The organism is Pseudoalteromonas luteoviolacea, assembly GCF_018100925.1.
Classification (GTDB): domain Bacteria; phylum Pseudomonadota; class Gammaproteobacteria; order Enterobacterales; family Alteromonadaceae; genus Pseudoalteromonas; species Pseudoalteromonas obscura.
In genome coordinates this window covers 57,672-114,978 of record NZ_JAGJEH010000016.1, presented here as the reverse complement: position 1 = coordinate 114,978, position 57,307 = coordinate 57,672, and the positions used below count along the sequence as shown (strand labels likewise).

The 57,307-nt window shown below is 41.7% G+C and carries 46 protein-coding genes and 1 tRNA gene (1 of these 47 running past the window's edge); 13 read left to right on the top strand and 34 right to left on the bottom strand.

The features are described from left to right. Positions 1-42 precede the first annotated feature (42 nt). A tRNA-Ser gene (locus J8M00_RS25205) sits at positions 43-133 on the bottom strand. A gap of 262 nt (positions 134-395) precedes the next feature. Between J8M00_RS25205 and J8M00_RS25200 the strand changes: the two genes are divergently transcribed. Genes J8M00_RS25200 through J8M00_RS25180 form a run of 5 tightly spaced genes read left to right on the top strand, consistent with a single transcriptional unit; the run spans position 396 to position 2,427 of the window. Beyond that, positions 396-1,064: a Bax inhibitor-1/YccA family protein gene (locus J8M00_RS25200; protein ID WP_211013154.1), complete on the top strand. Its 669-nt coding sequence runs from the start codon at positions 396-398 to the stop codon at positions 1,062-1,064. Positions 1,065-1,118: 54 nt separating this feature from the next. Then, positions 1,119-1,472 (top strand): sulfurtransferase complex subunit TusD, encoded by a 354-nt coding sequence (gene tusD, locus J8M00_RS25195; protein ID WP_211013153.1) that lies wholly within the window; start codon positions 1,119-1,121, stop codon positions 1,470-1,472. Then, complete coding sequence (tusC, locus tag J8M00_RS25190) at positions 1,469-1,828, top strand: sulfurtransferase complex subunit TusC (protein ID WP_211013152.1); 360 nt, start codon at positions 1,469-1,471, stop codon at positions 1,826-1,828. The genes tusD and tusC overlap by 4 nt, the downstream gene beginning before the upstream one ends. After that, the gene (locus J8M00_RS25185; protein WP_211013151.1) at positions 1,825-2,094 is read left to right on the top strand and encodes a tRNA 2-thiouridine-synthesizing protein; all 270 of its coding nucleotides are present in this window, start codon (positions 1,825-1,827) and stop codon (positions 2,092-2,094) included. Before tusC ends, J8M00_RS25185 begins: the two co-directional genes overlap by 4 nt. A gap of 3 nt (positions 2,095-2,097) precedes the next feature. Further along, a complete protein-coding gene (locus tag J8M00_RS25180) occupies positions 2,098-2,427 on the top strand; it encodes a TusE/DsrC/DsvC family sulfur relay protein (RefSeq protein ID WP_211013150.1) in 330 nt (109 codons plus the stop codon). A 56-nt stretch (positions 2,428-2,483) separates the two neighbouring features. Here J8M00_RS25180 and J8M00_RS25175 read toward each other — a convergent pair whose 3' ends face one another. The 7 genes from J8M00_RS25175 to J8M00_RS25145 all read right to left on the bottom strand — a co-directional run bounded on the left by J8M00_RS25175 (position 2,484) and on the right by J8M00_RS25145 (position 14,006). Then, positions 2,484-4,184: a hypothetical protein gene (locus tag J8M00_RS25175; RefSeq protein WP_211013149.1), complete on the bottom strand. Its 1,701-nt coding sequence runs from the start codon at positions 4,182-4,184 to the stop codon at positions 2,484-2,486. A 397-nt stretch (positions 4,185-4,581) separates the two neighbouring features. Beyond that, positions 4,582-4,971, bottom strand: a complete 390-nt coding sequence (locus J8M00_RS25170) for a hypothetical protein (RefSeq protein ID WP_211013148.1) — start codon at positions 4,969-4,971, stop codon at positions 4,582-4,584. A 99-nt stretch (positions 4,972-5,070) separates the two neighbouring features. Beyond that, positions 5,071-7,755, bottom strand: coding sequence for an ATP-binding protein (locus J8M00_RS25165; protein WP_211013147.1), 2,685 nt, complete (start codon positions 7,753-7,755; stop codon positions 5,071-5,073). Between the two features lie 39 nt (positions 7,756-7,794). Beyond that, positions 7,795-10,032, bottom strand: a complete 2,238-nt coding sequence (locus J8M00_RS25160; protein WP_211013146.1) for a TonB-dependent receptor — start codon at positions 10,030-10,032, stop codon at positions 7,795-7,797. A 113-nt stretch (positions 10,033-10,145) separates the two neighbouring features. Further along, complete coding sequence (locus tag J8M00_RS25155; protein ID WP_211013145.1) at positions 10,146-12,392, bottom strand: NAD(P)-binding protein; 2,247 nt, start codon at positions 12,390-12,392, stop codon at positions 10,146-10,148. A gap of 19 nt (positions 12,393-12,411) precedes the next feature. Further along, the gene (locus J8M00_RS25150) at positions 12,412-13,371 is read right to left on the bottom strand and encodes an acetoacetate decarboxylase (protein WP_211013144.1); all 960 of its coding nucleotides are present in this window, start codon (positions 13,369-13,371) and stop codon (positions 12,412-12,414) included. Between the two features lie 23 nt (positions 13,372-13,394). After that, positions 13,395-14,006 carry a hypothetical protein gene (locus J8M00_RS25145; protein WP_211013143.1) on the bottom strand — a complete coding sequence of 204 codons (612 nt, stop codon included), beginning with the start codon at positions 14,004-14,006 and terminating at the stop codon, positions 13,395-13,397. Between the two features lie 299 nt (positions 14,007-14,305). Here J8M00_RS25145 and J8M00_RS25140 point away from each other — a divergent pair, with 299 nt between their 5' ends. Then, positions 14,306-15,142 carry a TIGR02285 family protein gene (locus J8M00_RS25140; RefSeq protein WP_211013142.1) on the top strand — a complete coding sequence of 279 codons (837 nt, stop codon included), beginning with the start codon at positions 14,306-14,308 and terminating at the stop codon, positions 15,140-15,142. 37 nt (positions 15,143-15,179) lie between these two features. Here the strand turns inward: J8M00_RS25140 and ttcA are convergent, their stop codons facing one another. The 7 genes from ttcA to seqA all read right to left on the bottom strand — a co-directional run bounded on the left by ttcA (position 15,180) and on the right by seqA (position 23,583). Next, a complete protein-coding gene (gene ttcA / locus J8M00_RS25135) occupies positions 15,180-16,073 on the bottom strand; it encodes a tRNA 2-thiocytidine(32) synthetase TtcA (RefSeq protein ID WP_211013141.1) in 894 nt (297 codons plus the stop codon). Positions 16,074-16,278: 205 nt separating this feature from the next. Beyond that, a complete protein-coding gene (locus tag J8M00_RS25130) occupies positions 16,279-17,838 on the bottom strand; it encodes a dihydrolipoyllysine-residue acetyltransferase (protein WP_211013140.1) in 1,560 nt (519 codons plus the stop codon). 9 nt (positions 17,839-17,847) lie between these two features. Next, on the bottom strand, positions 17,848-18,825 hold the full coding sequence (locus J8M00_RS25125) for an alpha-ketoacid dehydrogenase subunit beta (protein WP_211013139.1): 978 nt from the start codon (positions 18,823-18,825) through the stop codon (positions 17,848-17,850). Continuing rightward, complete coding sequence (locus tag J8M00_RS25120; protein WP_211013138.1) at positions 18,825-20,042, bottom strand: thiamine pyrophosphate-dependent dehydrogenase E1 component subunit alpha; 1,218 nt, start codon at positions 20,040-20,042, stop codon at positions 18,825-18,827. Before J8M00_RS25120 ends, J8M00_RS25125 begins: the two co-directional genes overlap by 1 nt. Before the next feature lie 245 nt (positions 20,043-20,287). Continuing rightward, positions 20,288-21,319 (bottom strand): succinylglutamate desuccinylase, encoded by a 1,032-nt coding sequence (gene astE / locus J8M00_RS25115; RefSeq protein ID WP_211013137.1) that lies wholly within the window; start codon positions 21,317-21,319, stop codon positions 20,288-20,290. Positions 21,320-21,387: 68 nt separating this feature from the next. Beyond that, on the bottom strand, positions 21,388-23,025 hold the full coding sequence (gene pgm, locus J8M00_RS25110) for a phosphoglucomutase (alpha-D-glucose-1,6-bisphosphate-dependent) (RefSeq protein WP_211013136.1): 1,638 nt from the start codon (positions 23,023-23,025) through the stop codon (positions 21,388-21,390). A gap of 9 nt (positions 23,026-23,034) precedes the next feature. After that, on the bottom strand, positions 23,035-23,583 hold the full coding sequence (seqA, locus tag J8M00_RS25105; protein WP_211013135.1) for a replication initiation negative regulator SeqA: 549 nt from the start codon (positions 23,581-23,583) through the stop codon (positions 23,035-23,037). 125 nt (positions 23,584-23,708) lie between these two features. On the opposite strand from seqA, the gene J8M00_RS25100 reads away from it, so the two are divergent. From J8M00_RS25100 to fur, 5 genes are all read left to right on the top strand, one after another. Further along, positions 23,709-24,482: an alpha/beta fold hydrolase gene (locus tag J8M00_RS25100; protein WP_211013134.1), complete on the top strand. Its 774-nt coding sequence runs from the start codon at positions 23,709-23,711 to the stop codon at positions 24,480-24,482. An 88-nt stretch (positions 24,483-24,570) separates the two neighbouring features. Then, positions 24,571-24,792, top strand: coding sequence for a DUF2788 domain-containing protein (locus J8M00_RS25095; protein ID WP_023399386.1), 222 nt, complete (start codon positions 24,571-24,573; stop codon positions 24,790-24,792). Continuing rightward, the gene (ybfE, locus tag J8M00_RS25090; protein WP_023399385.1) at positions 24,792-25,070 is read left to right on the top strand and encodes a LexA regulated protein; all 279 of its coding nucleotides are present in this window, start codon (positions 24,792-24,794) and stop codon (positions 25,068-25,070) included. The genes J8M00_RS25095 and ybfE overlap by 1 nt, the downstream gene beginning before the upstream one ends. 13 nt (positions 25,071-25,083) lie before the next feature. Further along, positions 25,084-25,611: a flavodoxin FldA gene (gene fldA, locus J8M00_RS25085; RefSeq protein WP_023399384.1), complete on the top strand. Its 528-nt coding sequence runs from the start codon at positions 25,084-25,086 to the stop codon at positions 25,609-25,611. Between the two features lie 116 nt (positions 25,612-25,727). Further along, on the top strand, positions 25,728-26,174 hold the full coding sequence (gene fur, locus J8M00_RS25080) for a ferric iron uptake transcriptional regulator (protein WP_211013133.1): 447 nt from the start codon (positions 25,728-25,730) through the stop codon (positions 26,172-26,174). Positions 26,175-26,411: 237 nt separating this feature from the next. Here fur and J8M00_RS25075 read toward each other — a convergent pair whose 3' ends face one another. The 3 genes from J8M00_RS25075 to glnS form a co-directional block, all read right to left on the bottom strand. Next, the gene (locus J8M00_RS25075) at positions 26,412-26,711 is read right to left on the bottom strand and encodes a hypothetical protein (RefSeq protein WP_211013132.1); all 300 of its coding nucleotides are present in this window, start codon (positions 26,709-26,711) and stop codon (positions 26,412-26,414) included. A 118-nt stretch (positions 26,712-26,829) separates the two neighbouring features. After that, complete coding sequence (locus J8M00_RS25070) at positions 26,830-28,641, bottom strand: protein kinase domain-containing protein (RefSeq protein ID WP_211013131.1); 1,812 nt, start codon at positions 28,639-28,641, stop codon at positions 26,830-26,832. A 98-nt stretch (positions 28,642-28,739) separates the two neighbouring features. Further along, positions 28,740-30,401 carry a glutamine--tRNA ligase gene (glnS, locus tag J8M00_RS25065; RefSeq protein ID WP_211013130.1) on the bottom strand — a complete coding sequence of 554 codons (1,662 nt, stop codon included), beginning with the start codon at positions 30,399-30,401 and terminating at the stop codon, positions 28,740-28,742. 539 nt (positions 30,402-30,940) lie between these two features. On the opposite strand from glnS, the gene J8M00_RS25060 reads away from it, so the two are divergent. Then, positions 30,941-31,213, top strand: a complete 273-nt coding sequence (locus J8M00_RS25060; protein WP_211013129.1) for a hypothetical protein — start codon at positions 30,941-30,943, stop codon at positions 31,211-31,213. A 356-nt stretch (positions 31,214-31,569) separates the two neighbouring features. Next, positions 31,570-31,881 carry a hypothetical protein gene (locus J8M00_RS25055; RefSeq protein ID WP_211013128.1) on the top strand — a complete coding sequence of 104 codons (312 nt, stop codon included), beginning with the start codon at positions 31,570-31,572 and terminating at the stop codon, positions 31,879-31,881. 494 nt (positions 31,882-32,375) lie between these two features. Here the strand turns inward: J8M00_RS25055 and J8M00_RS25050 are convergent, their stop codons facing one another. The 16 genes from J8M00_RS25050 to J8M00_RS24975 all read right to left on the bottom strand — a co-directional run. Next, on the bottom strand, positions 32,376-32,981 hold the full coding sequence (locus J8M00_RS25050; RefSeq protein ID WP_211013127.1) for a pesticin C-terminus-like muramidase: 606 nt from the start codon (positions 32,979-32,981) through the stop codon (positions 32,376-32,378). A 101-nt stretch (positions 32,982-33,082) separates the two neighbouring features. Then, positions 33,083-33,526, bottom strand: a complete 444-nt coding sequence (locus tag J8M00_RS25045) for a hypothetical protein (RefSeq protein ID WP_211013126.1) — start codon at positions 33,524-33,526, stop codon at positions 33,083-33,085. Positions 33,527-33,610: 84 nt separating this feature from the next. Then, positions 33,611-34,192, bottom strand: a complete 582-nt coding sequence (locus J8M00_RS25040; protein ID WP_023399374.1) for a hypothetical protein — start codon at positions 34,190-34,192, stop codon at positions 33,611-33,613. 151 nt (positions 34,193-34,343) lie between these two features. Then, positions 34,344-38,039 carry a contractile injection system tape measure protein gene (locus tag J8M00_RS25035; RefSeq protein WP_211013125.1) on the bottom strand — a complete coding sequence of 1,232 codons (3,696 nt, stop codon included), beginning with the start codon at positions 38,037-38,039 and terminating at the stop codon, positions 34,344-34,346. 2 nt (positions 38,040-38,041) lie between these two features. Then, complete coding sequence (locus J8M00_RS25030) at positions 38,042-43,036, bottom strand: hypothetical protein (RefSeq protein ID WP_211013124.1); 4,995 nt, start codon at positions 43,034-43,036, stop codon at positions 38,042-38,044. Then, the gene (locus tag J8M00_RS25025) at positions 43,033-45,705 is read right to left on the bottom strand and encodes a hypothetical protein (RefSeq protein WP_211013123.1); all 2,673 of its coding nucleotides are present in this window, start codon (positions 45,703-45,705) and stop codon (positions 43,033-43,035) included. Before J8M00_RS25025 ends, J8M00_RS25030 begins: the two co-directional genes overlap by 4 nt. 99 nt (positions 45,706-45,804) lie before the next feature. Continuing rightward, entirely contained in the window at positions 45,805-49,101 is a 3,297-nt protein-coding gene (locus tag J8M00_RS25020) for a hypothetical protein (RefSeq protein WP_211013122.1), read from the bottom strand. A gap of 148 nt (positions 49,102-49,249) precedes the next feature. Next, positions 49,250-49,651, bottom strand: a complete 402-nt coding sequence (locus J8M00_RS25015; protein WP_211013121.1) for a GPW/gp25 family protein — start codon at positions 49,649-49,651, stop codon at positions 49,250-49,252. Between the two features lie 13 nt (positions 49,652-49,664). Beyond that, positions 49,665-51,251, bottom strand: coding sequence for a phage baseplate assembly protein V (locus tag J8M00_RS25010; protein ID WP_211013120.1), 1,587 nt, complete (start codon positions 51,249-51,251; stop codon positions 49,665-49,667). 1 nt (position 51,252) lies between these two features. Further along, positions 51,253-51,990: a hypothetical protein gene (locus tag J8M00_RS25005; protein ID WP_211013119.1), complete on the bottom strand. Its 738-nt coding sequence runs from the start codon at positions 51,988-51,990 to the stop codon at positions 51,253-51,255. 2 nt (positions 51,991-51,992) lie between these two features. Beyond that, positions 51,993-52,238 (bottom strand): hypothetical protein, encoded by a 246-nt coding sequence (locus J8M00_RS25000; RefSeq protein ID WP_211013118.1) that lies wholly within the window; start codon positions 52,236-52,238, stop codon positions 51,993-51,995. Positions 52,239-52,250: 12 nt separating this feature from the next. Next, a complete protein-coding gene (locus tag J8M00_RS24995; RefSeq protein ID WP_023399364.1) occupies positions 52,251-52,712 on the bottom strand; it encodes a phage tail protein in 462 nt (153 codons plus the stop codon). 48 nt (positions 52,713-52,760) lie between these two features. Continuing rightward, on the bottom strand, positions 52,761-53,207 hold the full coding sequence (locus tag J8M00_RS24990; RefSeq protein ID WP_023399363.1) for a phage tail protein: 447 nt from the start codon (positions 53,205-53,207) through the stop codon (positions 52,761-52,763). A gap of 127 nt (positions 53,208-53,334) precedes the next feature. Then, positions 53,335-55,074, bottom strand: a complete 1,740-nt coding sequence (locus tag J8M00_RS24985; protein WP_211013117.1) for a phage tail sheath family protein — start codon at positions 55,072-55,074, stop codon at positions 53,335-53,337. Positions 55,075-55,482: 408 nt separating this feature from the next. Continuing rightward, complete coding sequence (locus J8M00_RS24980) at positions 55,483-57,111, bottom strand: S1 family peptidase (protein ID WP_211013116.1); 1,629 nt, start codon at positions 57,109-57,111, stop codon at positions 55,483-55,485. A 13-nt stretch (positions 57,112-57,124) separates the two neighbouring features. Next, positions 57,125-57,307, bottom strand: partial view of a hypothetical protein gene (locus J8M00_RS24975; RefSeq protein ID WP_211013115.1) — the 3' end only. It continues 654 nt past the right edge of the window; 183 of the gene's 837 nt are visible here — the last part of the coding sequence; the start codon falls outside the window, past its right edge; its stop codon occupies positions 57,125-57,127.

Here is a 57,307-nt window from a genome sequence, read left to right as displayed (position 1 = left end):
AAACTTGCAAAATCATGTCTAAGACACAATTTATAAATTTAGTGGCGGAGAGATAGGGATTTGAACCCTAGATACGCTATTAACGTATGCCGGTTTTCAAGACCGGTGCTTTCAACCACTCAGCCATCTCTCCGCAGCGGGGCGAATAATAGGGAAACACTTTTAGAATGTGAAGCTTTTTTTTTGCTTTTTTGATTGTTTGGCTAATTTTCGGCTCGTTTGTAGACAAATCCATCTGATCTGGTGACTTTTTTATCAATCTCTTGTTATCTCTGAACTATTTGTCTCAAAATATGGTCTACTATTCGAGAAAGGTTTGCTCAAGCATGTAACTCTTGGTAATCTTTGATAAGTTTAATTATCGGAACATCGTGTTTCTTTTAAGGAGCTATAATATGGCGTTCAATCATTCGTACTCTACTGAAAAAGCAGTATTGTCAACGACTGAAACTAATAAAGTGCTTAAAAACACTTATTTTCTGTTAGCAATGACTTTGGCATTTAGTGCCGTTACTGCTGCAATATCAATGACAATGGCACTGCCACGTTTCACTGGCATGATCTGTTCACTTGTGGCTATGGGTCTGATTTTTGTTATTCACAAAAAAGCACACTCTCCATCTGCAATTGGTTTAGTGTTTCTTTTCACCGGTATCCTTGGTTTTGGCTTAGGTCCGATGCTTAACGCTTATTTAAGTTTACCAAATGGTGGGCTGTTGATCGCACAAGCTCTAGGCTCAACGGCTTTGATTTTCTTCGGTCTTTCAGCATATGCATTGACTACTAAGAAAGATTTCTCTTTTATGGGTGGTTTCTTAACTATCGGTATCTTAGTTACGGTAGGTGTGTCTATCGTAAATATCTTTATCGGTAGTCCAATGTTGTTCATTGCTATTAATGCGGTTTTTGTACTGCTTATGTCTGCAATGATCTTGTTCGAAACAAGTAGAATAGTAACTGGTGGCGAAACAAACTATGTAATTGCAACTGTTGGATTGTATGTTGCTATTTATAACTTGTTCACGTCATTGCTTATGCTTCTTGGCATGTCAAATGATGACTAATCTCGTCATTCTGATAAAATAAGCCCCACTAGGGGCTTTTTTTATGGGTTTTCTTTGAGCCAGTTTATTATTTCAGTACATTGTGGTCCTGAAGATCATGACTCTTTACAATGTATCGAGCGCTTCATAAGCGCTGCACTCCAACAAAAGCACACAATCAAGTGCGTTTTTTTATACCAAGAGGCTGTATTACACGCCAGCCAGCACTTTCATTTATCTAGTGATGAGTTGCAAGTCAACAATGTTTGGCAAAACGTCCACAATCTAGGTATTCCACTCAAGTTGTGTGTCACCGCAGCTGAAAAACGAGGGATCAATACCGCTGATACTGGGATATTTACAGTTGCTGGTCTCGCTGAGTTCGCAATGGAAACGTGTCAAAGTGACAAATGGGTGCAATTCAAATGACCAAAAAAATACTAGTAATTTGTGACGCTTCCCCCTTTGATAACCAAAGAATAAGAGACAGCTTGGATATGGCCTTAATTTTTGCAGCTGTCGATCAGGAAGTAAGCTGGCTGTTTAGAGGCCCCTCAGTACTGGCGCTTAAAAAAGACCAGCAGCCAACTAAGCTGGGTATTAAAGATTTTCTGAAACAGCTAAAGACGTTAGAAATTTACGATGTTGACCGCATTTTTGCATGCGAGTCTGCCTTAGCACAATTTGCATTGGCTCCCGAGCAAATGAGTATAGATATTGAAGTCTTAGACGTTAGCCAGCAAAAAGCGTTGATTGACACACAAGAGTACGTGGTAAAGTTATGAGTTCTACATTACACATTTTTTCAAAACCCAAAAGCTATTATACCGCTTTTGATATGAACCTTGTTGGTATACATGACAAAATTTTACTACAACAGGATGCGTGTTATGACCAATCACAGTTTGCTTCGAACAGCCCTGTGCAAATCTACATGCTTGAAACTTGTGCGATAGCTCGTGCAGTGACACCAATAGACTCAATACAGCAAGTCGATGATCTGAGCTGGGTTGATCTAATTGCCAATTGTGACAAATCAATAACGTGGTAAATTATGCTAGAAGTAGATAACAAAATAATTGAAACCGACAAAGAAGGCTATCTTTTAGACCACTCAGACTGGGATGAGAGCCTTGCTCCTATCATTGCATCTCAAGAAAATATTATTCTGACTGATGCACATTGGGAAGTCATCAAATTTGTGCGCAACTTTTATGAGGAGTACGGTACTAGTCCCGCAATCCGTATGCTAGTAAAAGCAATTGCGAAAAAGCTAGGTGAAGACAAAGGAAAAAGTATTTATTTATATAAGCTTTTTCCTAAAGGTCCCGCAAAGCAAGCAACTAAAATAGCTGGGCTGCCAAAACCTGCAAAGTGCATATAAAAAGAGAAGGTGTTACCTTCTCTTCTATTCTCTGTCCTAACAACTTCAAATCGATATCATTCATCAATTGGCCATGTAAATGGCACGTTTGGAATTGAGAGGCCTCGCGCCAATACTGATTCTGCAACGCTAAGCGATGGATCTGTTGGCGCCCATAAATCTGTGTTAAACGTTGATGAGGCATCTTCTGAGGCAATATCACCCAGCACCCCACTTGCGTCTATATCAAATACGAATGACCCTGATCCGTCATAACCACAGGAATTGGTTGGTGCATATTCAATGTTTGCTCGATGATCAGTACCTAAATACACATTAGTTGAAGAGTCAAATTCAAAGAATTGCCTTTGCGTAAATTCTTGTAAACTGTGACTATTACCTGGGCCAGCCCAATTACAAATAAAACCCTGAACCAAGCCACTAGTTTCATCAATATCAGTGCCATAGCCAAAATGCGCTTCTCCATTTTCCAGAGTTGCATCATTAAACCCAATGTTGAGAATGCGACTATGAGAATCATTGACGCCAGCTTGCCACACATAAGCATAATCACCAGCTAAACTAGTTAAGTTGAAATCTGCACCAAAGATTGCGAAGTTTTCACTCCACCCGTCGCTATTGTCAGTACTGTGATATTTGTTCTTTACATCCACTTGTTGGTCACTATTGAATGCACCTGCAATTGAGTGCCCACAGTTAACAGCTGACCTTGATTGCAATGACATTTGTTCGCCATTACGTTCATAGGCAAGTGATCCCACCAATGTCCGTGCATTTTGACTGCAATTACCACCGGGAAATTCAATACCAGCTACGCCAACCTCTCCTTCAACAGAAAAGTTTAATAACCCTGTATAGTTTGTCGCGCTACTCCCGGGTGTATGCATCATCGACATCATTATCTCATAGTCCGATCCTGATACCGTATAAGTCAAATCAATACTATATTGCCAAACCCCAGACGTAAGCTCTATGTTTGCCGAACTGAAAGTAATGTCAGCCAGTCCTTTCGAGTTCATTTGTGTGGTTAAATCAACTGAGCTTCCTTCGGATGGTAGCCCTGCACCATCATCTATCGCAGCAGACACCATACTCGCCAATGTCATTAGCGCCATACGTGAACGCTCTCTAACGGCCCGCAGTTGCGAATTTGTTTGCGCGACAGCACATGCATTACCATTTTTTGCACTTGCGAGCCAAAGTCCAAGATCTCCTGTTGGCAAAGTTCCTGAGCTAGTACTTGGGTCAGTAGCATCAGGGTGTCCCTGATAAGCAACTTGAGGACCAAAACAGTCTGCATTCACACTGTTTCTATAAAATGAGCCAATTCTAAATACATCTCTCAGTGGCGTTTCTCCACTTAATAATGCGTCAATTCTTCTCGTAGCCCAGAAATAAGTTGGCGATGCAGGCCCTCTTGCTTCATGTGCCCTATAAACATATTGCCGATCTTGCTCATCACTGCTATCAGAAAAAGGTGAGGCCACCGCCAGAGATTTGGGAAAATAGAGCCCTCTTTCACCCACTTCGTCAGTGTTGCTATCATCTGTTGTGTCATCCTGTGACGATGAATCATTATTCACATCACTATTTTGATTGTCACTACTTTGGCTCGAATTATTACTCTGATCACTCGATGTTTGTTCACTCGTACTATCCTGTTGCGATTCGCTATTTACCTGAACTGGACTATCACTCTCTGACGAAGAGCAACCAACAACCAAAGACGCCATAATTACTGGAATATAAGCTTTCATATTTGCATACCTTCTTTGTCTAACCCTGTACAAATAACTTATGCTAAAAAGTGCAACGGAACAAAGTTGACAGCATTAACACCTGTCATTAACTGTTCATAAAACACACACCTTTTAATGAGTTTCCGGCCACCATAATGAGAATAGTTATTCATTAAAATTGATTATTAATTTCAATCATTAGATAACATAAAGAATTACAAACACTTTCTTTAATGTAGAAATGTTAGCCTAAAACAACAGGCTTTATACAATTTCTTACATCAAATAGTGAACTTTTTCAGTGACTAGATGCTTTATACAGGTTGTTAAGCCTAGTTGGAGCGGATCCGACAGGCTTAACCTGATAGCTTTTTTGGAAGGGGTTTGACTTTTAAAACTGACGCAGTGGTACTACTTACTCAACCCTTTTCCAGATCTCATACTCAATAAACTTACCGTTTTCAACCAATTTGTGATGCCATAAATTATCTTTAACTTCGTACGTAAATGACATAGTGCGGCCAATCAAGCTATCAACATTTCCTAACGTCACCGTTTCAATAAACTTATTGCCTGTCACTTTATATGTCCCACCACCTGCATAGTGAAACTTATTATCGCTGCTGGTTATATAACTGAAGTGAGACTCATTGATTATTTTTGTGGAGGTTACTTGGGGAGCAGATGCCTTAACCCTGCCCGATTCAGTGGCGTATTCACCACTGACAAATTCCCAAGTTCCAACTAATGGGTTTGCAATTGCGATTGGGCTTACAAGCACACACATCAACGCTAAATACTTCATAATTATCACCTTAATCCATTGTAACTGTTTTTAAAGTAATTATAAAATTAGGAGACTGTGATGAACAAATGCTTATTTTTCAAGTTGTAGCGGCTTCAGTTATACAGCCTGTCCGCAATCAGACTCATCAATAACTTTATGTATAAGGTCAAATAAACGAGCGAGCACTTTCTCGACATCTTGCCAGTTTTCTTGCTTCAGTAATAAATCAATTTGTGACACTGTTTGATATATTTCATGGCAATCAAACATCGCAGATGTGCCCTTTAATGCATGAATGGAACGTGCTAGCCCTTCATAGTCCTTGTATTTGAGCTGATTCTGTAGCTGCACAAGCTGTTCGTGCAACCCGTCTATATACTGCATTTTAAGCTGCTTAAATTCTTCATCAGGTAGACTAAGCTCATCATCAACAATAATATTGAGATAATGAGAAATCTTCTTCGCAAATTGGGCCCTGTCTATGGGTTTTGCTAAATGATCTGTAAAGCCTAATTTTATATAGCGCTCAACTTCATGACTCATAGTATTTGCTGTGAGCGCAATGACAGGGGCTGTGCAACCTGTGGCTTGAATAAAGTTGAATGCTTGTTCGCCATCCATAACTGGCATTTGAATATCCATTAGAATTAAATCAAACTCGTTGTCTAAAACAGCTTGGACCGCCAACTGACCATTTTCTACTGCGGTAACATTCAAGCCCATTCTTTCTAATATACGAGTAATAAGTCGACAGTTATCACTGTGATCCTCTGCTAATAGCACCTCTCCTTTTAACTCTTCGGAATCTAGCTCATGATTGGACTGTACATAAACATCACCTTGATGATGGATATCTTCAAAGGAAGTTACCCATTTAGTGCGCTCTGTAGTAAACAGGCTCAACGACAATGTAAATGACGTACCTGAGCCAACTTCACTTTCAACCTCAATATCACCATCAAGTTTTTGTGCCAAACTTTTAGAGATATTTAGCCCAAGCCCAGTGCCTCCATATTTACGGGTTGTTGAGGAGTCAGCTTGATAGAACGCGCTAAACAATTCTTTTTGCTCTTCTGACGTCATACCAATTCCAGTGTCTTTAACACTGATGTAAAGCCGTTCATCTTTACAACTAACTTCAATTGAAATTTTTCCTACCGATGTAAACTTCAATGCATTCGAAGTTAAATTAAGTAATATTTGCCTTAATCTAGTCGGGTCAATCACAACATAATCGGGCAGAGGAAATTGATAATTGAGCTCAAATTCGAGCCCTTTATCACGTATTTGTTTACCGAGTAGAGATTCAACATGAGCTATTGATTGAAACAAGTTTGCTTCAATAAGCTCTACTTCAAGGCGATTAGCCTCAATCTTAGACATATCTAAAATGTCGTTTATCAGCCCCAGTACATGTCGTGAGTTTTGCAAAATTACAGTGATGGCATGATTTCTTTCGTGCGGCTTAATGTCGCCCAATATGATGCCATCGGCATAACCAATAATAGAGGTCATTGGTGTTCTAATTTCATGGCTCATATTTGCCAAGAATCGACTTTTAGCTTCACTGGCGTCACGCAATTCCGAAGCAAGCTGCTCCAACTCATAAGTGCGCTTAAGCACTTTCGCTTCTAGGTTTTTATTCAGCTCAATATTTTCTTCGCTGGTCAAGCGGACCTTATCCGCTACGGCAAATGCTAAAAACATTGCATCTAATGCGACACCAATGAGTCCGAGTAAATACAAATTGACAGCAATTGGTGGTAACAAGCCGAGATTGGTAAAATTGCCAATCATATTTGGCACTGCCATACATACATAGGCTAGGATGAAATATCTGGCAGGCTTAAACCCTTCTGAGATGCGCAAAATCCCGATATAAACGCCTAGGCACAATGCGACCCCCGTGGACATGGTCGCCCATAAAAAGCCAAAACCAGGGAACAGAATACTAAATGGTGTTCCTATAGCTGCGATAACACCAACCCAAATTGACGCAGAAGAAAGGTTTGGGTGTTTTTCTTTGAGTTTCAACAGACAATTATAAAACAACGCATTGCTAATTGGCGATAATGTAAAGCCAAGCCAATGTAAGTGAGCCGAATAAAAACCAAATAATTGGTCCGAAATATGAAAGAAATGACTCCATGCAAACACCATGGTCGCCGCAAAAATCGCATAATATAGGTGAGTTAAATCTTTTGAGCCGATGTAGATAAGTAAATTGTATAGACCCAATACGATACCAACGCTAAAGCATATCATCATGATTAAATTATCAATCACAACTTGCTCTTTAAAATCTTTAACAGGTACCAATTCTAGCTTAATCGGAGTATAGAAATAGTCGCTTTCGAACAAGGTGACGATGTAATAGTCTTGATTTGGCAACAGCTCGATAGTATTTCCGTAATGAAACGCAAATTCATTTTGTACCATGCCACCAGAGTAATAACGCTTTACATCGTTTTTAGAATAGATCCGAGTTTCTATATTGGATAATACTGTATTATACGGATAAAGTACGAGCTGCTCGTAGTTGGATATATTCTTTATTTTAGTGACAAGCCAATAGCGTCCTGAAAATAGTGCACGATCACGTTGCGCTTCAAGCCCACTAGCCCAGCTTGCTACATTTTCAAATGAATCGGGGAAACGAGTATCATCTTTTGCGGCAAGGACCAAGCCCCTGTCGTGCAAATTAACCCCCGTTTCTATGCCATCATAGACATACTGCTGAGCACTCACAGAGTACGATATCAACAAAACTATAAAACTAAGTATTAATCTAATTCGATACATTATCGGCCTGACAACCCATTAAGATGAGCTAACAATACTCTAAAAGTTATATGTAACATCGATACCAACTCTTTGCCCCTCTCCTTTAAAGTCTTCCAGCATTCCTAAAAATGAGCTTAAATCAAATTTTAAGTGGCTATATTCTTTATCAAACAAGTTCTTGCCCCAAAGACCAAATTGCCAGCTTTGATATTGATACGTAACATTTGCTCTCCACAGCGCGTAACTTGGTTGCATTGCGTAAGGATTTTGGTTTTGGTCAAAGTAATACTCAGATTGATAGTCTACACCAATCACCGTATTTAACTCTCCGCTATTTATAGGATATGAATACGCCAGTTCAGCACCAATATTCCACTCGGAGGTAAAGGGAAGACGGTTGTCCGTCAATTTATTACCTAATGGATCTGTAAATTCTTCAAAGTTTGCTTCTGGAATATAGCCAATTGCCAGACGTGTTGTTAAGTTATCAATAAATACATATTCGAGCTCTAACTCTGCTCCATAAATTGTTGACTCACCTACATTTTCTAGCAGCTGTAAAGGAGGCGCATTGGGAGTAGAAGACGCCTGGTTCATAAACACTTGCTGGTCTTTGTAGTCATAATAAAACATCGCACCAGAGAGGAAAAATAGTCCGTCTTCATTTAATTTAAAGCCAACTTCATGCGCTAGAGTCTCTTCAGGGCCATAATCAGCTAACCTTGCCTGTTCAGCAGACGAGAGCAAGCCTCCATTATATCCGCCGCTTTTAGTGCCATTAGCAAGTGAGTAATATATCAACAAGTTGTCTTTGGGTGTGTAATTCCATGCAAGCTTTCCAGATATCCCATCATCTTCAACTTCACCTTTAACCGTATAAAACGGAATAATATTGCCATCCAATTCACCAGGGGTAGTGATGAAATTTAATCTAGAAACAGAGTCATACTCTACGGATTCATCAGAAAATCGTGCACCTATAGTGAACATGTGCTTCTTATCGAGTCGCCATTCGTACTGAGAAAATAGCGCAAGTGACTTAGATATTATTTCATTGTCATAAAAAAATGTCGTCGTTAAGGTCGGTGCTAAGACACCTCTCAAATCTCGCAAAATATCATTGTGGTTATTTTGATAGATCCGCTCCTCAAGTTGGAATATGCCCAATGTCCAGTGGTTTTGGCCTAGCTGGCTTTGATATCTTAGCTCATTTGTAACCAGTTCACTTTTCAGCCCGAGCTCCCCTTCACATAAACGCGCTGGACTACCATCGCAATTAAACGCGTGGTCTCTGTCTAGTCGATTAAAGCCATTTAAATAGGTCAAGTAAGCGTCTTGCTGCACTTCCCACTGGAGCTCAAGTCCCCACCCTTTATATATACTTAGGTGCGGAGAATTGTTATTTACACTGACAGCCCAAAAATCTTCGCTGCCATCATTAAAACCAAAACTGTCAACACACCCTGCACTCCCCGCTTCTTTTGGTGAACACTTTATCGGATTTACAGGATTGGGGTCTTTGTATATACCGATATTTCCAACGGGTTGCACTATACCATCCCAATGCCCGTAATAACCTTTAATATATGCGCTCCAGTTATCCCATTCACCAAGGTAACTGACTCTGAGATCGCTTTGCGTTAGACCCGCTTCAGGGGAAGATTCTAACAAGTTGTAACTTGTGTATTCGTAATCCGTGTGATTAAAGGCAAATCGGACAGCGCTTTCGTCATTAATAGTCGCATTATAGGCACCTTGGGCTCTACGCCAATCATCTGTCCCTGCTCCGACTTTCACATAGCCATAATTGCCATCGTCAGGGCGTTTTGATCTTACCAGTAGCGCCCCTCCTGTACTATTTCGGCCAAACAAAGTACCTTGTGGCCCCTTTAGCACTTCCACTTGTTCAATATCAAACAAGTTTGCAATTTGATTGTTTGCAGAACCAACAGATAAACCGTCAACATACATAGCAACTGGCGAGGTATTTGCCGTGTTGTAGTCCAGTAGGCCAATGCCTCGGATATTGATTGCTGGTGGCGTACCTTCAGCTGCATTTTGGCTGATCTTCAGATTTGCTACATAATGACCAAGCTCTGTGGCATCTTTGATCCCTTGTTGTGTAATTCGCTCAGCACTGATAGTGGAGATCGAGACACTCACATCCTCGATATTTTGTTTACGTTTTTGGGCATATACCTCAATGACTTCCATTGAGTCATCGGTTGCATGTGTTGTATATGAACTTAAAAGTACAGGCATTAAAGATATTGATATGACAGAGAGTTTAAACATGTCCGTTCTCGTTAGTTTTTGCAGTATTCACCTTGCACTACTCAGTATAGCCCAAATGAAAAGACCTCCAATAAAATTGCAGGTCTTTTCTGTTACTTACCTCATATTATCTCTTAAGTACCATCTGGCTCAAAGCCATTTTCTCCGCTGATTTCGTTTGGTAGTCCACAAATTGCTCTAGAGGTTTGCATACCAGCCATCACCGCAGCTTCGACACACCCAGCATTGACTCCTGTTTTGATCCAATCACCTGTAATGAATAGGTTTTTAAATATTGTGCCATCAGTGGCTAAGCGAAAGTCACTGCTACCGGTGACTGACAACACATAGCGTTCACTTGGATCGACATTGACACGCCAATATTGTGAATCAAATCTTTGCTCAGTTGGCGCGCTTCCGGGGTCATAAACAACGTCCCAGATAAATTGACCAGTGGCATCATAAGCTGATGGCCACAAAGGCTTCATTTCTCTATTAAGCTTTTCCACTGCATTCGCTTTCACCTTAGCGGTTTGCTCTATTGGAAATGTGTGCTCACTTTCAGGTGGGTAATAATCGCATGTAAATGCACTACAAAAATATGCTATGTTGCATGGACCACTCGCGGGCCATTCTTCAACGGCCAATAAGTTTGACATAGCAGCCCAAGTATCAAATGGCTGTGAAAAAGCACTGAGTATTGGTCGCTCTTCACTTGGCGGTGTATAGTTAAACCCAAGCTGCTCGTCAGTTTTATTTAGCCACACTTGAAACGCTTGCGTTGCAACCGTTTTTACTTTTGTGCTTTGTTGTTCAAACCCGTAATCAAGTGACAATAATTCAGGGCAGAGATGCTCCAAAGAACCAACCGAAATACCAAATACGACTTTGTCGAAGTCACGCATACGTTTGAGTGTTTTTCTTGGCAAGGGTCTTTGATAGTGCTGCTCATATACACTTGGCCAGTCACTCCAAAACGACTCCAAATTAATGTTATTTGCGCGAATGAGCTCTGCCTGTTCATCGACAATTTGATCAAGGTTAGGTTTTGCCGGCCAGCATGGTAGGCCTTTGACATCAACAAAAGGTTGATACGCGCCATTTTTAAGCTCTACTTGCTCAATAATCGAAATTTCATCGACAACATAATTTCCGTTTTCATCTTGTCCTGGCTTGAGGTGTTCGACCTGATTAAAGAACTCAAATTTGACCCCCCGCTCGCTCAGCAATTCATAAATTGGTGAGAAAATGATGTCTCCCATGCCAGCTTGCATTTTCCACATTACACCGCCTTTATAGCAAAGCATAATTCGCAACATCGCCAAAGATGCGACACCGGCCTCAACATCACCTCGCTCAAAATCACCATCTACATAGCCAAAAACAAGGTCGTAAAAACCTCGAACCGGAGCAGATTCCACTGCATATTCTTTGTCAGCGCCATTTCGCGCCAACCAGTACTTAAAATCGTATTGATTAAGCACACCAAAGCCATTGGCATGTACTCTATCTCTGATCATCCCTACTGTCATTGCTATTGCCAAATCGGCACATATATACGCGCGTCGAACATTGGGGTTATCATCAATTAACTCAAGCGCCTCTGATCTCAGCCAGCGTTTTAACTTTCTAACAATATACCAAGTGACTAATCGGTCTTTGGAATTTGATAATTTTTTGTCTTTTGCTCTTAAACTCATTAAATCATGTAACTGAGATATAAGCAGTTTTGGTGTGGACAAAATGTCCTGAGCCTCATCAATGGCGCTGTCAAAGAATGATTTGACCTTGTCTTCCACACTGTCAAAAGCATCGGAAATTTCACCCGCCAAATGTTGTAGTAGACTTCTGTCACGCTGCTTACGCGTCTGTAGCTGAGTTTGCCGATTAGACGCCTCAATAGCTTCTTCCAGTTCATCAATCCATTTGTGCAGCCAAGCAACGACCAGTTCAATCAATTGCCAAAAATGTAAATCAAGTGTGCCATCGGCTGGGTTTCCATCAATTAGGGGGAAGTCAACTGGCCACGTTTCCCACTGATTATCAATATACTCTTGCAACACTACAAAGCTGTGGGGTTTAAGTGCTTGCTGCCAAGTATGGATAGGTACGGTCGATGGCCGATTCAGTTCATTGTAAACAGTCTCTATCGCACGAAACGAATTAACATAAGCACCAAACCAAACATGCAAGCCATGTTCTTCAATACGCTCACCTAATTGTGCGTTTCTGCCGCTAGCGCCTTTTCCACCTAAACGCCACCCAAGCTGATAAACTGTGATGTCATAAAGGTCTTGCCAGTTTTCTTTTTCGGTTAGATAAACCGCGGCCGTCATTGCAGATACGCCGCCCCCCAAAATAGCAATATGTTCTTTAGTCATTTTGTTCCCTTACTATGTATTATAGCTCTGCCGTGACGATCTCTTTTGCACCGTCTTGATCAAAGTCCATGCATAAAAAGTAAGGTAGCTTAGCGAATTGCTCACCCACCTTTATGCCAAACATTTCTTGTAAGGGGAAAGCGTCTACTTGGTTAAAAGTAACCTTATATTCATCTTTCAAAAAACCCAACTTGTGGACTTTTTTCACTGTGGATGGAGAGTGAACAACTGCACTATAAACGCTATTTTGAGCATAACCATCGGGAAACTGTTTAAATAATATTTGTGCGAGTTGTGGATTGGTAAAACCGGTGAACAGTTGTTTGAAAAAGTCTATGCTGACGCCCAAGTCATGCACACTACTGTGGATCAAATCAGCCACTTCTTTGCCAATCTCAATAGCTTCTTCAAACCATGTATCATCATCAGCAACACGATTGATTGACAGTAATTCATACCACGCCATTTTTTTGTTTGGCTCAAAAGGTTGAAATGTTTCTAGGCTCAATGAAAAATGATCGGCCCTATCTTGGCTACTTGGCATTTGGTACTTACACAAATACTTGTTGTACCCCCAAGTTTCACGGCCATTAACCAATGCATTGATATTGTTCACTGTAATAAATGCGGGGTACCAATACAAATGAGTCATTTTATTTTGTTGTTTATTGATCTGAGCAATAGGCAACCAAACGATAATATCCGTCTCTTGCATATAGCCATAATCACTAAACGGCGGTACTTTTGAGGCAATATTTTCAATATCTGTAAATGTTAAGAGGCAGTACGATGACAATGCCCTAAACGCGATGGTTTCACTTGGAACACTATTGAGCGTGGAGTCAACGTAACTTTGAATAGTTTCCAACTCCCCTTTAACAAAAAAGCCATACATCATTGCGTTAAGCATTCTGCATGGCGGTTTAGCAATTGGGTTACCAGGGAAGTGTCTATAAGGAATACGGGGCTGATCTGACATACATAACTCCTTTTCATTAAGTTTTACATAGTCAATTCTAGTCCACTTTTTATCCTTCGGTTGGCTAATTTCAACTTAATTGCTTCTTCAATACTGTACTGACACAACGCTGTAAAGTGCTGTAAAGCAGACGGATTAAATTGGGCAGACAATGAGTTCATAAAACCATGTTCATACCGCGTTCGATAGCATTGTATACCAGGCATTGCTGACAAGTGGTGAATCACAGGTTTAATATCAAAATGCTTTTCTTGGTAAGGGAAATAAATATCGACATCACATCTGGGATGAAGCTGCAAATAGTTTCTAATTTGACCTGGATAGAATGCGATAAGTTTAGTGGTACTTTTGATAGGCATTGCCGCAAGAGCACGCCAGCTAGCAACAGCACCTGCTGAAAAGCCAATAATCAGATCTGGCTGTTTGTCTGAGATAGCCTCAACCACTTTTTGAAAATATTTATCATGACCTACGGAGCCTATAAATTGCTTATAGGCGCTTTCTTCATCTCTATTCAAATGCCCTTGTCTAAACGGGTATGGAGAACATATTGAGGTATTTCCATCTAGCTCATTGACGAAGTTCTCTAAACATTTCGTTTGTCCAAATATGTCACTGACGATAAGCGTATTCATAGTTTTCTCTTATTATTGAAATTAACTTAACTCGCCAACCTTGTATTTTACCTTAAGTATGATTTGTAGAACACTCTTTAATACTCAACAACAAGACCAATCCTTGTATTAACTCATTGGCCACCGCTTTAACTTGCTTTAAGGCTGGTGTACGAATCTAAATGTAGCAAATACATATAATTTGTAAAACAAATTACAATTAATATACATCTATAATGACCAATTAATCTGTTTTGAATTGGCAATTCAAGGGAGTTTGTTGCTAAGCTTTATTAGTAACAACAACATGAGGGCTTGATGTGCGCAAAGCGTTGCTACTATTAATAATGTTGACCTGTGCAGCTGAAAGTAAAAGCATAGACTGGATTATCACTGACTTCCCGCCCTATTATATGATTAGTGATGCCAATGAAGGTACGGGCAGAGACGAGTTGATCATTGACTTACTTCATCAATATTTACCAGCATACAGTGACAATAAAGTATATTTTCCAGCCAGTCGTGCAATAAGAGCACTCAGCGATAAGCGACATACATTTTGTATGCTTTCTTTACATAAAACGCCACAGCGTCAAAAGTTCATTCAATTTAGTAATCATTACACCACTGTAGGCCTCTCCCCAACAATTGTCATGGCGAAAAAAACATTAGAGGCATTGGGCTATAAGGATTTAGAGCAAATCAAACTTAAAAAGTTTATCGAGCAACACAAGCTAGTACTTGGCGTGATGATGCAACGTTCATATGGAAAGCAACTAGATGCAATTATTAACTCAATGCCAAAAGGGCAAGTTGTTGTTCGACCCGGTCAGGATGCGTTGGAGAGTTTGACACACATGTTAAGCAAAGGTCGCGTAGACGCCGTCATAGGCTACCCAAGTGAACACTTTTATTTACACCAATTAACTGGTCAAAAAGAAATGGTTCAGTTGCTAATTGAAGATGTGCAACCCATTGCATATGGGTATGTTGGATGCACTAATAATGAGTCTGGAAAGCAGATAATTAATGAAATTGATCGGATATTAAACGACGTAGCGAAAAGTCAGGCATTTAAAGAGATCATGCTAAAGTGGCTGCCGAGTTACCTCAACATCAAGCTCAGTACGCTGATGAAAAACCCCAAAGCAGAATGACCCAGATGCTGAGTCTTTCTGTATCTGGGGGCACCGATTAGATATTCGTTACATCGATAAACAAGGACTCATCAATATTAGTAGATGATACTGTCGCTTCACTAAATTGATATTCATCGCGCTCAGCTTCTCTGTCAATGGGTAAGTTTTCGAAGTCAAACAAATTGGTATCTGCCAGTTGGCTTGGGCTTACGTTTTGAAGAGACTTGAAAATGCTGTCAACGCGTCCAGGTGTTTTTTTATCCCACTCGATAAGCATCGCCTTGATATTCTGTCTCTGTAAGTTTTCCTGAGAACCGCACAGATTACATGGAATGATTGGGAAATCTTTATGTTCCGCATACTTAATCAGGTCTTTTTCTCGGCAATAGGTTAAAGGCCTGATAACGACGTTTCTGCCATCGTCCGACCTTAATTTTGGCGGCATTGCTTTTAATCGAGAGCCGTGAAACATGTTTAAAAACATTGTCTCAACAATATCATCCATGTGATGGCCGAGCGCCAACTTTGTTGCCCCGATCTTTTCAGCAAATGAATACAAGGTACCACGGCGTAAACGAGAGCAAAGACCGCAGGTTGTCTTTCCTTCAGGTACCTTCTCGCGCACTACTGAGTAGGTATCTTTATCGACGATGTAATAAGGAATATCCAAGGTTTCGAAGTACTCCGGCAAAATATGCTCGGGAAAGCCTGGTTGCTTTTGATCCAAGTTTACGGCGATGACTTCAAATTTAATGGGCGCAGCTTTTTGCAAATTCAGCAAGATATCTAGCATGGCAAAAGAATCTTTACCACCACTAATACAAGCCATTACAACATCACCCTCTTCGATCATGTTATAATCTTTAATTGCGTTACCTACATTTCTGCGCAGTTTTTTCTGCAACTTATTAAATTCAAGTATTTCTTTTCTATCGTCTGTCTGATTCATTACGACTTCTCAAGCCCAAAACGGATGGCTTTTTAATTGCTACGGGTAAAAATTTTAAGGAGTGAATTATACGGGCTTTTACATAAGGTTGGAACATATCAATTTAGATAAACAAATGACATTTCTAAAAAGTGCTCTACTGGCATAAAAAAGCCTCAAAAATCAGAGTTTTTGAGGCTTGTAAAGGACCTTTACAATAACAATTCTAGCGCATAGCCATCATCATTTTCGCAGGCTCTTCCAAGTATGACTTCCATAAATTATTGAACCGAGCAATCGTGCCGCCATCAATAACACGGTGATCGCCAGACCAACTAACTTGCATAATAGAGCGTGATACTACGTTACCATTTGCATCAAACCTTGGTAAATGTTGCAGTTTACCGAGTGCTACAATTGCTACTTCTGGCTTGTTAATAATTGGCGTAGCAGTCGTACCACCGATAGCACCAATATTAGATATTGAAATCGTGCCACCTTTTAAGTCATCTGGAGATACACGCCCTTCTCTAGCCGCATCAGTAAGCTTCGTTACCGCCTCGGCAACATCGACTATCGACTTGTTTTGGCACCCTTTAATATTTGGTACCAACAAACCTAACTTACTGTCGACGGCCATACCAATGTTATGGTCATCAAAATAGGTAATTTCCGTGCAGTCATCATTCACTTGAGAGTTCAAAATTGGGAACTCTTTGATAGCCAATGATAATGCTTTGATAAAGAAAGGCATCATAGTCAACTTAATACCTTGCTTCGCATACTGCTCTTTTAAAGACAACCTCAGTGCGATTAAATCTGTTAAATCAATTTCGTCGCTGTAAGTAAAATGCGGAATCGTAGAAACAGATGCAACCATTTGCTTGGCCATCGCAGCTTTCATGCCTCGAATAGGCTCAACGCGTGTGCCACCAACACTTGGCGTCGCTACAGGCGCAACTGGACTTTTAGGCTCAGTTGTCGCTACAGCTGGCACAGCACCTTGTTTTAGGAATCTCTCAAGGTCTTCTTTATAGACACGACCATTCTTGCCACTGCCTGGAACCAATCGAATATCAATATCCATTTCACGGGCGCGGCGTCTAACCGCTGGAGAAGCGACCGCTTTACCATTGACGACTGGAGTCTGAACTGCAGGTGTTTCGACAGCTTGAGGTTTATGTATAGCAAGCTCAGCTTCTACTGATTTAGCAGGTGTTGATGTAGCACCAACAGAGTCCGCCAAACGAACTTGGAATAATGGGCTATGTACTTGAGCAATATCACCCTTTTGGTAGTAAAGCTTTTCAACAACGCCATCATACTTCGCAGGAATTTGGACGAGCGCTTTATCAGTCATCACATCGCAAACTGCTTGGTCTTCTTTGATTGACTCGCCTTCACTTACTAGCCACTCAACGATTTCACACTCAACTATCCCTTCACCAATATCTGGCAAGATAAAGTCTTCAAGGTGTTCACCCTGTGGGCTTACTGCCTGCTCACTCTCTTCAACGGCATTGTTCGTCACTTCTTGTGGCGCCTCACCTGCTACATTCATTGCAAATAGTGGCTCATGCACTTTTGCGATGTCGCCTTTTTCGTAATGTAGCTGTGTGATCACACCGTCATGGACCGCTGGAATTTGTACTAAGGCTTTGTCAGTCATAACATCACAGATTGGCTGATCTTCTTTAACTGTTTCGCCGACTGCCACTAACCACTCGACAACTTCACATTCAACAATGCCTTCGCCGATATCTGGTAAAATAAACTCTTTAGACATGACTTATCCTTAAAATTCCACTGACTTTTTAATTGCTTCAAACACTTTTAGTGCATCGGGCACATACTCTTTTTCAAGTGCTAAAGGATATGGCGTATCTAAACCACAAACACGCTCAATGGGTGATTCTAAGTGTAAGAAACACTCTTTTTGAATAGTCGCCGCAATTTCTGCACCGAAGCCATTTGTTATTGGAGCTTCGTGACTGACAACCAATCGGCCTGTCTTTGTAACTGACTTAATTAACGTTTCTGCGTCCCACGGTAAAATTGAGCGCAGATCGATGATTTCACAGCTAATTCCAGCTTCTTCTGCTTTAATGGCTGCCTGCTCAATGATTTCCATTTGTGCACCCCAAGCAAGTACAGTAATGTCAGAGCCCTCTTTAACCACTTCAGCCTTGCCGATTTCAATGCTGTAATCTTCTTCTGGTACTTCACCAACAGATGCGCGATACAAACGCTTCGGTTCAAAGAAGATCACCGGATTGTCATCTTTGATACATGCTCTCAATAAACCTTTAGCTTGATACGGGTTACGCGGTACAACTAATTTCAAGCCTGGTGTATGCGCAAAATATGCTTCAGGTGATTGTGAATGATATAAACCACCGGCAATGCCACCACCATAAGGGGTGCGAATTGTTAAATTGCCTACGTCGAACTCATTACCTGAACGGTAGCGGAATTTTGCTGATTCATTCACGATCTGGTCAAATGCCGGAAAGATATAGTCTGCAAATTGAATTTCAGCTAATGCTGGAGCGCCGAAAGCGGCAAGACCATTGGCAAACCCTAGAATACCTTGTTCAGTCAACGGTGTGTTAAACACACGGTGCTTGCCATATTTTTCTTGCAGTCCAGACGTTGCACGGAATACACCACCAAAGTAACCCACATCTTCCCCAAAAATACATGCTTGAGGGTGTTCTGCCATACTAATATCTAGCGCCGAATTAATGGCGTGTAACATATTCATTTTAGCCATTATTTAATTCTCCCTGCTGTCACTGGATAGGCATCTGGATATTGCTTGATATGCTCTTTGAGTTCTTCGTATTGTTTTTGTAATGCTGGAATTGGCGTGTCATAGACATCCGACACTAGCTCTTCAAGCGCTGGCTTTTGTACTTTTTCAGCTACTTTCAGCGCGGCTAGGATCTCTTCACGAATTTTATCTTTAATCGCTTCGTCTTCACTTTCATCTAACCAACCTTGCTTCAACAACCAAGATTTAAACCTCGCCACAGGACAGCTGTTTTTGAATTCAGCTTCTTCATCTTTTGTGCGGTAACCTGAAGGGTCATCAGATGTAGAGTGCGCGCCTAAACGATAAGCAATTGACTCAATTAATACAGGCTCGCCTGTCGAAACTGCAATTTCACGGGCTTTTTTAGTTGCTTCGTAAACAGCCAGTGTATCAGCACCGTCTACACGAATTGTTTTAATCCCGTAGCCTACACCACGAGCGGCAATGCCATCACCTTTAAACTGCTCGTCCGCAGGAGTCGAGATTGCGTAACCATTGTTACGCGCGAAGAATATTACCGGCGCTTTGTGGACAGCAGCCATATTCAAGCCTGCGTGGAAATCACCTTCAGAAGCAGCGCCTTCACCGAAATAGCAAATCGTTACGTTGTCGATTTCGGAGCTAAGTTCACCAGACTCCTTATCAATATGCTTAAGCTTTTGACCATAAGCATATCCCGTTGCCTGAGGGATTTGCGTGCCTAGAGGTGATGAGATAGTCAGGTAATTCAGTTCATTCGAGCCATAATGCACAGGCATTTGGCGGCCCTTACCCAAATCCTTTTCATTTGAGAAAAGCTGGTTCATAAACTGTTCTAGTGTAAAACCTCTGTAGTGGAGGGCTGCTTGCTCACGGTACTGAGCCATGATCATATCATCTTGTTTTAACGCAGCAGCACTGGCTGTAATTGCCGCCTCTTCGCCTAAACACTGCATGTAGAAGCTAATCCGGCCTTGGCGCTGAGCAGCCTGCATACGTTCATCCAACAAACGGATAAATCTCATCGTGCTATATATTTTAAGTGCAGTTTCTTTATCTAATTCAGGCTTGGTTGCGCCATCCAAGATATCTCCCTGCTCACTTAAAATTTTCAATGTTGGGATGTTAAGCGCATGACCATCGATAAACTCGAGTGCATGGCTTATATTTAACGATATGTTATTGGGGTTAGTCATAACCTACCTTCTCTTGTTGTCATCGCCAATTTGCAATACTTGCAGCCAATAGCATTGACATAAAGCCCGCGGATTGATTTTTGAATAATTAGTGCGGTAAATGCAAATTACTTAAATTAAAGCTTTTGCCACTTTACGTTAACGTAAACGGTTATTCAACTAATCCTAGATGAATAACCGATAATTTGCATTTTTATTCTGGAAAGATTTCGATACGGTTACAAAAAAACTTTTATTTCAGTGGGTTAAACAAAGTTTTCGTTCACTTTCATAGGGATTACGGTTAATAATGCACGCTGCCCTAACGCCACTTTAGCATTTGGGAAGATAATTGCTTCGCCTTCTACCTCTGCAAATATCTCAGTATTTCCATCAGTTGCAAGCAGTTCACCCTTTGCAAATCCAGTGAAGTTGACCGCAGAATCAGGGAAAGGGAATGAAAAATCTTCACATGTCCGATTAATCGTTCGGTGAACAGTAAACAGCTCAAAATCTTTTGCATCAAAATCTTTATATTTGACGTCTTTTTGGCTAATTAATGCACTAAGCGTTTGCTTTGTTGCTTCAAAACTCGCCATATTATTTTGCCCAAACGGTTTTACTTGCCCGAGCTCCACTGTGAACGCGTCAGCTTCAAATTGCTTTGACGAAAAGTAGCTGAATGTTGTGGCTGCCGAGCTCATCATCAACACAGTATTGACACCACAAGACAATAAGAACTGCAATTGTGACTTTTTCCAAGGCTTGCCATGTAAGAAAGGATAAACTGCAAACTTTTCATTTTTTGAGCCACGGATCGCTGTATGCAAATCATAATGGGCACGATAACGACCAGCTTCAACACTGGTGAAAAATTCTCGTACATACTTTTCTAGGTTCGCCGCACGGACTTGTTCAGGGTTATCACACTTGTTTTCATGCGCACCGTTAAATAAACGGTTTAAATTTTCATCGACAAAACGTTTACCAATATTAATTGACTTTGGATTACCGTAAATAAAGAGAACTCGCTGCTTTAATTCAAGCTCACCGAGGATAATTTGCTTAATCAACTCGTCGCAAATTTCGATTGGTGCTGTTTCATTTCCGTGGACTGCACTTGAAAACACAAAATCTTTCTGTGTTTCACATTGAGGCGTAAATTGGATAACACCGGTGTCTAATACTTTAACCTCAGTACCGTTTTCCAATGTAAATTGGCTTGGTGCTAATTCAAACTCATTTTCACGAGTTATGGTTAAAAAGTCCCCTGTTGCTTTTAATGTATCAAGGTACATACTGTCACCTTATGAGAGAAGTGAAAAAAGAAAAAGGCCATCTAAAATGGCCTTTAATAATTGGATAATTAGCTAATCACGCTATCGACTAGTGCTTTCGCAGCACTTTCAAGTTCAGCTAAATGCGTTTCACCTTTGAATGATTCAAGGTAAATTTTATAGATGTCTTCCGTACCAGAAGGTCTGGCTGCAAACCAACCTGATTCTGTTACCACTTTTAACCCACCTATCGCTGCGCCGTTGCCAGGTGCATGGGTGAGAATGTCTGTAATTTTGTCGCCAGCGAGTGTATCAGCTTTTACATCATCTACACTGAGTGCTTTTAATCTGGCTTTTTGCCCATCGTTTGCTGGCGCATCGATTCGCTTGTAACTTGGTGAACCAAACGCTTGCTCTAATTCTTTGTATCGATCAGAGGGTGTCTTACCTGTAACCGCTAAAATTTCAGCTGCTAAAAGCCCCAAAATAAAGCCATCTTTGTCGGTATTCCAAACATCGCCATCCTTTCGTAAAAATGAAGCCCCAGCACTTTCTTCACCGCCAAACGCAAGCCACTTTTCGCTAAGTCCATCAACAAACCACTTAAAACCAACTGGTACTTCGTACACTTCATTACCATGGCTTTGTACAACCTTGTCAATCATACCGCTCGAAACCAAAGTTTTGCCCACTTTAATATCGTCAGCCCAATCACGATTTTGTAGCAAATAATCAATTGCCACAGCTAAAAAGTGATTAGGATTCATCAAACCATCTTTGGTAACAATACCGTGGCGGTCATAGTCTGGGTCATTGCCAATGCCAATATCATAATCATCTTTTAGCGCAATTAAGTTAGCCATGGCAAAAGGTGAAGAGCAATCCATTCTTATTTTGCCATCTTTATCCAATGGCATAAACGCAAACCTAGGGTCAACTTCGTCATTCACAATGGTCATATTTAAGCCATATCGCTTAGCAATCACCGGCCAAAAATTAATCCCAGAACCACCTAGTGGGTCTATGCCAATACTAACGTTTGCTTTTGATATGGCATCAAAATCTATGACATTCGCTAAATCTTCAACGTAAGGCGAGAGCAAATCTTCATATTTGATAAAACCAGAGCGCTTTGCTTTTGCATAAGGAAATAACTGAACCTCGACTAAATCTTCACGCAGCAACTGATTCGCACGTTGTTCAATCCAGTTTGTGACATCGGTATCAGCCGGTCCTCCATTTGGAGGGTTATACTTAAAACCACCGTCTTCTGGCGGATTATGCGAAGGAGTTACTACGATGCCATCCGCCAACTCATGGGGATGGGTGCGATTGTGGCAAACAATAGCATGGCTTACTACCGGCGTTGGCGTGAAATCATCATTTTCTTGAGTAATAACCTGTACTTCATTAGCAACAAGCACTTCAATCGCTGAGTTGAAAGCGGCTTCAGAAAGTGCATGTGTATCTTTACCAAGAAAAAGCGGACCGAATATATTATTGGCCTTTCGATAATCACAAATAGCTTGAGTAATCGCTAAAATATGTGACTCGTTAAATTTCACGTTGTACGAACACCCGCGGTGACCTGACGTGCCAAATGCAACACATTGTTCCGGGTTAGATTCAAGATCTGGCTCATTTAAATAATAAGCTGAAACCAGCTTTGGTATGTTAGCGAGCTGTGACTTAGGAGCTTTTTTGCCTGCGTTTGGATGGTTTGCCATCACATTTCCTTATAGGTAGTCTCGAACGGTTTCTGCTTGCTGCTGAGTGTAGCCTAAAATTAGCGCAACTTCGTGCAGCATCATTTTCTTACGCGTGGTGTTTGAATTGGTCATGACCCAATATTCACTTTCAGTGATATTTTTAGGGTTCATACTGCTCCCGCTTTCAAGCAACGCCTCTTTACTTGTTGCGAAGTAAATTCTGTCTCGCCCTTTAATTTCAAGAACCTTATTAAACTGGGCTTTATGAGTACGGTGAAATGCAGCCAAAATAAATAAAAAGCGCCCTACTACACCTTTTTGCATAGCGAGTTCTTCTTTATTTAGAATGTTAAATACGTTTGCAGACTCTCGTACTGGTTCTATTTTCTCTTCTACCTTGTTCTCAATTTGAACAGGTTCTGCTTCTTTTACTTCGGTTTGAATGATTCCCGAATTGCCTTGAGTTGGCTCTAATTCTAATAAACGACGCAGGATCTGTGAGGCGCTCTCACCAATACTCTGCGTATTGCTTGCAATGTATTGATATAGCTCGTCATCTATTTCTATTGTTTTCATGCTTGTCCTGTCATTTTATACATCTACCGCATCTGGGGGGATTATATCTAAATTTTTCTTCTTCCTCTACGGCTTTGATTTTTGAATTAAGACTGGCAAAATAGCCGCGCAAACTTGGAGGTAGTATGTTACTTAATTTTAAACAAAGTGGATTGGACCAAAATAACGCCAAAACTGTGATCTTGATCCACGGCTTATTTGGCTCCCTTGAAAACCTAAATGTGATTGCTAGAGCATTGGAGTCAAATTTCAATGTCATAAATGTAGATCTTCGTAATCACGGTCGATCGTTCAAAAGCGATGACATGAATTATCAAGTTATGGCAGAGGACATACTCTCTCTGATAAACCACTTTGGGCTGAATAAGGCGACTCTAGTTGGCCATTCTATGGGTGGTAAAGTAGCGATGCAAGTAGCTATGCTTGACGAGCAAAAAGTAGAAAAGCTGGTCGTTTTGGATATCGCGCCAGTAAAATACCATTCAAGACATGACACTATTATTCGCGCTCTTAACCAAGTCAGCCAGCAAACACCAACGAGTCGAAGCGAAGCAGACAAAGTGATGTCTGAGTATATTGAAGAGCTTGGTGTAAGACAGTTTTTGTTGAAAAGCTTAGCTAAAAACGAACAGGGTGCGCTTGAATGGCGTTTTAACTTACCGATAATTGAACAAAATTATTCCCAGATTATCGAGAACATAGATACACCTCGTACCTGTTTGTGTGATACGCTGTTTATTAAAGGAAACAACTCCGACTATATTTTGCCAGAACATAAAGGTGCAATTGTCAGTGCTTTTGCAAAAGCACGAGCAAAAATCATCCAAGGAGCTGGTCATTGGCTGCATGCTGAAAAGCCCGAGGCTGTCAATCGTTCTATTATTGATTTTATTCAATAATTGTCGGATTTTTTTATACGGCGAAACTTAATTTATTGTCGTTAGATATGCTATAGTAGCCGCCGTTTAAGGTTTTAGTAGTGCAAAGATGATCAGTCAATACATAAATGAGTTTGAAACTCTTGGTTTTTACTTTGCTCTCGCATGTATATTCTTTCTTATTGGAATGGCCATTCAGGACGTTTTAAAGAAAGGTGACGTGCCTAAATTTGGTCGATACATCGTTTGGCTGGTGTTGTTTTTAGGTTGTTCAGGTTTCATAGCCAAAGGAGTTATCCAAGTGTTTTGGCAAGGTGCGGGTGTTGGTTAATGGCCAAGTCTGAATTAGATAGAACAACTATCGACTTATTTGAGAATGAAAAACGCCCAGGTCGGCCAAAAACAAATCCCTTACCTAGGGAAATGCAGCTCAAGATCAATAAGCGTAATCAAATTAAAAGAGATAGAGCAAGAGGGTTAAAGCGCGTAGAGTTCAAAGTTTCTTCAGAACTCTACCAAGCACTGAGTGATATGGCTGAAGAACAAAATATCAGTCGTAGTGCGCTCATAGAAACCATCTTGCAAGAGAAATTAGCGATTAATAGATAAAGGTAAGTAATTAATGGCAAGCGTAGGTATTTTTTTCGGCAGTGATACGGGTAACACCGAGCACGTTGCTAAACTGATCCAAAAAGAACTTGGTAAAAAATTAATTGATGTAAAAGACATTGCTAAAAGCAGCAAAGCAGACATCGAAGAATTTGACCTAATTTTATTTGGTATCCCTACTTGGTACTACGGTGAAGCACAGTGTGATTGGGACGACTTCTTCCCAGAGTTGGAAGAAATTGATTTCGAAGGTAAGCTAGTTGCAATTTTCGGTTGTGGTGACCAAGAAGATTACGCTGAGTACTTCTTAGACGCGATGGGTATGGTAAATGACATCGTAACAGAACGTGGCGCAATTGTGGTTGGTCACTGGTCAACAGAAGGATATGAATTTGAGGCCTCTAAAGCCCTTGTTGATGACAACCACTTTGTTGGTTTAGGCATCGATGAAGACCGTCAGCCAGAGCTAACTGAGAAGCGCATTAAAGATTGGTGCGCGCAAGTGCATGATGAAATGTGCTTAAGCGAGTTAGAAGATTAATTCTCTGAATTAATCAAACAAGCTTTGACTTGTTGCCCGTGCACGTTATTCTTAAGAAAATGGTCGTGCTTATTCTTAAGAATTGAAGTAAAAGATAATAGATTGAGACAGATTAAATGACTGATCACAACTTAGAGCTTAAAAAGGCGGGCTTAAAAGTCACCTTACCACGTATAAAAATTCTCGAGATATTACAGTCTCCTGAAAACCAACATATCAGTGCAGAAGATGTTTATAAAATTTTGCTAGATAAAGGCGAAGAGATTGGTTTAGCAACTGTATATCGTGTATTAAACCAATTTGATGACGCTGGTATTGTGACACGCCACCACTTTGAAGGCGGCAAGTCAGTTTTTGAATTATCAGGTAGCACTCACCATGACCACTTAGTTTGTTTGAAGTGTGGTAAGGTTATCGAATTTGAAGATGATGTGATCGAAACTCGTCAGCTTGAAATTGCAGCGAGCAATGGTATCAAGCTAACCAACCACTCACTATACCTTTACGGTGAGTGTGAAGATGCAGAAGCTTGTAAAAAGTTTTCAGAATCTGACGACTCTTGATGACAAAATACATTGTATAATTTTGATTAAGCCAGCCCAGAGCTGGCTTTTTTTTGCTCTTTTAAACAAGTCATCCATTTACATAACTCAACGATTTAACCAAACCTAAATCTGTAGCAATTGTATTAAATATAATTTGCACACTTTATATTCAATATCGCCAAAAACACGACTCCACTTTAACTGGACTCACATCATGCAAAAATACAATTTGAGCCACTCACCACTCTATTTGGCTTAAAGTTTTTCCAGTCCATATAAGGCATCTGCCACTCGTTTTAGGTCAACTTCGCTAACAAAGTCATCAGACAAGGTTAAAATTGCATTCAAGTTATTTTTAAGCTTTTCATGGCTGATCGGCTCTGGCTTAAGTGCAGTCTGCAATAGATGCAACGACATATCGGCGATAAGCAAGCGTTGTTTATCAACCCAATTTTCATCCCCTTCTACCGCTGCATGTCGAGCAATGGCTTGCTCTACGTCATCATGGATCCCCCAACTTAAGGTTAAGATCTCCTGTCTCTTTTGTTTATCCATAGCGCCCTCCTAAGTAACAGGGTGCTATATGCATCACGGAATTTCAATTGACAATTCGTCATATACTAGTTCATTTGCTACTAGATAACTAAACACACTTCAGCTGTCCAATATGTTTTTAGCGTTTGGGGTTTTTTGGATAATATTGCACGTGTTGAGTTGTACATAATTCAAACTCGCGGGTGTTTTTATATGGAAGCTTCATAAAGCCCGCCACCCCATAGTCTTGAATGCTGACCGTATATTGGATGATTTCTCTCAACAGTGCTGAAAACGTGGCTTCTTGCTCGGCGTCCAGTAATCGATAATAGTAATGTATTTTCAAACGATCACTGAGTGATTCAAAAATAATACACCCCGTATGGTGAATTTTATTCAGCTCAAACACACACTGAATTATTTTTTTTGGTAACTGGAGCTGCTCATCGGGGTCTTTTCCATCCTCAAAGTAAGAATGAGGCCTCGTCACTTCAGAGGCCGCAACGTGGCTTACACTGTACTGCAGCTCAGGCAATTGCTCGAAGATATATGCGCCAGTTTCATCTCTTTCTAACTGTATAGTTTGCCGCGCGTCAAACAAGCAACATTTAAACAGCCCCTTTTGCTCTATGCCTTGGGCTAACATCACCGTCGCGTTGACGGCGTCGGTAAATGCATCCTGCAAATCCTCGTCGTGCAACATCAGACTAGACTCAACAAATAGAGATTCTTGCTGCCAGTGAAAGCTCAGTCCGCCTACTACCGGATATTTTGCTAGTCGGCTTATAGACGCCAAAAATGCCTTTTCAGTATCGCCAGTATCAAACAAGAACTCTTTATAGTATCTATCGAGCTGAGCGTCATTCACATCAAGTAACTGCTGATTATGATCTGCTCGGCGCAAAAACTGTTTTCGAGAACTATACACAACCGTGTCTGGCAAATCTGATTGCTGTACTGTCCAAAATGGAATATAGGGTTTGGCTTGAGGTAAAGAAATATCAGGAAGATATACCTTTGCCATGGCAGGCATATTGCGAATAAAGTAATCTCCAGCAGCGTCTCTGGTGACTTTATCTTTGCTTAGCATACCATCAATGACACGGGCAAACTCTATTGGCAGACCCAAACTCGCAGCAGGAATGACTTGCGCGCCAAAACGGCACGATTGAGCACTCGCCAACGCATAGATCGTCGAAGCAACCCCCTGCTCGTCAAAGCGAGGTGAAGAGCGTGCCCCCGACATTTGCTCGTCGCCAATAAAGTATACATCTCCCATTCGCGCATTCGTACTGGCAATATCCGACGACATTAAATCCATAATATTACTGGCAACAGGCTCCCCATGCACATCTATTTGTGCGTAAACGGAGCTTCCCCAATCAACCAAAGAAAACGCATCTGATTGTTGATCCCAAACAATATTTGATGGCTTGATGTCACCATGAACGACAGGTTGCAATGACATACCATTTTTTCGCTCACGTAAATCTAGTAAGACATTACGAAGTTTTAGCGCTAAATTAACGAGGTCTCGAGGCTTTAAGCGCCCTTGTTTTAAGGATATTTGCTCGAGATCCTCCCCTTTTGCACGGGCCATCATTAAAATCCCTTGCTTCTTGACTCGCTCAAATGCAAAAAATTCAGGCACCATAGGGTTGTTGATTTGAGATAACATGTAAGCTTCGTCTTCGAGTCTGTCTCGTACGCTCTGCGCTAATGTGATCCTTGAAAATTTAAACACCCACTGCGCACCGCTATCTTCAACACCAGCAAATACAAAACCAAATGCGCCAGAGCCGATCAACTCGACATCTTGATACCCAAGTAGCGACAATTGCTTTTTACAAATGTTTAGCCATTGACGATGTTTTTTCGCATCGTGGTGAGATAGCAAATAAATCGATTGCTGTTCATTAATGTAGAAGTTGTGAATTGACTGTTTGCTCACGGCGCGACTTATTAAAACTAATTTGATGAATATATTGAAAAAAAGGCCGACAAATGTCGACCTTTTTTATGAAAAATAAAGTTTGGTTTGACCAAGCCTTATGCTTTTTCTATCTTAGCCCATGAATCACGAAGGCCTACTGTTTGGTTGAATGTTAAGCTTTCAGCCTTGTTATCACGGCTGTAATAACCTAAACGCTCAAACTGGAAACCCTGCTCTGGATTTGCATTGGCCAGTGAAGGCTCAAGCTTCGCATTTGCAATGATAACCAATGAATCTGGGTTCAATGTTTCAGTGAAATCATCTGCAGCCGCTGGATTTGGCACGTTAAATAAACGATCATATTGACGTACTTCCGCTTCAATGCAGTGAGAAGCCGACACCCAGTGAATAACACCCTTGACCTTGCGGCCATCTGCTGGGTTTTTACCTAGTGTCTCTGCATCATATGTACAGTAAATCGTCGTGATATTACCAGCATCATCTTCTTCAATGCGCTCCGCTTTAATCACATAGGCATTACGCAGACGCACTTCTTTGCCTAACACTAAACGCTTAAACTTTTTATTCGCTTCAATACGGAAGTCTTCACGCTCGATGAAAATTTCACGTGTAAATGGTAATTCACGCTCGCCCATCTCTAAAGTTGGATGGTTGGGTGCAGATAACATTTCTACTTTATCCGCATCATAGTTTTCGATCACAATCTTCACTGGATCTAAAACAGCCATCGCACGAGGGGCATTCTCATTTAAGTCATCACGGATACACGCTTCAAGCATACCCATTTCAACCATATTATCTTGTTTTGTAATACCGATGCGTTTACAGAACTCTCGAATAGATGCAGGCGTATAACCACGACGGCGCAAACCGGCAATTGTTGGCATACGTGGGTCATCCCACCCTTCAACTTGGCCGTTTTCCACAAGATCATTAAGCTTACGCTTCGACATGACCGTATATTCAAGGTTTAAGCGTGAAAACTCGATCTGCTGAGGCTGACATTCTATGCTTATGTTTTCCAATACCCAGTCGTAAAGACGGCGGTTGTCTTGGAATTCAAGGGTACACAATGAATGCGTAATACCTTCCAGCGCATCTGAAATACAGTGTGTAAAGTCATACATTGGATAAATGCACCACTTGTCACCTGTTTGATGGTGGTGAACAAAACGTATGCGATAAATAATCGGATCGCGAAGCACCATGAACGAGCTTGCCATGTCGATCTTTGCACGTAATACACACTCGCCTTCTTTAAACTCGCCATTTTTCATTTTTTCAAAAAGTGCCAAGTTCTCTTCAACCGATGTATCTCTGTGCGGACTATTTTTACCTGGCTCAGTTAGTGTGCCACGGTATTCACGCGCCTGCTCTGGTGACAAGAAACACACATACGCTAGGCCTTTTTCGATCAGCTCTACCGCATAGCCATATAACTTGTCAAAGTAGTTTGATGAGTAGCAAATCTCACCATCCCAGTCAAAACCTAACCACTTAACGTCGTTCTGAATTGAGTTTACGTAATCGATATCTTCTTTTTCTGGGTTAGTATCGTCGAAACGTAAGTTACACAGGCCTTTGTAGTCTTGAGCAATGCCAAAGTTTAGGCAGATAGACTTTGCATGACCTATGTGTAAAAAACCATTTGGCTCTGGCGGGAAACGCGTATGTGTAGATGCGTGTTTGCCACTTGCCAGATCTCCGTCAATGATATTTCTGATGAAGTTAGTTGGGCGATTCTCTGTATCCGCCATAGGAGGTCTTTCCTCTGAATTTGTAGCTTGTTAACTGACGCATTATTACAAAATAATTTGGGAACTTACAGCGCTTATCAACTCATAAAGTAGATTTATTTTGTGTTTTTCAAGTGCTGCGCAAATTACAGTCTAATTTACGTTAATTTGATTGTATAAATTACTGTTATGTGTCCACCGAGTGTCATTTTCAAGTCACTTCCATCGCAGCTTTAACTGATACGAATTAGGTTATAATAGGTTAATTCTTAGTGCACCATCCATAAATCCCCGTCGTTATCGAATCTCCAACCGCAGCCACCATCGAAAAAAACTCGAATCTAGATAGATTAGAAGCTCACAGACTGCAAATGATCCACAGATTCAGGGATTCGTTCCGTTACACTTGTTACGTTATTGCACAGCTTGAAAATATAACAAGTTCCACTCGTTCACTTTTTATTCAGATTGTGTTTAAGTAATGGGGTCTAATTCAAAGCTAAAGACATATTGAATTTAAGTATCTTCATCGACTAAATGAACATAATCAAGGAAATGTGATGAATAAGAAAACCTTAATGCTTTCAGCTCTAATGGCAGGGGCTGTAACTTTTGGCCATTCAGCCAATGCATCAGAAAACATCAATTCAAGTGCAACCTATAAGGTATGTCACTATAAGCTCACTGCTGCTCATAACGATTCAACAGCGCCTCTTTGGGAAACAAAAACAGTAAGGCCTTGGCAAAACTGTCCTCCAAGCTGGACAATCGCTGGCCCAGGTGGTTGGGCACCGGGCGGCGTATATATTTATCAATATTATACATACCGCTAATTGATGAAAGGCACCCTATGCGTGCGCAATCATTGCTGTGCCACAAAATATATTGTGGCACTGAGTTTATTGCCCTGAGATACATACCCCTTAATTAGAATCTGCTTCATTTTTTCACTGTTCAAAAAAATCAGATGTGCCAAACAGCAAGCTAAGCTGCATTCCCAAAACTCTTATTAAAAATTAGTGACACAATAAACACCTATTTGGCTCATTTTTTTAGGTTAACGCCAATAGAAAAATATCTATTGCAGTGCAAATTATTAACCTGTATTAAACCACTTAGAAATGATTTAAAATACCGTCTCTTGTTACTGCTGCACTAATACATGAAATCTCGGAATATATTTATAAGTATGATCACTAAAGTACTTGAGTGGCACCTGATCTTTTTGGGCTCTGTGGTAGTTTCCCTGCTATACCTACAAATCGTCTTATCGCCCATATTTTTTATGGGTATTTTGGGGTTGATATCAATACAGTTTTTTGACCAAAGCACAGCTATACACATAACTGCTGTATGTGTACTGCTAGGTTCAATCATCGGCTTTTTTTGGGCAGAGCGGATCCGCAGAAATACCGGTATTATTACTTTTCATTCTTATTTACTCTCCACTCCGGAAATTGACGGGTATTCACACCCTTCAAGCAATAAATTGAAAAAATAAAATGCCTCGGCACTACTCATGATTAATATGCTATTTGGCAAGCATAGTAGCATTTCTAATTACGTCGTATTTACGAAGTTCTAAGTATGCTTATTGATAACATGTCAACCTGATTGCTATTTTCGCTCATCTCTCCGCCATACGATAAAAAAATAATAACTAAACCCAACGGTATCAGTGCAGAAACATTATCAGCATACCCTTGAATGTGTACTAGCTTTGCAAGTGGTGCAATAACCTTGTTGCCTTGAGTGATTTTTAGAATCTCATTACTATTCTCTGAGTCATACCATAATCGAACTTGCCCATTGGGTAAGTTACTTTTAATCTGATAGTAATATGGGAAATACTCACAGTAAATGAGACACTTTTTACGGTAAAATTAAGATAGTCTGAACACTTACGACTTTTGCAGAGCTTCTCTCTCACATCCACACTGGCCGCTTGAGATACAACAGAAAAATCTTCACAAAAAAAGCTGCATAAGCAGCTTTTTAAGTCGTCGTTAAATAGGCTAAACGCTGTTTAAAACGCTCTATTGGCACTTTGTGCCATAGTTCTTTATCAGACATCTCCTTGCTGAAAGCTTGCAGATCGTTTTGAGCAACATAGCGCTGGATCCGTTTGCGCGTTGCTGGTGTGTAGTCACCTCGATACCTTAAATCAATTAAGATATCTTTAATTTTGTGATGTAAATTTACCCAGTCGACCGGGCCATAGACTTCTACACAGTCCGCTTTGTCACAAATGCGTTTGACATCTTTGGCCATCACTTCATACGTTTGTTCGAACAAATTAACTTGCTCTTTTGGGCTCACCTCAAACCCCTGAAGGCCGTGCTCGGCTATAAATTCTTTTGCTTCAGAGCCATGTAAGCCAGATGCTTTAGCGAGCTTATGCGCATCGTCAAACGCAACACCTGCTTGTAATAACTGCTCGACTATCTGCTGGGCACTACGGTGTTTTAAATCAAAACCACGCCCTATTGTGAGGCCTGAACTTTGAGAAGGAACATGCAGTGTACGGCTGTGATAAGGGCCTCCTTCTTGCCCTTCTTGTTCAAAGGTGAACTGGCCAATATTGGGGAGTTGTATTGTCATTGTGCTTTCCCTAATGTTCGTTTTAGTACCCACATCTCGTAGCTACGTTTATGAATTCAGATATTATCTTATTTTCCTATATCGGGTAATAAATTTAAATTTCAACCATTCTCACAGAGAAAATACGATTCATGTCGCTTATTTTGCACCAGTGAAAAATACTGTAACCCTGTATCAAGCCAATCTAGCAATGCACTTTTGGGCAGTCTATTTAATTGATATAGGGTTCGTTCGCACATTTGACTAGTGGGTGTGATATTGAAATAACTTTGCATCTCTTTAAGCATGGTCGCCAAATAGCCTTTGGCATTGATCAGTAATAACAAACCAGCTACTTTTTGATCTGTAATTTGATCCCCTTTGCACTGACGCCAAAGCTCTGGTGCATATATCTTTTCAAATAAGGTGTATTGTTCATCGTCTGAAAACCCTTCCGCTAACAAAAGCGGCTTCAACGTCAAACAACGCCATATTGGGTAATCGCCCCGCAAGTATTCACTAGGGTGCGAAAAAGCATATGCAAACGCCTCTTGATAATTTGCCACAATGTCTCTCCTTAGTTGCTTTAATCACTGACGCAGAAGAAGTCCCTTTGTGACAAAAAACCAAGGTTTGCACTAAATTTTTCGTTAACTCAATTTTCCTCTAATTTGTAAAAACACCATACTTAAGAAATCCGAGAGCATAGACTTAAATTCACTGTGATCATCAAAATTTGGAGGAAACGGAAAATGCGGAAATTGAACATCTACATTCGGCATATTTTGATAGTAAAATTCATCTGCAAAAAACAGAGGCTGTGTTTGGCTTGTTACCAGATCCGTAATGTATTTTGCATAAATAAACGCATGATTTGGCCTAGTAAAAATCAATAACCTATTTTGTGTAAGGCTGACATCCTGGTCGTCTGGATTGCCGGAAAAAAGCAACGATACTTGTGTTATCACCTCAATTGCAGAGTTTTCTTCATGCAATGTTTGCTTCTCAACTTCAATTTCTGCTTGATAGCCTTGCTCCATTAGCAATGCCTTAGCTAGCTCTAAATGTGGCAATACCCTCTTTGTAAATAAGTTATTCAAATGTTGGAGCAAACAATGACGGTTGTACTCCAAGTAGGACTGCACTTTGTTTTCTGCAACTTGATACTGCTGTTGACGCACTTGATGTTCTTCAATTAAAGCGCGTAGATTTGAACGATTATTTACAGGCATACACTTCTCCATTTTAAATTTCGGTTAGCTTTATTACTGGCTATCCCATTTGATAATTGGTCTTGGGTTTTAAGGCGCATAAATAGGTCTACTAATACGCCCTTGTTTTAAGTTTTATTCGGTTTAGATAAGGTAGGTTTTGCTAAATACGTTAGAATCCATATTGCCACTCAATATTGACTAAATCGTTGCCCAACCAAGGTAGTTGGACAATGCCTAACCCCCACGGTAACTTCATTAGCAGAACGTCTTGTGGTTTACTTTCAACGACCACACTGACGCCATTAGCTGTGAGCTTCACTTCTCCGCTACGTTGCAAAAACATAGCCTTGAACGATTCAACAGGCATGCCTTTTAACGCTTCCCATCGTGCAATTGCTGCGGAAATTAAAGTGTGTAACTCATCTAGCTCTTCATCATTGAGCGAATCGACCTCTTCAAATTCGTACTCAATAGGCAGGCCAAGTAAAGCATTAATCACATAGGTTTCGGTGCTATTTGGCTCTAGCGATGCCAATGAACAAAGCAGTGAATATGCTTTGTGCTGGGCTGCCGCATCTTTAAAAGTGACTTGCTCTGATTGAGACTTATCCAAGAGTGACATCTTTGTGAACAATATTTCAAAAAATGGCCACAGTAGTACCACACCAGCGTCATCACTGATCAATTGCTCTGAAGATTGTTGGTATTGATGTTTTAGTTCTGAAGCCACCTGTTCGCTATGGGTCTTGAGAGATTCAATACCCAAACGCAACATGATATTTTGTTGTTTATTGGCCTGCTCTGACATTTTCGCAATGACGCGGCTCACATGCTTATCTACTGCGCCCGCATTAAGGACACCTAACGCGTCCTGTTGCAGTGACCCTCCGGCCCCTTCCACTTTTTCAAAACGGTCACCGAGCGACGCGTTTAGTGATTTATTTTCGCCCAGCGCCACATCAGCAACGCCCGAGACAAAGCCTTGTTCTTTTGCTATATCATATGTCTTCGTCGCTATGCTGTGGCGCAGCGAGTTGACTTTGGTTGCGACAGTTCCGTTGCGTGTTTTGTACGTGTTGAGCAGCTTTGTTGCCTCAGTCAAGGATTGAGCCGATTGCAATTCGCCAATATCAAATAACGGTACCTCACGAGAGGAACTACTATCAGTATCAACGGATTTAGCTTTGTCATGCGAAGTCAAGGCTATTTCGTTTGTCTCAAGCTCAGCAACCTGTTGATTTTCTTTTGCTAATTTAGTGGATAATTCTTCTGGTGTGTGCACAATATCTAACAGCGTTAACCACCACATTTGGTGCTTTTGAGCTTGACTTTGTATATACGGGTTCAACGCATAAACTCTTTGCCTAAGCGTATTTAACGCCGTTAAGCTCAATGTGAGCGCACGGTGTAAAGCGGTGACACGTTGCGATTGTTCTAATGTAGTAAACATACTTTGCCAGCTTTGGATATACGCCATCAATTGCACTGTTACATCATGCGTACCATGCAATTGAAACAAAGTCCTATTTACACTGATAGCTTGGTGAAACGCCATGCAATAACGTTTTAACTGTGAGACCACTAACAACTCGCGTGCGAAATCAAGCTGTGCATGAGGCGAAGGTGATTTGTCAACTGCTACGCGCTGCGTAACATTTTCTGACTTGGGATCCACACCGGCATTAATTCGGCTTTCATTTTTTACCACATATTCTGAGTGGTTAGCTGTAAACCCATCATCAGCCTGACGAGTTGACCGAGTCCACTGCGTTTGCGCCGAATTGATCAATTTTAAAATCCCATCGAGCTCTTTAACTAGCGACGCACAAATTTGAACGAGGTCCAAAATGAGGGGGTGGCTTTGTTTTTTTGAAGCTGCTTCATCATCATGCATATCGCTTTGATAGCTACTGAGCTGTGTATGTTCTACCAAAAAGCTTGCTGTATGTTCTTGTATAAATTGGTCAAGCTCGGTAGTGCCTAAACCAACAATTTTTTGTTTCAGTTCGTACTTGGCCTGAATATTCAATTGCGATGACAGAGCGCTCAATGTGAGTCTCTGTTGTGCCTGTTGCACACTTTCCATGTACACAAACTGCCCACTGTGAAATACAAATCGAGCTGACGGCTCAGTTGTACACACATTACTCAGTGCTAAATTCGCAGCCCTTGCAAGCTGAAACTTTTCTTGCGCCGTGTCACGGTCAGCTTCTGTTTTATTTGAGACCGTCAAGGCACCTTGGTGCATCTGCGGTGCCACTATGGGCTGCTCATTAACTAGCTGTTTATTTTGCAGCGGATCAGCGACTGTTCGAGCTCGAACCAACCAGGCTTCAATTGCTAATAAAGATTCGAGGTATACAGATATATCTCGCTGTAAATCAACCCCTTCTCTGGAACCCAGTTGATTCAGTAAAATGGTGTTCAAGTTTTCAATAAGTTGTTGTGGTATATTTTTAATTTGGCACAACAAGGCGAAAATTCGTTTTGCATAACGCTGCGTATACTGTGGTTTAGCCAATTGGTTTTGCATACGTTTTTCACGACCGATCAGTGTCAACGCACGACCCATCGCTCGTAATTGTAAATACTGCTCTTTCTGCTCTGGTAATACTTCGCTCAAAAAGCGCTGCAAAGGTTTTAGGATAGGCGAAGGTAAGTATTGGTCTATATCATGCTGTGCTAAGTACTGAAACCAACATAGCTGATTCATAGCAGGCAAATCCGCGTGTGCAAGATGCTTTTGGAGCAGCTTTAATAAGGCATCAAGAGCGCGGATCGTCTTTCTACATCCACCGCCTAACTGAGATCTGACTTGAGCGACTAAATACTCAGTTGATCTTAATGGCTGATGCTGAGCCTCTCCACCTAGATCTGCTACATCATCACTCACACGCAACAGCTCTGCGAGTACACTTTGCTGATACGGTTGCGCTGCAACACTCGTGATAAATTCGGGCATAGATTTATCACAGGCTTTACGTGCCAAACATGTCAAAGTGTTACAATCAGCAGACGTTAATTGAGACTTTTCTTTGATGGCGAACCAAGTTGTAAGCGCATTCAAAGCCGCTCCTCGGCTCGATAATGTTTTAAGCACAGCTTTGCGCGTGCGCTTGTCAAATGCGCTCTGCTCAACATAAAACTGATATGCTTTTGCAAGCAACGTCATTCGTTGTTTAGGTATTTCGGTATCGAACACATAAGCTGTGTGCAGTAATTCAATGTCTGCCCATAAATCTATCCGCGTCTGCACCGATAGTTTACTAATGAAGCCAGCGCTTTTTTGACTGATAGCCCCAGCTGAAACGACTATGATCAGCGCTTTAAAATCTGAAGACTCTTGACATAGGGCTGGTATCAGTTGCGTTCGTAAACTTGGCCACTCTGGCGAATTGAGCAGTTTTAAAAATATCTTCGGCTGGTTGTGCAAACTGTACACGCACACCCGTTTTAGTTCTTGCCACAATCGTGAACTCAAATGTCCACGTTGTTTTTGCAACACGTGATCGATAACTGGCGATGCAAACGCATAATCGTCGACTCCCAACGCATTTATTTTTCTGTATAGTTGCTGTTCCAATGCCGCATAAAAAACAGGACTAAATACTTGGGCAAAATATCCACTTGGATTATCTTTTAACGCTTGTAAGTCAATATCAGGTAGCTCTAGCTCAATGTCATTGAGAGTCAGTGAGTCAATAGGTGTCTTGACGTTTGGAATTTCAATTTGTAAGCAGTTGATCTCCTTATGCAACCAGTTCTTAAATAGCGACTCAAGGTCAGCAATGCTATGCTGCCCTGAGTCGACTAAGTGAGATGGGGCCTCAAGCTCAGCCCCGATATGTTCAATCGACAAGTTCATGATTAAACGTGGTCATTACGCCAGAAGAAACGAGAGTGGTTCAATGGCTTATCTAAGAATAGAGCATGCCATAAGAAGTCACCGTGATGCTCCTCTTGCTCCTCAAGGTGATAGCAGCCCATGCTGAATATATGGTTTCCATCACCTTGTTGCGCATTGTTGCGACGCCAAAAACCTTTACAAATCAGGTTTTGACACTTGTAAGCGCCGCCGCCATGTAGCTGTGCAGTGTTGTTTAAAGCAGTCACTTCGCTATCATCACAATGAGCAACTGCCCCACCCCGTTCAGCTGAGCAGTACTGTGCATGGATCATGGCATACCTCAGGCCGTATGCAGCACCACCTTGTCGCCCGGCTCTGCAATTACGGATATTTTTGGCTTCGATGTTGGTAACATCTTCACCATAAATTGCGCCGCCATCACCACTAACCGCATGGTTTTCAATTACACAATTTAACTCGATTTGATCGGCGTAACGTAGATTGAATGCGCCTCCATTGCCTTCATAGGCGCTAAGCTCTTTAGAAACTTCATGAATAGCACCATCAAAAGTGAAACCATGCATACTTACATGTTTAACCGTTGCATCGCGGTCTCCGCGAATTAAGAAGCGACAACCTGAATGCGCTTTAACAATGCGCGTTTCCCGCTCGTTGAAGCCAACAATCGTTAGGTTTGAGCCAACTTCCACAGCTTTTTTGAGTTTATAAGCTCTTGAAACCTGGCGATGACCATTGTGAGGGAACAATAAAATCGTCATGTTGCTCAAACAATCTCGTGAGAAGACATCATCAAATTCTTCCTGATTATGTATCGCCACAACTTTTTTACCGCGACCAAAACGCCATGCATGTTCATCAACATAGGCTTTTACAGCAGCTTGAGTCGCGAGCACATTGTCAGACGCCGTATCTCCACCAAGCTCGCAATCCGGTGAGATCGCCTCGATATGTGGGCCTTCAGGGAGTTGTAATTGCTGTGGTGAAACCTTGCCTTGTACAGAGCAGTCGCCAATAATTTCTGCGCCTTGCTCTAAATTGAGGGTATTGGCGAGGACTAAGTCTCCTTCAACGGTTAAATTGTCCGAAACCCGAGCATCACCTTTTACATCAAGTTTATGCTCCGGCATTTTACAGCCAACACCTACATTTGCATTTCCGTCAACAATGAATTCTGAAGTTCCGCGCACAGCAACATTCAGAGCTGCTTCACCTTCACTGGTATTGATAGCCACCATGGCACTCTCATTGAGTGATTCACCAACTTGAATGCCATGTTGCGAGGCTAGTTTTGCTGCTTCAATTGAACCACTGACATATGAGTTGCCCTTGACGTGAGTATCACTGCCAAAGTTTGATTCGCCTTTAACCGCTAAATGACTATGGATATCTACGTGAGGCTTGAATACAACTTGATTCGCTGCATCGAGTCCCTCAACAACTAAGCTACCGCGAACTGTGGTATCTTTGCTAAAGTGCACGGCTTCTTTAAAGAAAGCGTTACCGCTTACAGTTAGCTCTTCTCCAATGAGCAAACTCTTAGCAAAATTGGCATCAGCTAATAAGTTCAACTTACGTTCTATTGTAGTTAAACCTTCAATGGTCACCGTATCTTTAAATAATGCATCATCATAAACCGTCAAGTCAGAACGAAGCTCAACATCACCTAAAATTTTAGCGCCATCTAAGCACTCTAGCTGTCCTGTACCACGTAACACGCCGTTTAATTCAATATCACCTTCAACTTTCACATCTCCGACAATATCTAGCTCCGCATCTGGCTGGTCATTGCGGATCCCCACTTTGCCATTTTGGAACACAATTGGGTTAACCCCTTTGTGATATACCGCCAATGCATGCTCAAAATGGTTTTGCTCAATACTCACTTGCGCACTACGTCGGGTTGATAACTCTTCCTCTTCCGAGGTGTGCATCGCCAAACCAATGCGTGTTTCACCTTGAAGTTCTGAGGTGCCGTAAATATTGATATTACTTCTGAAGCTTGCGTATTCATTGACGTGTAAACTGTCGTCGACTTCAACACGGCCCTGCACTGACAAGTCTCTTCTAAAACAAGCATCTTCACCGACATCAAGCACATAGTCAGGTCTCTCAACGCCAAGACCTAGGTTGCCATGACTAAATACCAGCTGCGCTTTGCCACTTGGGTCATCAACTCGAATAGCTTGTTGATCTGTTTCACAAATATGTAATCTTGCCGTTGCCTGATAAGGGGCTAATGACAAGTTGCCACCCACATTTGCATCAGCTCTAAACGTAGCATCATTGTTGACCGTCAGTGCATCGCGCCCCTCTGTGCCTTCGATCTCAACACTGCCACCAGCATAATGTTCGCCAGAGACACTCAAAGTTTCGTTAATTTGTGTATTGCGACCAACTTGGAGACTTGACTTGATTTCGGCGTCACCATCTACTGTCAATTGGGAATCAAACTGAGCTTCTTGGGTTACGTGTAATTCACCATCTAACAGAGACTTTCCTGCAACATGAAGCGCCGCCCTTTGTATATCCCCAGAGTTATTTGTAACGCTTACATGCACACCATTTTTGAGCTCAGCATGTCCCATTAACTTGGTTTTACCATCAACGTGTAATGCCAAATCTGCGTCTGAAATATTTAGTTGACCATTGATATCTGCCTGGCCTGTTACCGCAAGGTTTGCACCATTGTTTGGCAGTGTTTGGTTTATCGCCAACTGGCCAGCAGCTGCCAATATTTCTGCATCTTCTGCTATGTTGGTTATTCTAAATACCGGGCTTTCTGACAGTTGAGTTAATGTAAACTGGCTATTGGCAAAATCAACTGCTGTAAGTTCATTCTCAGTAATCGTAAATTCACCGAATAGATGTGAATCACCGTAGACATTGAAAAGTGCAGACTTGTCACTCGAACCAATCTGAGTGTGCGTGAGCGTAGCTCTGAACCCGCCACTCTCACTGCTATCACTGACAACATGTACACCCGAGAGTGACGTTATGTCCTTGTCAAATAATGCCAGCTCACCAACGTGAAGACTTTCTTCAGGGTTGCGCTTGAACAAGCCTATTCGCTCTGCCTGCGTGTTGATAAGAGAAGTGGTATTTAGACCATTGAAATAGCTTATATCAACACTTTGAGGCTGGCCGTTGTGAGCCAAAACGCCCAATTTGGCGCTCGTTGTCCAATCGCTTTGTACACTCTGTGAGGCAATTTTCACTTGTTCGCTAAAATCTGCGCGGTCCGTGACGTTAAGCTGTGGTGTAACAATGTCGCCTTTTACATGCAAAGTATATGGCTGCTGTGCACTGCCCATCACTGTTTTAGTATCATTGATATTTAACAGCGAATTCCCTTCTTGATCAGCGACTAGCAGCGACGTACGCTCAGACGCGGTGCTTTTCACAGTAAAAGTAGCTGTTTCATTCGTCGTCGCTTCCCCGACTGTTAAGTTATGCTTCACCACCGCGTCCGTAGCTGTCAGCTTATTATCAATGGTTACGTCATTATTTGCATGGACTGTTGTGAATTCAGCATGATCTTGAACATCAAGCGTTGTATTGATCAGCGCACCAGCATTCGTGGGTGTGCTAGGCGGATTACCTACTCGTAATTTCTGAGTATGGGTTTGTCCACTGATCTGTGCATCAGTTTGTACATTGATGTCACTTACCCTTGTTGTACCAGCAGTCAAAGCTTCGTCGATTTGCGCAGTCTCTGCGTTTATCTGCTTATCGACAGTGAGATTTTGAGACACATAACCATCCGTTAAGATGTTTACATTTCTCTCTTTTGCTCCCGGCGTATTTGTCACTTTCAAAAAAGCTGAGCTGTTGTCACCTACACGAAGTAAATCTCCATTATTCGCTTGAATATCTACTTTTGCACTGGGTGTCTCATTGCCAACGGCAAGCATTTGGCTTATGTAAGCATTGCTGCTGACAGAAATATCAGTGCCAACATTAATTGCCTTTTCAGTGGTTACTGTACCGGAAAACTCAGCATCACCATTACTATTTAGTTCAATGTGTGCGTGAGCTTCGCCTTGGCCTACCAGTAAATCTTGAGCAATGTGCATACTTGCCTGCGGCGTATCAGTTCCAACACCCACCTTGCCTTCAGGATTAATGATAAAAGGCGTCGTATCCTTGTTATAGTCATCGACTCGAAATAAATCAGTCGTATCTGAAGATCGCTTGCCAATGTGAAGCTTTGCCGATGTACTATTTTGTTCGAGGCCAACTCCCATCATTGGTACTTCAACATGCCCATCGAAAATTGCATCTTGCGCTTCTAGCACGCCATTAAGTTCAGTACGCTCTTCCACTGTGAGCATGTGCGCAGACGTGCTGCCTTGAAATTCTGCTGTCCCTGACGCTGTAATTGATTGGGTTTGAGTATGCCCACCAACTACAACGTCTTGTTTCGCTTCTACCTGACCATGTGCTGTAATAGTCGGATTGCCTTCATCATCCAGACCTGCATCTAAGGTGTTCACAGCACCTTTGCTAACTGATAATTCACACGCTTGTAGGTGCTGGCTAATATTTGCCGTTTGAGACTTCAGCGCCTGCGTTGCTCTCACATTCCCTGTTACACGCAAAACATCTTCTGCGCTGGGGTTAACCGCAACTTTGTCGTATACAGTGACACTTTGTGCATCAGCGGATAGCACGTCGATTTCGCTATCTTCATTCGACACCACGACATCATGACTAATCTTGACCGCTTCCGTATCTACACGTAAACGTTCTTTATGACCATCAGGGCTAACCGTAAGCGGCGAAGTTACTGCAATTTCGTCAATCGTACCTTGCTTAACAACAGAGATTGGATCGTCTATTTGGTTAAAACTGGATAGAATGAGCGATTCAAAATCATCCCCTGTTGGTGTTTTGAGGTCGTCAAATTTATCATTTAATTCAGCGCGACTGCGCTTGGTTACAACAGATGGTTGGTCGCATTCGACTAACACTTCTTGGTCACTGGTTTTGTTCATTCTTCGTTTCCTTCAGGATCTATACGATTTGGCACGCTGGTTGCCACGATAAATTTCGAAACCACCGCGGTGTTTGAGTTAATTTGTGAAAAAGACACAGGTAAAATCGGTTTAAGAAATGGCAGGGGTGAATACCCAACCGTAAACCTGGTACTATTTGGCTGCGCAAATGCATTAGGCGTGCAAATGTGATCGATACAAAGCTGCGCTGCCAAGTAAATTACATGATGTTCATTGAAACCATCAGGGTATAACTCACTGTGATCATTAATTACTGTTTCGACAGCTTTTAGTACCTGCGAATAAGTTTGCCCTTCAATTTCAATATCCGTTGGTTTTGGTTCACAGGCGTATTCGGTCAATATTTGCACCAAATATGTGTTGAGCACTTCCATTCCTTGCGGTTTGCCAAGCACATATTCAATGATGTTCTCGATGATATTCTGTGGCTCGGTAGCCACTATTTTCTCGAGTAAGCCACCGATATCTTGAGCAACATTTGAAATATGCTCATATTCACCAGTAAACCTTTCTCGTTGCGCCTGACCATAGAAATTAAGCCAACCGAAATACAAACGCTCGAATAAGCTCATTTGCTCCCGATCTAACCAAATACACTGGACTTTTAAATGTAAAGGTTTGAACTTAGTTATTTGACTCTCTACTAAGGCTCTAAACTCAACGCTTTGCATACGCGTTGTCCAGTTAGGTAAAATGCAATACAAAGTGCCTTGATGTGTATTTCCGAGTAAGTCACTTTCTAACAAGTAAAAGCTTTCTCGGTTATGTGTTGCCATTGGCATCTGGCCGTTATGTGAAAAACCAAGATTGCGCATTATTAAACGACCAAGGCTAGCCAGATGCGCTGTTTTAGGAGTTTTAGACAAATAGTTAAAACCGCGACATCGGTTTTCGCCAAGTATTCCCATCTCATTGAGCAAACGGCATTTGTCTACGTACTGGCGCAATAAAACGAGTCGAGACAACAAATCCTCTTGATGGCTTGGATCCTGATGACAGTTGCCAAGAATATTGACGTAAAAAGCAAATACTTCACGGTATTTTAGTAAGTTGGCATTAGGTAATTTCACCGCAAAACGTGCAAGCAAGTGCGCTAGGCTGTCATTCAAACGAGTCAGTTGCGAAATCGAAAAATCAGCTTCAAGTTGCTGCTGTAAACCACTTTCCTGATACTCTGCCATAGCCATCTTAACCAAATGGTTGATACCACTTATGCCGCTTACAGCTTGGCTTAGCTGGGTATGTGGTAGCAGAGCAACACGCTGCCAAAATTCATCGAGCAAAGGTGATGACAAAGCTTCACTTGCGAGCATTAGGTCCATGATCTGACCAAGTCGCTCAAAATGCATATATTGCGGTAAAGCTAATATATGCGGTAAAACGTCTATCTGTTTATGCTGATCCGCTAGAAGCTGGTCAAATAAGTGCAAATATCCCTTGAACTGAAGTAGTTGCGCTTTTTGTGCTGAGTCTATTTCCCGGCTTAGGGATAACTCTGTCACTGCATACGTTTTTGGTAGTTCATGCTGCAATGAGTGATACTGGCTTAAAGGTAAAAATGCCTGTGAGCTATTTGATTCTTCAGCGTAAGGATCCATACCTTGACTGATGATATTCTCGCTAACCGCTGATTTAATCGACGCTATTTCATCACTATTTAATGTGTAGCTTTGGCCTTCAATCATCAAAGTAATGCCATCAAAAAACAGTTCTGACAAAAAGCCCAGCTCAGGCGCAAGGTTTGTTGAATTTGGGTCTAGATCTTGAATTTCAACCTGCCAATATTCATACCCAGGCTGTCCGCCATGCTCAACGATGAAGCGAAATTCTTCAATTTGCTCTATGTTTGGATGTACACGAAGTGCATCTAAAATATCAGAACTATAGAGATGCTTTTTAACTGGCGTGTTATCTAAATCGGTATCCAAAATAAAACCATTTTTGAGTGCCGGACCGACATAGATATCGTCGATGTTCATTCCCCGCTCCAACAACTGCTGTGCATTGTAGCGCGGCAGATTTGGCGATATTTCCAATGCAATTTTAGTGAGAATATCCGCCAATACTTGCACCAAATCGTGCGCATCTTTGAGCACTAAGTGCATCCCTACATACACAGGCGCAGGCTGGTAAAACTCAATATTGCCAAGCTGGTGCGAGACTGTGCGCGCTTTGGCAAAGGTTTTATGGATTTCTTGTTGTAAGCTCTGATGTGAAGCCTGCGTATGTTGATGTGGCTGAACAACCAAGTCGAGCACAGTTGCTCCATTAACCCCATCGTTGCGAACGTCGATTGTGAGGTTTTGAATCTCTGGTATATCTAATAGCAAACGTCGATAATCAGCCAAAGTAACACAGTGACTAAACATCACCTGTTCTGAAGTTAGAAACTGTGTCAAGGTCGACTGCTCGTCGTACTCAGCATTGAGCAAATCTTCCACTGGATAATTGAGCTTGTAACTGAGATCCGATAACACATATGCCAAAACTTCCAGCAAGGTTATGCCTGGGTCAAATACGTTGTGGTCGCTCCAGGTTTCCGGCGCTAACTTTTGCAACTGCGCAATACCTTGCGCACGCAGTTCTTCTAGGTCCTGCCCAGAATGTAGCGAGGCATCTGAAGCAATTTTCAGTGCGTTGATTTCCATGATTTTCCTTTGGAAAGTAATTCGATATGGGAGAAGACGCCGAATTATTTAAACTGTGAATGATTTTCTCAATTCAGCGTCAAGTGAAAGTAAGTGAGATCACTGCACAACAAAGTTATGTTGAATTTTCCATTTACCGATCCCTTCAAAAACATCCCCATCTACATTGGTCAAAGAGATTTTATGGTTCCGGGTGGGGACCAATATTTCGCGGCAACCATCTGATGGACTACAACCTTTTGAACAACAGCCTTCTGGGCAGTTATCCTCCGAGCAACACCCTTCTGGACAACAAATTTGTGGAGAGATCTGAGCATATTCTTTAGCTTGTTCACCTAAGCGTTTACCACGAATAACTTGGACCATATTCACCGCTTGGTGTGCTTCCAAAGCTTGTGCGACATCGGTTAAGAAAATCGTTTTCGATAGCTCTGCGTCAGGTTTGTTCCAGGGAGTTAACGTCTCGACAATTAGCGCATTGAGTTCAACGACTGTGGTCTGAATATCGAATCTAGGATCGATCTGAATAATGATTTCAAGCTGTACTTCTACATATTTGGGGTCCTCTACACGCACTTTAAGGTCTGGAACAGAGCGGGCTTCCACTTCCTCCTGTATTTTTCGCATCAAATATCGTGGAGCTTTAGGTTGTAAAATATCAGTGTCGTGGTTCAGCGGGATCACCGTTATATTGACACCCTCTTTAGTTTGATATGCAGTCACTGAATGCAACTCTGGAAATGCCTGTAATACGAAGTGTTCATAATCCCACGCCGTAAGAAGCCTATCTCTGTGTCTCAGTCGTTCACTGACTCTACGGTACAAGCGACTATCGTCCTCTTTTACTTTGGCACCAAAGCTATCAAATGGCTGAACAACTGACGCTATTGAAGGATCTGTCACCGTCAACTTACCAATGCTGCCCGCTTCGAGAGGTTTCAGATAATGAGACTGCGCATGCTCTGTTGAATTAAGGGTGATTTGTACAGCCTGTGAATACACCCCTTTCAATTTTGAATATATCGGTTGAATGTAGTCGTCCACCCGCGTTTCTGAGTCAATCACAGCCCTTATCCATACTTTTCCATCTTGGTTAAATTGGTCCGTTAAATCGAACTCAGGCAGTGAAAAAATGATGATCCCTGAATCAAGTAAATCATACGTATTGTCTTGTAAGATCCTACCTTCTTGGTCACTTCCCTGAGAATCATCACGACTAAAGTGATGCCATTTTCCCTGATTGTAGTACTCCCATTTAAACTGCGGCGGCTCGCTAAAATTGTAACCATCCACCGCCTCTAACTGGAACAAAACACTGCACTGGCCTGGTGTTGGCAATGCACCAAACGCAACGTATAAATATCCAAGTTCGTCAATTTCAGGGAGTAAATGTAGGCTATTTTGGGTTTCTAAAATCTGCAATTGACGACCGATTGGTGAAATATGCTCTATCCAAATAACATTACCAATCGCATTTCTTTGCGCCCGAGAAGTACTTTGTGTCCGATAATGCAGTTTTACAGAATCTAATAATGGCGTATATGGCTCAAGGACTTGCGTTGGAATAAAGTCGCCATTATCGGGATCCCAATTAGCTAGCTTCATGCTATTTTGAAAAGCATAGTACTCAGACACTTTTGTGTATTGCGGGTGCCCAAAATCCTGATTAGATAGCTCTAATGTATACCACTTAGGCCACTGTTTCGCTTGAGTTAAGTTAAAAGGCAAAGATAAGTAATCAGCTCCGCCATTATCATCGTCATAGGTAAATACTAGGCGGTTGGTAGCAACGTTATTAACCAGCTCTGGTAGCGCTTCACTCTGCTGTGCAGCATCAAGTGACAATGACTCAAAACCCGCGTCGTCATCTGACACTTGCCATGCCGGATCATTGTAAAAAAGGTCTGATACCTTTTTCGTTTGCTCACTGCTATAAGCTACATCAGACTGCGAGATCAGCACTTGGTTTTTCGGCCAAGGAAGAGGTTCGCTGTTGTCAGTTGCAGTGACAGGAGGTTTTGTCACAACGTTTTTGTAAAGCAGGTACGTCTGATAGTGCGCATCAAAATCTTCTGGTCTACCTACCCAGTTAAACTCGATACTCGCTCGCGTAACCCGTTTGCATAGTAATTCGGGGTGCGTGAACTCGAACTTTTCTGCGAGCTGGGGCGTAAAGCCAAACGGTTCAAAGGGCTTTGAGGTATCCAAAAAACCAATTCCATTATTCGCAATTAAGCCATCTGCACCTAATACCGTAACTGCAAGCTGAATTTCCTGGATCTCACTGCGTGTTAACTGCGCAAGTAACTCATCTCTTTTTTGTAAATCAAGCGCATACAGAGCATCATACTTGGATTGCTTCAACACAAATGCAATGTAGGGCAATACTTTGTCGCGACCTATAAACACATCTTTTACCGGCGCAATTGGCGCAAACAGTTCATCAACAAGAATAACCAGCTCATTATTGTTACTCAAAGACACTTGCTGCGCGTCTAGTTGAATAGGACCGTCTTCGGTACTCACCAGAATGTCAAAGCTTTCAAGCCACAAGGTTAAGTCAATTGGTGTTTCACCAAACTCATCTGTGGAAAAGCGCAGTGCGATTACCCGTTTGCCACTGCTCAAGAATAAATCTTGAGAAGCAATTTTAAAGCCGATTTCCACGGGGGGCTGCAGGTGTGCTTGCTCTATATCGCCAAAAGTCATTGCGCTACTTTCAAGCTCTACCCCTTGTTCCGTATCCAGCAAAACATTTCGGCCAATTTTGATACCTGAGTCATTGTCTGCTTTGTTTACCGTGATGACATTGTCAACCACGGCACGGTTAATCGCGCTTGGTTCAGAGAGTTGGTAAACCAAGTCTTGTCCTTGCTCGTCCTTTCCACCATCAAACTGTGTACCTGGTTGCAGGGTCAAGGAATCAACTTCATTGAGTTCGATTAATACATGCGCCGAATCTGGTGTCGCATCTAGCAGGTCAAAACCTAAAACATCACGATAGTAGTGATCTAAGTGGCGCTGCACAAAACCGTTAAATTGCTGCTGCGTATGCTGCAATAAATCCACAAACGTGAGCAATAAAGCCAAATCAGGTCTACTTGCTAAACCCTTAATTAGTTCATCGCCGCTGTCTGACACGATTAGCTTCGCTAATGCCGCAAATTTGGCAGGCTCTGGGATCACTTTGTACCAAGTCTGAACAGGCTGCCAAGTTGCTTGACCAATAAATTGAGTATGCTGTGCAACCGTCGACAAGTAACTTAACCACTGTTCTACTGTACGCGGCTCTATATTAAAAAATTCACTAGAAAGCTCTGGGATCTGTCGTGCAGTTTGACTTAACCCCTTTATTTCCTTTGAATCAAGTGATTGACTACGAGACTTAAAAGTCATGAGAGTACCTTATTAATGTTATATATGAGCACATCTATGCGCTACTTGGCCTGATTGACCATTGCTAAATAGTAAGCGGCGTGGTTCTGCTTGATACTTGGCTAGTAAAGAAGAAAAGGACGTGTTCAATAAAAGTTTAAAAACGGGTTTAAACTGACTGCTCTGCAAGGTAGAAAGGAAACACCATATTGCTTCGGCTATTGGTTTTGCGGATCATATAAGTCAGTTCTATTAACAGCGCACCTTCGTAAACGTCTGACATATCGAATGAAATATCTTCTAAGATAATTCTAGGTTCGTAGTTTAATAACACCGCAGATATCTCTTGCTTTAGCGTCACCAACGCTGATTCACTGGCATCTTCAAAAACGAAGTTAGACAAACCAGAACCCAGCTCACTCCAATAAGGTCGCTCCCCCTTTAGAGTATTTAATGCAACAGTAATCGCTTGTTTTACTAATTCTTCATCTTCAGCCATTTCAGGCCCTGCGTCTGGGCTTGTAAACTTCGGAGGAAAACTCCACCCCCGACCAAGAAATGAATTATCCATACAAAACTCCTCGTTATCCTATTTCCATCTTATCCGTCGCAACCACCACTTTCGCACTTTCTATGGTAATGCTCTTATCCATTTTAATTTGGCTGTCATCAGGGGTTTTTATAACCACATCTGTTTTTGCCGTCATACCTGCTTTATCTTTTTGCGACAAGGCATAACCTGAGCTGTCTCCCAGTGAAATTGAGTGCTCTTTGCTGCCCTCTAAAATGATATGCGGATCTTTGAAAGTGAACTTAATTGCGGTTGCTTGCTCTTTAAACAATAACCCCCGAACATCATATTCTTTTTTGTACCCGCCTAGCGGAGGTGGCGCGACTGGATTGTGACATGCACCGACAATAACTGGGTGTCTAGCATCTCCACCAATAAAATCGACAAGCACTTCGGTGTCAGGGTTTGGCGGCAAGAATAAGCCCTCTTCTTTGCCTACATAGGTAGTCAACAACCTTGCCCAAATAGGCTCAGTCGTTAACGTGTTCAAAGTGACAGGTATGCGATGCAGCTTCTCTTTATCTTCTTTAAAAGGTGCAACTGTGCCTACCAACATGGGAGTAGATGACAACTCAGCCCATTTAGACCAGCCACTCTTGGTCAAAGATAAGCCCAGTGTAAATTCACAAAACCAGCCTTGGTTGCTTAAATGATGATGAATTTCTGTCACTATATAATCTGCTTTGTTGTTTTCACCAGCACCTGACACCTTGATTGCATCTAGCAGCTTCAAACTGTGTAAAGTGGTGGCAATGGACATATCTACTTGAATACGACCTTGGCTGGTATCTAACAACCGATAAACTTGCTCAGCTTTGGCTTTGGCTGCGAGCTCTAGCTTATCAACAGGCATCTGAGATTTAATAACAACATCTGCAGCAGCCCCTTCTTTTTTCTCTCCCGAGTCATAAGTCTCTAATAACAAGGCTTGCGTTTTAATATCCCAAGCACTGTGATCAACCTTTTGCGCGTAAGAACTATTGTCTAGGCATAATTCAAATTCCGTACACCCGTCCATTGCAACGTTAAACTCAGTGGCAGCAGGTTTGTGCTTTGTAAGATCAACGATTTGGATCCCTTCCTCTTCGTAGAGTGCGAAACCGTTGGTCAAGATCCGATTCATGACCACTTCCCAAGGTTTTTTCTCAACCATAAGGTACTGATAGTGCTTTATTTTACTGTCTGCTACGGTTTTTTTGCCGGCACAAGGTTTGAGCAAGTCAGTGATGATATCTGTATCGGTAGAATCAGGTTTGTAGAGCTTACTTATTTTAGATTGACATAGTTTATTTGCTTCACCTTTAGCAAATACTTCAACATACGGGTCACAGCAATAACCAATCCTTCCACCAGTTATCACACCAACAAATAACGTAATTTGTGGGTCTTCACCAAATCCGGCTTTCACCTCAATAGCCTTACCAGGCTGAAAGTCTTTATTGAGATCCAGTGTATAGGTCTCTTCGGCCATATCTCCATCTTCAAATACAATCGACAACTCAGAAACCTGATTAAGCCCACGGTGGGTGCTAATCTCTCGCACACCGACCTCTAACTTCTTCTCGCTGCCATCCACTAAGATCGTATATCGAATATCCATGTTAGCGCTCCAATGGTGGATATATAACGTATTCTCCGACCGACGCGGTACGAATCGAAGGCAGTCTATTTACACTGGCAACTTGATGTACATAGTTTGCTTTACCGTAAATGGATGTCACTTCTGATACTAAGCTGTCGCCATCTTTAAACTGCAACTCGTGGGTAAGATCTGGCGAGCTTTTACCTGTTCTGAGCTTAATTTCTTTGTTAGATAAACACTCTGAGATGTTACACTCCACTTGGGCTTTAACTCGGTTGCCTTTGGCATTAACCAGTTCACTGATCACGTTAATATCATTGAACATGCCGTGAAAGCCGCCATCTGCGCCATGATTAAGAACCATGTTCAACGGCATAATAGTGACAAACGCAGGTAAGTGTGTCTCTCCTTGAACAGCAAGACCATACTGCAGCATTTGCTGAATACTGTCTTCAGTTGTGGTCTCTCCACTTATGCCCATTGCTAGTTGCGCAGGCGTTTCGATAATCGTGTCATCTAGCAAAAACTTAATCGTTAAAATTGACGTAGGAGATTTTTGATAGCGAGCTGAGCCACTTTCAGAACCAATCGCTTTTGATTCTATTAGGTAATTTTGATGAGTCACATTGAGTGACTTGGGATCATAAGGTAAGGTTAATTCTCCCAATTTATTGCCATTTCCTCGCTCGATTTTTTTATAAAATGTCACTTTGCAAAGGGGTAAACCACTTGCATTGATACCGTCCGCTTTGTTCATAATCAGGGCCTTTTTTCTTTTCCTTGCCGCGCAAATCTAAATTCAATATGTCGTTTTATGTCTGACTCTAACTGGCACAATAAGTCTTGCAGTTCAACCCGGTTCACTGTATTGCTAAAGTGCTCAGCTTGGGGCGCCTGCTTTTGTGCATCATTGGACATACCGCCTGAACTTGGCTCTGCAGGTTGGGCGGGGCGATCAGCACGGATCCGTGCCCTAACCCGCACTTGATTACACTTAATTTCCATCTTTGAGGCTCCTTACACTGGCAAGCCAGGAATAGGCACTGCCACCAAATCACGATAACTAAAACTGAGAGACTCAATAAGTACATCATTTCGGCTCGCATCAATCCCCTCCCACTCCCAGCTTTCTAAAAATGCGTTTTGTACAAGCCATGCTTGCGATGGTAAGTAGTTATCATCTAAGGTGGTGATCAAAATGTGGTTTTTAACTAAGTAAGTGTTCCATGCATCGCCAAAAACTAGGTTTTGCAACATCAAAAGGCTACCACCTTGAAACACACCTCTTTTTAGAGTTAATGTTTTGGCTTGTTTTTGGTTGGCGATACTGACTCGGTTATTGGTATATTCAATAGTGCGGTTCATCTTAAGACCGCTAACTTCTTTAAACAAAATATCAATGGGATTTGGCACACCGGCGGCCATGATACCAACCAAAAATCGATACCCAACCATAGGTGTTCTAGGATCTTGAAACATATTAGCCACCTAAGCGGGCACTTACGTGCCCTAAAAGAAAATTAAAAATTAATGGAATTCGATCTTGATATCGTCCGCCATCATTTCTAGTGCCTCAACACTGGCTTCATTCGAGCCGCCATTGATGCTAGGTGCTGTGAGTTTCTTAGGAAACGCATTGATCACTTTCCAAGTAACGATAGGCTGAGATCTGTCTTCGTTAGTTAATGAGATCGTGATGTCTTTTTTGTCGACTAGATTTAAGCTGATAGAAGAAATCCAATCGTAGAATTGGCTCTTCTGCTTAACTAGACCACGCTTCAATGTAATGTTGACATCAGTTGGTTGCCCAGGCATGTGCTTTTTCCCATAACCATCTTTGTAAGTGATAGTTTCAACACCAATGTCTAGACCAGACACTTCTGAAAATGGGATGCTTTCTTCGCCGAAGCTGACAACAAATCGATAGACGGGAATTGGATATTCTGCTGCGATATCTGCTTTAGTAGTAGCCATGTAATAACTCCAAAAAATTCGGTATTTACAGCCAAGCTGTAGTGATAATTGTGGTCTACCTGACGCACTAAAAAGGCGTCAAATAGACATGTTTGATTAGCTAATTGCCCAAAAAAGGCGTTGATTATTAACCTTCTAGGCTCTTGTGAGAGAAAGTTAGAACAATGAATTCAGCTGGGCGTACTGCCGCAAGGCCAATTTCAATATTCATTAAGCCATTATTGATGTCGTCCTCAGTCATGGTTTGACCTAGGCCCACATTGACAAAGAATGCTTGCTCTGGCGTTTCGCCAAAGAATGCACCTGAACGCCAAAGGTTTTCTAGGTAACTTTCAATCATGGTTTTGAGCTTTAACCATGTGAACGGTGTATTCGGTTCGAATACCGCAAAGTGCGTTGCTTTTTGTACTGACTCTTCAACCATGTTGAATAAACGGCGAACCGAAACATAGCGCCACTCGTTGTCATTACCAGCAAGCGTACGAGCGCCCCACACCAAAGTGCCTTTGCCAACAAATGTACGGATAGCATTGATAGACTTACCAGAGGTTGCATCTACGTTGAGGTTTTCTTGCTCAGTATTGTCGATAGCCAGCTTTGGCATTAATACTTGCGCAAGCGCCGCATTAGCTGGCGCTTTCCATACACCGCGATCTTTGTCAGTTTTTGCCATCACACCAGCGATAGCAGGTGAAGGCGGTAGGTCTAGGTAGTTTTTACCAAGTTCAGCTTTTACTTGGTTGTATACATCTGCTGATGAGAACGGATAAGCAGGGTCGCCAATTGCAGCTAGTTGTAAAGTAGGTAAAGTGACATCAGACAGCATACATACGTCATTGATCACAACGCTACCGCCTTGATCTTTGTCTTTGATTTCACCTTCAACAAGTACAACTTCTTTACCATCAGTTAGACGGTAATATGCAGCGCCGTCACCAGCTTCAATAAATACAGTTTCCGCAGTCAGGTATTGCTTGCCAGCAGGGTCGTACACTGCATCATCAGCATAATTGCTCTGTGCATTATTTGGAGATAAATAATCCTTAGCAATATCTTCCCACTCACCATTTGCGTTCAAAGAAACCAATGTATGAGTCGCTTCGTCCTTTGGCCAAAGCACTTGCGCCGTCAATGGTGATTTAACAACAACTTGCTTAGCATCATAAGTACGTGCCATTGTCGTTGTTAAATACGGGTAGTACGCAGCACCATATTTTAGACCTAGCGTTGCGCCAGCTCTTAGCGCTTTTGCATCATCAGAAATTGGATCAATGCTCATAGAGTCTGCTTGCATTTGAACGTCAACCAATGCAAAACGGTCCATTCTCTTTTCAGCATGAACAAGTGCTTTGTTTTGTACTTCGTAGTGCTTAACTGTGCTCAGGCCAATGGCTTCTGGACAAGAGATTAAGGTTACTTCATCAACTTTATTCAACAGTGCAATTGCAGCGGTAAATTGATCTGCTTGCGCACTTTGAAGTTCACTGTTTGTAATAAGCGTTGAACTCGCTTGACCAATACTGACCACATAACATGCGCCACCACCATTGGCAAAGAAATGACTTACCGCTTGGTGTAAAAAGAAGAATGCGTCCGCTAAATTTGAACCATCAGACGTGACATTAAAGCCGCCTGAAGCTTTTGGTGCAACTGCGAAACTTTCTTGGTATGCACCACCAAAAACAGCTTCAAACTCAACCATGCTAGTAATGCGCACAGGGGAATTCATATAAGCAACGTTACCTTCATCATCTAGCTTAGTTGTATAACCGATAAATGCAGGGATAGCGGTTGCAACTTCTGCAACAGATGGTGGCAGTGTTGACTTCTCTTGGACGTAGACGTCTGGGGTTTTATATTGAGGCATAATATTTCCTTACGTTGATAATTACATTCTAATTAGCCGGTTCGGCAAGAATTTGGGAAAAAGAGGCACAGAGCTGCTCGGTCATTACAGTTCAGGTGGCAAATCAATGGGAACAAACCCACCCTTTTCTCTGCGCCTCGAAAACAAAGAGCGTTTCCACGGCTCCGCCACATCAGTCCCAACCAATGTGTGTTATTAATTAATTTGTACTGCTATGACGCCATGGGTAAGAAGCTGTGAAAATTAATCTGATCTTTTTTTAATTTTATGATTTTTATATATTTTATTTTTATTGAAGGTGAAAAGTCGTTACATGGAGCAACAGCCCTTCCGTGTTTTAAACGAGCTTAGAGGCTATTAGCTGTCGGATTGTCATCCGACACAAACATAGCCAAGAATTAGAACGGGTTACATTGGGAAAAAACGGTTTGAAAAACCGGTTAAATGCACACTCGCAAGTAAAGTGTATGCATAGACGAGGGATTGACATAACTCGACTTGTTCACTGGACAAATTAACGCGTTGGCAATTTAGCCCCGTATGTGTCGATAGTTGCTGCATATATTCATCATCAAACCGATTATTAATTGCCTGTGTTTGCAGCCAGCTTTTTCTGTTTGTCGCAATCGACAAATAGTTAACTTCGTAGCGCTCCACCAGCGGCTCATTAAAGTTTGCGTAAAGGGCATTAGCAACAAATCGTTTACCGCCGTACTTCGTCAGATGCCGAAAATCAACATACTCTTCAAATTCTCCTTCGTCATTAAGTTCCTGCCAATGCTGAGTTAATTTGTCGTCAAAAAAAGACACCGGAGATTCAACCAAAGCGCCTTGGTTTTTATCGCTGAGTATACGTGCATGGTACTGCAGCTCGTAGTAACACTGCCTGCACATGTTGGCACTCTTAGCTAATAAATACCCTTGCTCATCAACATATAATTGGGCTCCAGCCGGAACAACTATGTTGATCCCCAAATAGGCATCACTGTAAATATCAAATTTTGGCGCTTCGAAATCAATTCGAAATTCACCGAATATTGCTTTGAATAGGTGTTGAATACTGCGCAGTTCATTGGGAGTTGCACTGCTTAAAATGAGCTCGGCCATACTGCGCGTTTTAATTTTATAAAATTCGAAATTTTGATACTCAATGGCATTTGGCTCTACCAATTGGCTACTACCAAAGTCCCACTCATCAGAAGCGGCATAGGCAGGTGAGAATAGCCAAGTTAATACATCATATGGCTTAAAAACTAGGTGACGTGTTGGTTGGTTTTTCAGTGGTACTACTTTATCTAAGGTGAATAACTTTGAAGTCTTGTACAAGCCCTTTGGTAATGTACTTTGCTTTGAATTAACCAATTTACTTAGATTTGTTGCCGGGATAACCCAGCTCACATTGGCCGCACCATTTTCTAAACCTCCATTACCTATACCTACTAATTTTCCTTGCCAGTCAAATACCGGTGCACCTGAAAAGCCTGGAAGTAAACTACCATCCAAGTAATATATCGGAAACTCAATATCTGGAATATTTGTTTTCTTTAGTGTTTCTACTGCATTAGGTGGCAGAAACTGTTTTAAAATTTCGGGTTTTGCGTACCCTTTTAGTAGCTCTCTCGTGCTCATTGCTAAAGCGCCATGATGAAAGCCCAATGCAGTGACATGCTCACGATACTTTGGTCTTGATTGCTTGAAATACGTCAGAGGGGACCACCCTTTAGGTGGCTTCATTACTTCCAACAAGACTAAATCCGCCTCAGGCAACACTCGCGACACCTTAGCTAAGCGCTTCTTTTTGCCAAACTCGATAATTATCCGACTTTTTGCATGTGCGTCTAGTACATGCAACGAAGTAACAACCCACTGAGGCTTCTGCCACAAAAATCCCGATGCCACATTCATTTCATTGTTAGGCTTTTTGACAACCACTCTAACAGTACTCAAGCTCAGCTGTTCGGGATTGATATCAGCCGCTGTCTGAATCGATACCAGCAAGCATATCAATAGGTGTAGTCTACATATCAATTTTCCCATCACTGTACCATTATCAGCCAGAACAAAGTATTTGATGGACTAACTTAACGCCACGTAACTTGCTGTTTTCCGATAAACCTCCCTCATCAAATCGCGCGAAAATATGTGACCAAGGAGCCCCAAGTACGCTTTTTACCTGCGTGAAAGTCAGCAAATCCGTTAGCTGTAAATTACCAATACAAGGTAAATCTTGTTG

What these genes read in the sequence shown, in the direction of transcription:
- J8M00_RS25200 (WP_211013154.1), top strand. Translation starts at nt 396, where the DNA reads ATGGCGTTCAATCATTCGTACTCTACTGAAAAAGCAGTATTGTCAACG.
- tusC (WP_211013152.1), top strand. Translation starts at nt 1,469, where the DNA reads ATGACCAAAAAAATACTAGTAATTTGTGACGCTTCCCCCTTTGATAAC.
- J8M00_RS25185 (WP_211013151.1), top strand. Translation starts at nt 1,825, where the DNA reads ATGAGTTCTACATTACACATTTTTTCAAAACCCAAAAGCTATTATACC.
- J8M00_RS25180 (WP_211013150.1), top strand. Translation starts at nt 2,098, where the DNA reads ATGCTAGAAGTAGATAACAAAATAATTGAAACCGACAAAGAAGGCTAT.
- J8M00_RS25175 (WP_211013149.1), bottom strand. Translation starts at nt 4,184, where the DNA reads ATGAAAGCTTATATTCCAGTAATTATGGCGTCTTTGGTTGTTGGTTGC.
- J8M00_RS25170 (WP_211013148.1), bottom strand. Translation starts at nt 4,971, where the DNA reads ATGAAGTATTTAGCGTTGATGTGTGTGCTTGTAAGCCCAATCGCAATT.
- J8M00_RS25165 (WP_211013147.1), bottom strand. Translation starts at nt 7,755, where the DNA reads ATGTATCGAATTAGATTAATACTTAGTTTTATAGTTTTGTTGATATCG.
- J8M00_RS25160 (WP_211013146.1), bottom strand. Translation starts at nt 10,032, where the DNA reads ATGTTTAAACTCTCTGTCATATCAATATCTTTAATGCCTGTACTTTTA.
- J8M00_RS25155 (WP_211013145.1), bottom strand. Translation starts at nt 12,392, where the DNA reads ATGACTAAAGAACATATTGCTATTTTGGGGGGCGGCGTATCTGCAATG.
- J8M00_RS25150 (WP_211013144.1), bottom strand. Translation starts at nt 13,371, where the DNA reads ATGTCAGATCAGCCCCGTATTCCTTATAGACACTTCCCTGGTAACCCA.
- J8M00_RS25145 (WP_211013143.1), bottom strand. Translation starts at nt 14,006, where the DNA reads ATGAATACGCTTATCGTCAGTGACATATTTGGACAAACGAAATGTTTA.
- ttcA (WP_211013141.1), bottom strand. Translation starts at nt 16,073, where the DNA reads ATGAATCAGACAGACGATAGAAAAGAAATACTTGAATTTAATAAGTTG.
- J8M00_RS25130 (WP_211013140.1), bottom strand. Translation starts at nt 17,838, where the DNA reads ATGTCTAAAGAGTTTATTTTACCAGATATCGGCGAAGGCATTGTTGAA.
- J8M00_RS25125 (WP_211013139.1), bottom strand. Translation starts at nt 18,825, where the DNA reads ATGGCTAAAATGAATATGTTACACGCCATTAATTCGGCGCTAGATATT.
- J8M00_RS25120 (WP_211013138.1), bottom strand. Translation starts at nt 20,042, where the DNA reads ATGACTAACCCCAATAACATATCGTTAAATATAAGCCATGCACTCGAG.
- astE (WP_211013137.1), bottom strand. Translation starts at nt 21,319, where the DNA reads ATGTACCTTGATACATTAAAAGCAACAGGGGACTTTTTAACCATAACT.
- pgm (WP_211013136.1), bottom strand. Translation starts at nt 23,025, where the DNA reads ATGGCAAACCATCCAAACGCAGGCAAAAAAGCTCCTAAGTCACAGCTC.
- seqA (WP_211013135.1), bottom strand. Translation starts at nt 23,583, where the DNA reads ATGAAAACAATAGAAATAGATGACGAGCTATATCAATACATTGCAAGC.
- J8M00_RS25100 (WP_211013134.1), top strand. Translation starts at nt 23,709, where the DNA reads ATGTTACTTAATTTTAAACAAAGTGGATTGGACCAAAATAACGCCAAA.
- J8M00_RS25095 (WP_023399386.1), top strand. Translation starts at nt 24,571, where the DNA reads ATGATCAGTCAATACATAAATGAGTTTGAAACTCTTGGTTTTTACTTT.
- ybfE (WP_023399385.1), top strand. Translation starts at nt 24,792, where the DNA reads ATGGCCAAGTCTGAATTAGATAGAACAACTATCGACTTATTTGAGAAT.
- fldA (WP_023399384.1), top strand. Translation starts at nt 25,084, where the DNA reads ATGGCAAGCGTAGGTATTTTTTTCGGCAGTGATACGGGTAACACCGAG.
- fur (WP_211013133.1), top strand. Translation starts at nt 25,728, where the DNA reads ATGACTGATCACAACTTAGAGCTTAAAAAGGCGGGCTTAAAAGTCACC.
- J8M00_RS25075 (WP_211013132.1), bottom strand. Translation starts at nt 26,711, where the DNA reads ATGGATAAACAAAAGAGACAGGAGATCTTAACCTTAAGTTGGGGGATC.
- glnS (WP_211013130.1), bottom strand. Translation starts at nt 30,401, where the DNA reads ATGGCGGATACAGAGAATCGCCCAACTAACTTCATCAGAAATATCATT.
- J8M00_RS25060 (WP_211013129.1), top strand. Translation starts at nt 30,941, where the DNA reads ATGAATAAGAAAACCTTAATGCTTTCAGCTCTAATGGCAGGGGCTGTA.
- J8M00_RS25055 (WP_211013128.1), top strand. Translation starts at nt 31,570, where the DNA reads ATGATCACTAAAGTACTTGAGTGGCACCTGATCTTTTTGGGCTCTGTG.
- J8M00_RS25050 (WP_211013127.1), bottom strand. Translation starts at nt 32,981, where the DNA reads ATGACAATACAACTCCCCAATATTGGCCAGTTCACCTTTGAACAAGAA.
- J8M00_RS25040 (WP_023399374.1), bottom strand. Translation starts at nt 34,192, where the DNA reads ATGCCTGTAAATAATCGTTCAAATCTACGCGCTTTAATTGAAGAACAT.
- J8M00_RS25035 (WP_211013125.1), bottom strand. Translation starts at nt 38,039, where the DNA reads ATGAACTTGTCGATTGAACATATCGGGGCTGAGCTTGAGGCCCCATCT.
- J8M00_RS25030 (WP_211013124.1), bottom strand. Translation starts at nt 43,036, where the DNA reads ATGAACAAAACCAGTGACCAAGAAGTGTTAGTCGAATGCGACCAACCA.
- J8M00_RS25025 (WP_211013123.1), bottom strand. Translation starts at nt 45,705, where the DNA reads ATGGAAATCAACGCACTGAAAATTGCTTCAGATGCCTCGCTACATTCT.
- J8M00_RS25020 (WP_211013122.1), bottom strand. Translation starts at nt 49,101, where the DNA reads ATGACTTTTAAGTCTCGTAGTCAATCACTTGATTCAAAGGAAATAAAG.
- J8M00_RS25015 (WP_211013121.1), bottom strand. Translation starts at nt 49,651, where the DNA reads ATGGATAATTCATTTCTTGGTCGGGGGTGGAGTTTTCCTCCGAAGTTT.
- J8M00_RS25010 (WP_211013120.1), bottom strand. Translation starts at nt 51,251, where the DNA reads ATGGATATTCGATATACGATCTTAGTGGATGGCAGCGAGAAGAAGTTA.
- J8M00_RS25005 (WP_211013119.1), bottom strand. Translation starts at nt 51,990, where the DNA reads ATGAACAAAGCGGACGGTATCAATGCAAGTGGTTTACCCCTTTGCAAA.
- J8M00_RS25000 (WP_211013118.1), bottom strand. Translation starts at nt 52,238, where the DNA reads ATGGAAATTAAGTGTAATCAAGTGCGGGTTAGGGCACGGATCCGTGCT.
- J8M00_RS24995 (WP_023399364.1), bottom strand. Translation starts at nt 52,712, where the DNA reads ATGTTTCAAGATCCTAGAACACCTATGGTTGGGTATCGATTTTTGGTT.
- J8M00_RS24990 (WP_023399363.1), bottom strand. Translation starts at nt 53,207, where the DNA reads ATGGCTACTACTAAAGCAGATATCGCAGCAGAATATCCAATTCCCGTC.
- J8M00_RS24985 (WP_211013117.1), bottom strand. Translation starts at nt 55,074, where the DNA reads ATGCCTCAATATAAAACCCCAGACGTCTACGTCCAAGAGAAGTCAACA.
- J8M00_RS24980 (WP_211013116.1), bottom strand. Translation starts at nt 57,111, where the DNA reads ATGGGAAAATTGATATGTAGACTACACCTATTGATATGCTTGCTGGTA.